Genomic DNA, 44,598 nt, shown 5'->3' on the forward strand with positions numbered 1-44,598 from the left:
CCTGTTGAAAAAGTTTTATTATCTACTCCAAAATTTGCAATATCATGACAACTATTGCAAGATACTTTTTTATCTTTTGATAAACTTGTATCCATATAGAGTTTTTTTCCTAAAATAGCTTTTTCTTTATTATAAGGAATGCCTTCTGGTATAGGTGTAATCATTTCAAATGCTAAAAGTGGTAACAAAGAAAGTATTAAAACAATAAAAATTTTCATAATCATTTTCCTTTAATTTTATAAATTTTTAATTAATAATTTTTTTTAATTATAACATTAAAATCTTAACCTCTTATAAGTAAATATGGTAGTTATCAGTGTTATCAGGGATAAAAACAAAATATAAATAAAAATTCCATACACGAAAGGATTTTCAGGTTTTATAGCCAAAGAATGTAATGCAAATACAAGTTGAGGAGTGAAACCACCCGCTATTGCATAAGCTATATTATAAGAAAAAGAAATTCCACTAAAACGAATACTTGGCTTAAAAATTTTACACATTAAAATAGGTGCTAAAGCATTAATACCACCAAAAAAACACGCTATAAAATAAAAATATATACTCAAATGCAAAATTTGAGCATAGAAAAAATAAAAATAAAAAAAGCACGATAAACTAAATCCTATGGTAAAAATTAAAGCGGTAACTAAAAAACCAAATTTATCAACCCAAATTCCAGCAAGTAAAGTTCCACAAGATAAAATCACTATTGCAAACATTTGGATTAAAATCGCATCTGTTTTATCAAGAATCAAAACTTCTGATATAAAATTGGGCATAAGTAAAATAAGTATTATCACGCAGGCTGTGAGCATCCAAGTTAAAAGCATAGAAGCAATGATGTCTAAATAAATATTTTTTTCTTTAAAAAGTGTTTTTAAAGGAAATTTTTCTAAATCATTTTCTTGTCGCATTTTTTGAAAAACAGGTGTTTCTTCTAAAAATTTTCTAAGATATATAGAAATGATACCAAAAAATCCACCTATGGCAAATGGAATACGCCAAGCATATTCATAAATTGCTTCTTGATCAAAGTAATGATTAATCGCTAAGGCAACAATACAGCCTAAAAGAATTCCAAAAGCCATAGAAGCATTAATAGCGCTAATATAAAAACTATCTCTTCCATCGGGTGCATGTTCTTTTACAAATACCCAAGCACCAGGGAGTTCTCCGCCTATAGCTATACCTTGAGCTATTCTAACAAGTAGTAAAAAAATAGGAGCAAAATATCCTATAGTTTCAAAAGTAGGTATAAAAGCTAGAGAGAAAGTTGGAAGCACCATGAGTAATATACTAAGCATAAACATCTTTTTGCGACCCATTTTATCTCCAAAATGTGCCATAATTATACCACCGATTGGTCTAGCTAAATATCCTGCTGCGAAAGCCCCATAAGTGTTTAAAAGTTTCCAAAAATCACTTAAATCACTAGGAAAAAAATTTCTTGAAATATAATTAGCAAAAAATACAAAAATAACAAAATCATAAAATTCTAAAGCTCCACCCAAAGAAGATAAGGAAAGAGTTTTAAAATCACCTCTTTTTAAAGTTTTTGACATCTATAAATACTTTCTTTTTGTAGTAATTTTGTAATTATAGTAAAAATATTATAGTTTGTAAAAAAATATTAAAAATTTAAAAAGAAAAATTATGATAAAATAATAGCTTTGTATTTTATAGAAAGGAGAGAAATATTGGCAAAAGATGATATTATCGAAATCGATGGTAATGTAATCGAAGCTTTACCTAATGCGACTTTTAAAGTCGAATTAGATAATAAACATGTGATACTTTGTCATATTGCAGGTAAAATGCGTATGCATTATATTAGAATTATGCCTGGCGATAGAGTTAAAGTAGAGCTAACGCCTTATAGTCTTGATAAGGGTCGTATTACATTTAGATACAAATAAGTCTAAGTTGTTTAAAAGCAAAAGTAAAGTATAATTAGCACTTTTGCAGAAATTGCAATAAAACTGTATGAAGAAGTATTTTCAAAATCACCACTTATTTTGAAAATAGTTGGTTGCTCTAAAAACCTGGTGCAGTTGTAAAAAAGTGGAATTTACAATAACAGGAGTAAAGCATGAAAGTTAGACCATCTGTTAAAAAGATGTGTGACAAATGCAAAGTAGTTCGTCGTAAAGGCGTAGTTCGCATTATTTGCGAAAATCCAAAACACAAACAAAGACAAGGATAATTTATGGCTCGTATTGCAGGTGTAGATTTACCAAAGAAAAAAAGAATTGAATATGGTTTGACTTATATTTATGGTATAGGTTTGCATACTTCAAGAAAAATCTTAGATAAAACCGGAATTTCTTATGATAAAAGAGTTCATGAGTTAAGTGAGGACGAAGCAGCGGCTATCCGTAAAGAAATTCAAGAAAACTATATGGTTGAGGGTGATCTTAGAAAACAAGTTGCTATGGATATCAAAGCATTAATGGATCTAGGAAGCTTTAGAGGCTTAAGACATAGAAAAGGCTTACCGGTTCGTGGTCAAAAAACAAAAACAAATGCTAGAACTAGAAAAGGTAAGAGAAAAACCGTTGGTGCAAAATCATAAGGATAGAAAATGGCAAAAAGAAAAGTTGTTAAGAAAAAAATAGTTAAAAAAAATATAGCTAAAGGTATAGTTTATATCAGTGCAACATTTAATAATACTATGGTTACTGTAACTGATGAAATGGGAAATGCTATTGCATGGAGTAGTGCAGGTGGTTTAGGATTTAAAGGTTCTAAAAAATCAACTCCTTATGCGGCACAACAAGCAGTAGAAGATGCTTTAAATAAAGCAAAAGAACATGGTATTAAAGAAGTAGGCATTAAAGTACAAGGGCCAGGAAGTGGTCGTGAAACAGCAGTTAAAAGTGTAGGTGCTATGGAAGGTATCAAAGTAACTTTCTTAAAAGATATTACCCCATTAGCTCATAATGGTTGTAGACCACCAAAACGTCGTCGTGTCTAAGAATAAGATATAAGATTTAGGAGAATTATAATGGCAAGATATAGAGGACCAGTAGAAAAATTAGAAAGACGACTTGGCGTAAGCTTGGCAATGAAAGGCGAAAGAAGATTAGCAGGTAAAAGTGCTTTAGATAAACGCCCTTACGCACCAGGTCAGCATGGACAAAGAAAAGCTAAAATTAGTGAATATGGACTTCAATTAAGAGAAAAACAAAAAGCTAAATTTATGTATGGTGTTAGTGAAAAACAATTTAGAAGATTATTTAGTGAAGCTGCTAGAAAAGATGGCAATACCGGTGCGCTTTTAATCCAGCTTTTAGAACAAAGACTTGATAATGTTGTTTATAGAATGGGTTTTGCTACAACACGCCGTTTTGCTAGACAACTTGTAACTCATGGACACATTTTAGTAAATGGTAAAAGAGTAGATATTCCTAGTTATAGAGTAGAAGCAGGTCAAAAAGTTGAAGTGATTGAAAAAAGCAAAAACAATCCTCAAATTTCAAGAGCGATCGAACTTACTGCTCAAACTGGTATAGTTGCTTGGGTTGATGTAGAAAAAGATAAAAGATTTGGAATTTTTACAAGAAAACCTGAAAGAGAAGAAGTTATCATTCCAGTTGAGGAAAGATATATCGTTGAGTTGTACTCTAAATAATAAAGGTTTTTGATATGAGACATATTACAACTTCTGCTTATACACCAACAGAGTTTAGTATTGAAAATATCAGTGATACAGTAGCAAAAGTAAGTGCATGGCCTTTTGAAATCGGTTATGCTATTACTTTGGCGCATCCTTTGCGTCGTTTGCTTTATTCAAGCACAGTAGGTTTTGCTCCAACAGGAGTTAAAATCAAAGGCGTAGCACATGAATTTGATAGTATGCGTGGTATGCTTGAAGATGTAGCATTGTTTATTATCAATCTAAAAAAATTAAGATTTAAACTAAAAACAGATTCTGAAAAAGAAATCGTAACTTTTAGTTTTAAAGGACCAAAAGAAATTTGCGGAAAAGACTTAGACAATGAAGTTGTTGAAGTTGTGAATGCAGATAGCTACCTTGCAACGATTAATGAAGATGCAGATTTAGAATTTACTTTAATCATTGAAAAAGGTATAGGTTATGTGCCTTCTGAAGAAATTCAAAATTTCTTAGATCCTGAATTTATAGCACTTGATGCGTTCTTTACTCCGGTAAAACATGCGGTTTATGATATAGAAAAAGTGCTTTTTGAAGATAATCCAGATTATGAAAAAGTTGTTTTTACAATCACAACTGATGGTCAAATTTCACCAAGTGACGCTTTTAAAAATGCTTTAGAAGCAATGTATAAACAATTATCAGTGTTTGATAAAATCACTAATGCACAAAGCGTTGTAAGAAGTCAAACATCAAATAATGAAGTAGAACATGTAAAATTACTTCAAAATATAACTGAGTTAAATTTAAGTGCAAGAAGTTTTAACTGCTTAGAAAAAGCAAATGTAGTTTATATTGGTGAACTTGCCTTAATGAGTGTTAGCGAACTTGCAGATTTAAAAAATCTTGGTAAAAAATCTTTAGATGAGATTAAAAGTGTAATGGAATCTATAGGTTTCCCTATAGGAAATTCAAAACTCAGTGATAGTGCAAAAGAAACGCTAAAGAAAAAAATTACAGAATTAAAAGCACAAAATGAAGGATAATCAATGAGACATAGACATGGATATAGAAAGTTAGGTCGCACTTCTACTCATCGTGCAGCCTTATTAAAAAACCTTACCATTGCTATTATTAAAGCAGGTAAAATAGAAACAACATTACCTAAAGCAAAAGAATTAAGAGGTTATGTTGAAAGATTGATCACTCGTGCAAGAAAAGGTGATTTCAATGCTCACAGAGCAGTTTTTGCTAGCTTGCAAGATAAAGAAGCTACAAATAAGCTTGTAACAGAAATTGCACCTAAATTCGCAGATAGAAATGGTGGTTATACAAGAATTATCAAAACAAGAATTCGTCGTGGTGATGCTGCAGAAATGGCTTTCATCGAATTCGTAGCTTAATTTTTAGCCTTTTAAAGGCTAAAAACTTCTTATTTTTATTTATTTACTTACTATTTTTTGTATTTTTATCCATTTTTTGCTACTATTAATCTTTTTAACTACAAAAAAGGAAAAAAATGCAAGAAAATTCAAGATTACGCATAGCTATACAAAAATCAGGTCGTTTAAGTAAAGATTCTATTGCCTTGCTTGAGTCTATAGGCGTAAAACTTCGCATACACGATCAAAGTTTAATTGCTTTTTCTACAAATTTACCTATTGATTTACTTAGAGTAAGAGATGATGATATACCAGGGTTAATTTTTGATGGAGTAGTAGATCTTGGCATAGTTGGAGAAAATGTTTTAGAAGAAAATGAGTTAGAAAGAAAATCAAAAAACGAAAATGCAGATTTTATAATGCTTAAAAAACTTGATTTTGGTGGGTGCCGCTTGTCTTTAGCATTACCAGAAAATAGTGAGTATAAAGGTATAGAAAGTTTTAAAAATTTACGCATAGCAACTTCTTATCCACAGCTTTTAAAGCGTTTTATGGAAGAAAATAATATCCCCTATAAAACTTGTATGTTAACAGGCTCAGTTGAAGTAGCACCAAGTGCAAATTTAGCTGATGGAATTTGTGATTTAGTTTCAAGTGGAGCTACTTTAAAAGCAAACGGACTTAAAGAAGTTATGGTAATTTATAAGTCAAAAGCTTGCATTATCCAAAGAAAAGAAAGTTTAGCTTCACACAAACAAGAATTAATCGATAAATTACTCATTAGAATTCATGGAGTTATGCAAGCAAGAGAGTCAAAATACATCATGTTGCATGCTCCTATTGAAAAGCTAGAAAAAATCACAGCCTTGTTACCAGGTGTTGAAAAACCTACGATTTTACCTTTAGAAAATGATAAAGCTAGAGTGGCATTACATATGGTAAGTCAAGAAAATTTATTTTGGGAAACTATGGAAGCTTTGAAAAAAGAAGGTGCAAGTGCGATTTTAGTTTTACCTATTGAAAAAATGCTCTCTTAAAGGATAAAAATGCAAATACTTGATTTTGAAAAATTAAACCAAAACGAACAAGAATTAGCACTCAAGCGTCCTGCTATGAGTGCTAATGCGCAGGTTAAAACCATAGTAGAACAAATCATTGAAGATGTCAAAACAAATGGCGATGAAGCTTTAAAACAAATGGCTATAAAATTTGATAAAGTAGAGTTAAATTCCATCAAACTAAGCGATGAAGAGCTTAGTAATTTAGCAGAGCAAATTGATGATGAGTTAAAACAAGCTATTAAAATAGCTTATGAAAATATCTATAAATTCCACAAAGCTCAAGAAAGTCAAACCATAGAGGTTCAAACCTTTGAAGGGGTAACTTGCAAGGTGCTAACAAGAGCCATTGAAAAAGTAGGGCTTTATATACCAGGAGGCTTAGCACCACTTTTTTCAACCGCACTTATGCTAGCTATCCCTGCTAAAATTGCAAAATGTAAATTCATAGCCTTAGCTTCCCCAGCGCCATTACATCCTGCCATTGCTTTTGTGGCAAAACTTTGCGAAGTTGATGCAGTGTATCAAATAGGTGGAGCAGGAGCTATAGCAGCGCTTGCTTATGGAACGCAAAGTGTGCAAAAAGTAGATAAAATTTTTGGTCCAGGAAATGCCTTTGTAACTGAAGCCAAAAAGCAAGTTAATAATCATGGAGTAGCTATTGATATGCAAGCAGGCCCTTCTGAAGTGCTAGTTTTAGCAGATGAGTTTGCTAATGCTAAATTTATAGCTTCAGATTTACTCTCGCAAGCTGAACATGGAGCAGATTCTCAAGCAATTTTAGTTTGCACAAGTGAAAAATTAGCCAAAGAAGTAGATAGTGAAGTTGCTTTACAGCTTGAAAAACTCTCGCGTAAAGAAATTGCTTCAAAATCTTTAGCACACTCTAAAATCATTCTTGCAAAAGATATAAAGCATGCCATAAGTATTTCAAATGACTATGCACCCGAGCATTTGATCATTCATACACAAAATCCATCTAGCTTGCTTGATGATATTATGCATGCAGGTTCGGTATTTTTAGGTGAGTATTCTCCAGAATCCATGGGAGATTATGCAAGTGGGACAAATCATGTATTGCCAACTTATGGTTTTACTAAATCTTATTCTTCATTAGGACTTGCTGATTTTATGAAAAGAATGAGTGTGCAAGAACTTAGTAAAGAAGGCTTTAAAAAGCTTGGTCCTGTGGTGGAAATTTTAGCAGCAGCTGAAGGGCTTGATGGGCATAAAAATGCCGTGAGTTTAAGATTAGAAAGTCTAAAATGAGTGCAAAAATTTTATTTATCGATAGAGATGGCACGCTCATTGATGAGCCAAAAGATGATTTTCAAATCGATTCTTTGGAAAAACTTGAGTTTGAAAAAGGTGCTATCAATGCGCTTTTAAAGTTAAAAAATTTTGGTTTTAAATTTGTTATGGTAAGTAATCAAGATGGTCTAGGCACAAATTCTTTTCCTAGGGAAAATTTTGACAAGGCTCATGAAAAAATGCTAAGTGTTTTTCAAAGTTGTGGCATAGAATTTGAAGATATTTTTATATGCCCACATTTTGAGCATGAAAATTGCGCCTGCAGGAAGCCAAAAACTGCCATGCTTGAAAACTACATCAAAAACAAACTTTATGACAAAAATAAAAGTTTTGTTATAGGCGATAGAGATAGCGATATGCTTTTGGCGCAAAATCTTGGAATTCAAGGTTTAAAATATGACAAAAACGACTTTAATTGGGAGCAAATCGCTGATTTTATTTTGCAAAATTACCGCAGTGCCTGTATAGAGCGTAATACCAAAGAAACCCAAATTCAAGTTAAAATGGCTTTTAATGAAAAAGCAAAAGCTAATATAAAAACAAATATCGCATTTTTTGATCATATGTTAGAGCAAATTGCTACGCATGCAAATATATCTTTAGAGATAAAATGCAAAGGAGATTTAGAAGTTGATGAACATCATAGCGTAGAAGATGTCGCACTTGCTTTGGGCGAGGCTATTAAAAATGCACTAGATCAAAAAATAGGTATTGCAAGATATGGCTTTGTTTTACCTATGGATGAGTGCTTGGCAAGTTGCGCGATTGACTTTTGTAATAGACCGCATTTAGTTTATAAGGCTAAATTTAAAAAAGAAAAGCTTGGAGAATTAAGCACAGAAATGATAGAGCATTTTTTCTACTCACTAAGCTATGCTATGGGTGCGAGTTTGCATTTAAAAGTTAAAGGCAAAAACGATCATCACAAAGCCGAAGGGCTTTTTAAAGCTTTTGCGAGAGCTTTAAAAATGGCTATAAAAATAGAAAATGAAAACCTAGCAAGCTCTAAAGGAGTGATATGAAACTAGCGATTATAGATACAGGTTGTGCGAATTTAGCTTCACTTGCTTTTGCACTCGAGCGTTTAGGACAAAAAAGTATTATCACGCATGATTTAAAAGAACTCTCACAAGCAGATAAGCTCTTACTTCCTGGGGTTGGCACAGCAGCTAAAGCAATGGCTAATCTACAAGCACTCAATTTAGAAAATTTTATCCAAACTACCACAAAACCACTTTTAGGCATTTGTCTTGGTATGCAAATTTTGGGTAAATTTTCAGAAGAATTACACCAAAAAACACTTGGTATTATGCCTTTTGAAACACAAAAATTCCAAGAAAAAGCAAATTTTACTTTCCCACATATGGGGTGGAATCAAGTCTTTAGCTCACATGAGCTTTTTAAAGGCTTAGATGGAGCTTATTTTTATTTTGTGCATAGTTATTGTGTGAGTTTAAATGAATACACCATCGCAGAGTGTGAGTATTCTACCAAATTTAGTGCAAGTTTAAATAAAGACAATTTTTATGGTGTGCAGTTTCACCCTGAAAGAAGCGGCGAAGCAGGCGAAGTATTATTAAAAAATTTCATAAATATGTAGGTAAAAATGCAAACTCAAATCATTCCGGCATTAGACTTAATAGATGGTAAAGTAGTAAGGCTTTATAAAGGAGATTATGCTAAAAAGCAAGAATACAGCTTTGATCCTTTGGCTAAATTTCAAGAGTATGAGGCTCAAGGTGTTGCTTGGCTTCATTTGGTGGATTTAAGTGGTGCAAAAGATCCTAGCAAAAGACAACTAAAACTCATAGAAAACCTAGCTTCTAAGATTAGAGTAAATCTTCAAGTAGGTGGAGGAATTCGCACTAAAGATGAGGTTAAAGCTTTGTTTGATAGTGGTGTTAAACGCGTGGTTATAGGCTCTTTAGCGGTTAAAAATAAGCCCCTTACACAAGAGCTTTTAAATGAATTTGGCGTAGAAAGTATAGTCTTAGCGCTTGATAGTATTTGCGTTAAAGATGAGTTTTTTGTGGCTGTTGATGCATGGAGTAAAACAAGCGATGAGAGTTTGTTTGGGCTTTTAAATTTTTATAAAGATGTAAAACATATCTTATGCACAGATATTTCTAAAGATGGCACGATGAGTGGAGCAAACATCACTTTATACAAAGCTTTGCATGAGAAATTTCCACATTTGCAAACCCAAGCAAGTGGAGGTGTGGCGAGCTTAGAAGATTTTAAAAAGCTAAATGGCATAGTAAGTGGTATCATCGTAGGTAAAGCCTTGCTTGATAAAGAATTTAGCATAAAGGAGGCTCAAGAATGCTTACAAAACGCATAATCGCATGTTTAGATGTAAAAGATGGTAGAGTAGTTAAAGGGGTGCAGTTTAAAAATCATGAAGATATGGGAGATGTTATAGAACTTGCTAAATTTTACTCACAAAATGGCATTGATGAGCTTGTATTTTATGATATTACAGCTTCAGCCAAGAATGAGCGTATCAATAGAGCTTGGGTAAGCAAAGTAGCACAAAATATCTCTATACCATTTTGCGTCGCAGGGGGTATAAAAAGCGAAGATGACGCAAAAGAACTTTTAGCAAATGGTGCTGATAAAATTTCTATTAATTCCCCTGCTTTAAATGATCCTGATTTAATCTCACGCCTTGCAAAAAGCTTTGGAGTTCAATGCGTAGTCGTAGGTATAGACACTTTTAAAGATGAAAACAACGAGCTTTTAGTCTATAAATACACTGGAGATGAGAGCAAATCTCATCATAGTGGTAAAAAAACACTAGAGTGGGTAAAGCAAGTATGCGAGCTAGGAGCTGGCGAAATCGTGCTAAATATGATGAATCAAGATGGCATGAGAAAGGGTTATGATCTAGAACAACTTACCAAGGTTAGACAAATTTGTCCTGTGCCTTTAGTGGCAAGCGGTGGCGCAGGGGCTAAAGAGCATTTTTTGGACGCTTTTAAACTTGGTGTTGATGGAGCTTTAGCAGCTTCAGTGTTTCATAAAAAACTTATAGATATTAAAGAATTAAAATTATTTTTAAAAGATCAAGGCATACAAATTCGTATTTAAAAGGAAAAACTATGGGTATAAATGAAGAAGAATTTATAAAAAGCATTAACTGGCAAAAGGTTGATAACCTTGTTCCTGTGATCATTCAAGATTATCATTCTTGTGAAGTTTTAATGCAAGGTTTTATGAATGAACAAGCTCTAAGAGAGAGTTTTAAGCACCAAAAGGTTGTATTTTACTCACGCACTAAAGAGCGTTTGTGGATGAAAGGTGAGCAAAGTGGGAATTTCTTGCATATCATAGATATGGGACTTGATTGTGATAGAGATTGTATTTTAATCCTTGTAAAAGCTCAAGGCGCTACTTGTCATACAGGCGATACTTCTTGTTTTGAAACGCTTTCTAAAAAAGCTGATTTTGTATTTTTATCGCGTCTTGAAAGACTTATTAACTCACGTAAAAGTACTTGCGCAAGCTCTTCTTACACGGCTGAACTTTTTTCAAAAGGCACTAAACGCATAGCACAAAAAGTAGGTGAAGAAGGCGTTGAAACCGCTTTGGCTGCTACTATTAAAGATAAAGATGAGTTGATAAATGAAGCAGCTGATTTACTTTATCATTTAGAAGTGTTATTAGCTGATGCGGATTTGAGTTTAAATGATGTGATTGCTAAATTAAAAGAAAGAAATAAAAGTTAAGCGTGATTTCTCACGCTTAATTAAGCAATATTTTTGAAAAGATTCACTGACTATATCGAGTAATTTTAAAAAAACTTTACACATTAAAATCTAATTTTTGATTTATTTTCTACTTTTTAATTTCATTTTATTTACATTTTTGGAACACTTATTGCTTTGTCTTGGCTAAGCAATAGTAGATTGTGAAGTAATCACAAAGCAATATTTTTTAAAGGATTTAATTATGATGAGATCTCTTTGGGCTGGGGTTTCAGGACTCCAAGCACACCAATACGCAATGGATGTAGAAGGTAATAACATAGCCAATGTTAATACATTTGGTTTTAAATATTCTCGTGCGGATTTCTCAACGCTTATGAGTCAAACTTCTAAGATAGCTACAGCTCCAGATGGCAACCTAGGTGGTAAAAACCCTATGCAAGTTGGACTTGGTGCAGGTGTAAATTCTACTACTAGAATTCACTCTCAAGGTAATATCCAAACTACAGACAAAAACACCGATATGGCTATCAATGGTGATGGATTTTTCATCGTTTCAAATGATGGTGGCACTACGCAGTTTTTTACCCGTGCAGGGGACTTTAAAACAGACGCAGTAGGAAATTTCGTAGATAATAACGGCTACACCGTTCAAGGTTGGAATTATAATCAAGAAACAGGTCAAATTGACTCTTCAACTTCAGTGCAAGATATAGTTATCCCACCTGGTATGAGTATGCCTGCTAGAGCAAGTACTTCAGTAAGCCTTACAGCAAATTTAGATAGTGGTAATACTTTAGGTATGAATGCTTCTGCTAAGCGTCCTATCTATGCTCTTGATTCTACTCATGGTATGAGAAATGATACAGGAACAGTAATAGATGAAAATGATACTGGCCATACTGAGTTTTATACTACTTCTAAAAGTGGAGCCCAAGTAACTGAAAAAGGTGTAGATATGGGCGTGGTGTTTAACGCTCAAGGTGAGGGTTTAAACCTAAGAAGTGGACAAGGTATGTGGGTAAGTTTTGCAGATGCTAAACATACATCAAATGTTAAAATGCATGCTAATTTACCAGAAGATCCATCTAAATGGACAGCAAATACTCAATATACTTATTGGGGTTTTAAGCAACCGGATGGAAGTGTGCAAAATGCAGTTTTAGATATTACTATTAATGGAACTCGTATTCATGCTGAAGGTGTAGGACAAGAAACTTTTATCAATGCCATCAATGCTAAGACAGCTGAAACTGGTGTAGTAGCTTCAGTGGTAGATGGTAAAATCACTTTTACTAATGATAATAGCACAGGAACTACCGCTAAATCTAAAAATTTAGATATTACCATTCATGATACAACTACAGCTGGTGGCCAAGTTAGAGTTCCTCAGGTCCCAGAACAAGGACAAAATGTAACCGAAGCAAATTTAAGGCTCGATGGAGTAGCTCGCAGCGCGTGGTTAGGAACAACTGGAGCAGCTAATAATCAAGCTAAAACTACGGTTCAAGTTATAACAGCACATGAGTATATATATAGTTCTAATAATGTGGATATAGGAGCCAATCCTAATCCTGGGGCAAATACAGCTGAGCAAGCAAATATGCCTAGTGCAAATGGACAAAGAACCTTCCATACCACTGAAGATTTAAGAGAGCTTTTACAAAGAGATGCAAGATGGGGTGTGGATTATGATGGTGATGGATCTTTGGAAAATTGGGCTAATGGTGGTGGAAATGCTATAGGTCAAGATGCAAACCCTTTGGTGGAGGTGGTAGTAGAAAGCGATGGTAGATTTAAAATAACTAATCCAAAAGGTCCCGCTGCAAAAGATATGACTTTTAAAGTTACAGGTTTTTCAGATGAAACCAATAAAATCGCTACCAATGATAAATTTACAGCGATGTTTAGTGCTTTAGATGGAAATTTCAACGCAGGTAATAATGAAAAATATTCTCAAGATATGTACTTATCAGCTCATACTGCTAGTATAGAAATCTTTGACTCATTAGGAACTAGACATGAGCTAACCGTGCAATTTACCAAACAAACTAAAACAGCAGATGGTGGGGCTGAATGGTCTATCATCATCTCAGTGCCTGAACCTGCAGAGATTAATTTTAGTGGTGATGGAGCTCCGGGAAATATAGTAGTAGGAAATTTAAGATTTGGTAATGATGGCTCACTTCAAAGCTATACACCAAATGTATTAAATTTCACCGGAAATAACGGCTCAAAACCTGATCAAGTTATAAAACTTGACTTTGGAACAACAGGTGGTTTTGATGGTTTAACAAGTTATGATAAAGACTCATCTACTACTAAACAAGAAACAGATGGTTACACAGGGGGTAACTTAAAGCCAGATGCATTAAGAACTGATGAGAATGGCTATATCTATGGAGAATTTACAAATGGTAAAACTCTAGCGCTAGCTAAGGTTGCTCTAGCTACTTTCCCAAATAATATGGGTCTTGAAGAAATGGGTAATAACCTTTATAAAGCGACAGCAAACTCAGGAACAGCTACCATAGGTCATGCAGGCGAAGGCGGTAGAGGGGGCTTAAAAGGCTCAGCTATAGAAATGTCGAATGTGGATTTAAGCCGTGCATTAACAGAGCTTATCGTAATCCAAAGGGGTTATCAAGCAAACTCAAAAACGATTACCACAAGTGATCAGCTTTTAAATACTTTGCTTCAATTAAAACAATAATCTTAACCCAAGGTTTTAAAAACCTTGGGATCAAGCTTTACAAGGTTATCGAGGTAGCCTTGTAATACTTGATAGCCTTGAAGCCTTCAATCTATTGCTAACTCACTTCTTTCTTGCCTTAAGGAGTGAGTAGCATGATTTGCATATCGACAAGTTAAAATAAAAATTTATAAACTTGGATTTTTAAAATTTATCATTAATGGTTCTAGCCATTTGGTAGTTTCAAATACTTCTAGCTTGTTGTTTTTAAATTCTAAGAGTTTTTTATAATTTTGAGTATTGTCAAAAATAGTAATGTGGTTACAGAATTTAGCAACGGTGTTAAAATTTTGTAAAGACTCGTAGTATCTTTTTTCTATAAGCTCTTCTTTTATATCATGCCCGCCTTTAGCTACGCGAATTTTAACTCTTTGTTTTGCCGTGTTTGGAGAGTCTAGTCCGATGTAGTAAAGATTTATAGTGTAAGAATTTTTTTGTAGCTTTTTGAATAAAGATAAAATGCTAGTGCCACAAAGTGTGGTTTCTTGGTTAAAATCATAAGCTTTTTTAATATAGTTTTCACGCATTTTAATGGCTATCCTTGAAGCTCTAAATTGATCTTCTTGATTTTTCCAATCACCAAAGCTACTTACGATTTCATCGATGTTGATTCTAAGTCCAAAGTCTTTGTTTTTTTCAAGTTCATTATAATATAAGGTAGTTTTTCCACATCCATTAACACCTGCAAAAATAGTAGCTATTTTTTTCATTAATAAAGCCTTTATTTTATTGATTGATGAGAAATTTTAACATAAATTGTTTATAAGTGTTTTGAAAATAAATATAAAGTTTTTTGAAAAAGGTTCGATATAGTCAGTGAATCTTTTCAAAAATATTGCTTAATTAAGCGTGAGAAATCACGCTTAACTTCTTTTTGATTTTATTTAACTTTCTTTTATTAATCAAACTTAGATAAGAAATCAAAGATAAAAATGTGCAAGTTCCTAAAATAAGTGATAAAAATATAGGTGTATTAGCATTTAAAAGACTTACTAAAAATGCCATTACTCCCGCTATAGCAAATTGTGCTGCACCTAAGAGTGCTGAAGCACTGCCTGCATTTTGTTTTGATCTTGCCATGGCTAAGGTTGTGGTATTTGGCAGGATAAAACCCAAACTTGCTATGATAAAACACAAAGGAATTTCAAAAGCCCAAAAACCTAGCTCAAAAGTTGCACCCAAAATGAGTAAAAAAGTTAAAAAAGTAATCACCATAAGCGCTCTAGGGAGTATATAATAAGGAGAAAATCTAAGGACTAATCTTGCATTGATATTTGCACATATAACAAAGCTTAGAGCATGAGCTCCAAAAAGGGCTGCGTATTGTTGCTCGCTTAATTCAAAAACGCGTGTAAAAACAAAAGATGAGCCGGTTAAATAAGCAAAAAAACCTGCAAATATTAAATTTCCACAAAGCAAATATACTACAAAACGGCGATCTTTTAAAACTTTTTTGTAACTTTTTGTAACCTCTTTGTGATTGAATTTTTTTCCTTTGGTGTTGTGATTACTTTCTTTTAGAACAAAAATAACAAGTAAAAATAAAATAAAGCCTAAGATAAACAATGTCAAAAATATACTACGCCAAGAAAAAAATTCAAGTAAAATTCCACCAAAAGTAGGAGAAAGCATAGGCGCTAAAGAAGTAAAGACCATCATCAAAGCATAAACTCCTGCTGCTTCTTTAAGCTCAAAAACATCATTTACTATAGCTCTTGCTACGACTACACCCACGCAACCTCCTAAAGCTTCAAAAAAACGCAAAGCTATAAAAGCATGAATGGAATCAACTAAAACACAAGCAATACTTGAAGAAATAAAAATAAAAAGTCCTATATATAAAGGTTTTTTTCTGCCATATACATCACTTAATGGTCCATATAAAAGCTGACCTAAAGAAAAGGCGATGAAAAAACTTGCAAGAGAAAGTTGAGTGTAAAAAGAATTTGTTTGAAAGCTTTTTTCTACTTCATTTAAAGCAGGTAAATACATATCAGTTGAAAGTGGTGCTATAGCAGATAAAAAGCCTAGTATGATAATGAGTTTGAGTTTTTCAAAACCTTTTATTTGGGTGTGTTTTTGCATAAAATTTCCTAAAGTCTTTTTACCATTGTATAGCAAAAAGTCTAAAATAAACAATAATTTACATTTTTTAAAGGCAAATAAGATAAAATTAAACTAAAAATAATCAAGGAAAAATTATGAATATGCCTTTTAGTGATGAGGAATTAATCGAACCTGTAAAAGCCAGTCTAGCTAAAACTATGCATATTTTAGAAAATGATGGCGGAGGGCTTGATTTTTTGGGTGTGAAAAATGGTGTAGTTTATGTGAAGCTAACCGGAGCTTGTCATGGCTGCCCAGCTAGTGGGACGACTTTGAAATATGGCTTGGAAAAACAACTTAAAATCGATATACATCCAGATATTACTATAGTAAATTTAGCAGGTGGGGAAAGCGAATTTGCAAAATTATAAAAAAATAGCCATAGAATGTTTTTACAAAAAAGATTTTAAAAATGCTAAGATGTATTTTTCTCTTGCTTATGAAAAGCGTAAAAATAAGAGACTTTTAACTTTTATTAATATTTGTGATTTGGCTTTAAAAAGCCCTGAAGAAGCTTTTGTTTTTTTTGAATTTTTTATGCAAAATTATAAAAATACTAAAGTAGATAAAGACTTAGAAAAACTCATTAATCTTAGCCAAAGTGTGCAGTTTGAAGAAGATAGCGAAGATTTTGAGGGCTTGAGTTATCAAGATTTTTTACTTAGCGAAGCAAAAGTTGGGTTTAAACAAGCCTTAGAAAATGTTATAATATCTAATAAACTTATTATTAACGATAAAGAAGATTTTGTGGATTTTTTAGAAAAGCTTTTAGAACATGGTTATAAAGATATGCTCGTAGCTTATATGGAAGATGTTTCAGCGCATTTTTATTCTAATTATAGATTTATTAAGCTTAGTGAGAAAATCAAGGAATTAAATTATGATAGTAAAGATTGAAAATACTTTCATTTGTGATAATTCTAATGAATGTGAAAAAGATTGTTTTTTCTTAAAAACTACTCAAAATGAAAAATTTCTTCATCAAGCTTTAGAAAAACAAGCAAAAGTTATTGGCATTGGCGAATGCAAGAAGCTTTTAAATATAGATGAAAATATTAAAATCATAGGCATTACAGGCACAAATGGCAAGACAACTACTGCAGGGGCTATTTACTCTATCTTGCTTGATTTAGGTTATAAATGTGCTTTAATGGGAACTAGGGGTAGTTTTATAAATGATAAAAATATCACTCCAAAAGGCTTAACTACTGCTCCTATTTTACAAACCTTAGAGCTTTTATCTTTAGCAAGTAAGGAAAAATGTGAATTTTTGATTATGGAAGTAAGCTCGCATGCTTTGGTGCAAAATCGCATTGAAGGGCTTGAGTTTAAGGCTAAAATTTTTACTAACATCACTCAAGATCATTTAGATTTTCATGGAAACTTTCAAAACTACCAAGCGGCAAAAGAAAGTTTTTTTACCGATGAGTGTATGAAATTTATCAACAAAGATGCAAAAGCTATAAATTTTAATGTCAAAGGTGCTTTTACTTATGGAGTGGAAAATCCAAGTTATTATCACATTAAAGCTTATGCTTTAAAAAATGGCATTGAAGCTGTGGTAAATTTTGGTAAAGAAACTTTTATGATTGATTCTTCTTTGGTGGGGCTTTTTAATCTTTATAATCTTTTGGCTGCAAGCGCTTGTGTAAATGAACTTGTTAAGCCAAATTTAAAAGAGCTTGAAAAGGCCATTAGTAATTTTGGTGGCATTGAGGGTAGAATGCAAGTGGTTGCAAAAGATGTGATTGTAGATTTTGCCCATACGCCCGATGGCATAGAAAAAGTTTTAGATGCTTTAAAATATCGTGATTTGATTGTAGTTTTTGGAGCAGGGGGAGATAGAGATAAAACTAAGCGTCCGTTAATGGCTAAAGTTGCCAAACACTATGCTAAAAAACTCATCATCACAAGTGATAATCCGCGTTCAGAAGAGCCAATGGATATAATTAATGATATTTTAAATGGTATAGAAAAAGATGAGAGTATTTTTATAGAATGTGATAGAAAAGAAGCGATCAAAAAAGCATTAGAGTTTAAAACAAAAGATGATTTTGTAGTGATTTTGGGTAAGGGCGATGAGACTTATCAAGAAATCAAGGGTGTAAAATATCCTTTTAATGATAAAGAAGTAGTATTAGAGATATTAAAAGAAGGAAAATAAATGTTTGAAAATATGGATTTTTCTAAAATGGGCGAGCTTTTAACTAAGGCTCAAGAAAAAGCAAATGAATTAGAGCAAGAAGCTTTAAAAAAAGAATTTAGTGCAAAAAGCGGTGGTGGTTTAGTAAAAGTTAGTGCTAACGGAAAAGGTGAAATCATCGATATAAACATTGATGATTCTTTGTTAGAAGATAAAGAGTCTATGCAAATTTTATTAATAGCAGCGATTAATGATGTGATGAAAATGGTAGAACAAAATAAAAAATCAATGGCTAGTAATTTATTTAGCGGAATGGGAATGCTATGAGAATTTTACTTTGTATTTTGGGTGTAGTTTGCACACTTTTTGCTGTGCCAAGACCGACTTTTAATGATTTTTTGGGTTGTTATGAAAAAAATAAAGCTAGTATGTTGATTTATGAGGGCTTACCTGCCTTTGCTTTAAATGAAAATACTTTAGCAGTAGTTAAAACTAAAAACGCGAAATTAAACAGCTATACTAAATATGATCCCTTTTTAAATTTGTATTTAGTAAAAACAGATTTTAGTTTAATTCCTGCACCTATGGGAAATGAAGAAGATTTAACACGCAATAGTTGGGTGGGAATTTTAGATAGCAATAAAAGCTATATAGGACATTTGAAGTATTTTGGGCAAAGTTTGACAGAGCGTGATCAACTTGACTTTGCTTCTAAAATCGGAGAACTTAACTCGCCGTGTTGTAAAATGCTTGGTATAAGTTTAGAAGATGGCAAACTTATAGGTAATCGTTATTTAAAACACTTTGCAAAATATCCTGATGCTTATTGGGGTGATATAGGTGTGGATTTTGATATGCGTGATGGCAAAATTTATGTTAAAAATGTGCGTAAAAATGGACAATTTTTACTTAATGATGAGCTTGTGAGTGTTGATGGACAAGCTTATGATGATTTAAGAAAACTAAATGAAAAAATTTTATTTGCTGATCGCGGTGCAACTTTATACTTTAATGTATTAAGAGATAATAAAGATGTTAATATCTCCACTATGGTTTTTGATAAAGACTTGGGTGCATTTGCTAAGCCTAAAAAAGTGGTTCAAGCTAAGCCAAGTTCTTTTTATAGCAATCTAGGATTGCGCGTAGATATGAAAATGAATATTACAGAAGTTACTCCAAATTCTAAAGCGCAAATGGCTGGATTTTTAAAAGGGGATAAAATTTTAAGAATTAATAATCAAAAAATCAACAATTTTAATGAACTTCAAGCTGTTTTAGCTCAAGCTAATACTTTTGATATTCTAGTCTCAAGACAAGCAAGCAATATCCCTTCAGCGAAAAATAATGACTTTGAGCATTTTAATAAAGGATACTTTGACTTTTTTATAAGGCTAAATAAGTGATTTTAGAAAAATTCAAACAGCATTTAGAGCAAAATTTTCCTAAAACTCAAAGCTTTCATCCATTTTTTAATGAAGCTTTAAAATGGATGTTAGAAGCTGGTGGGAAGCATTTTAGAGCCCAACTGCTTTTGGGTATAGTTAATGCTAAAAATCCTGCTTTGTTTGAAAAGGCTTTAAATGCAGCTTTGGCTTTGGAATTTATCCACACTTACTCTTTAATACATGATGATTTACCCGCTATGGATGATGCTTCTTTGCGTAGAGGAAAGCAAACTTTACACAAAAAATATGATGAAACTACGGCTATTTTAGTGGGCGATGCTTTAAATACTCAAGCTTTTTTACTTCTTTCTAAGCTTAATTTAAAAGAAAATGTTAGATTAAAACTCATAGAAACTTTAGCATTTAATGCAGGGCTTGGCGGTATGATTATCGGGCAAGCTATTGATTGTTATTTTGAAGATATGCCTTTAAATTTAGAGCAAGTTGAGTTTTTGCACATTCATAAAACTGCAAGATTGATTGCAGCGGCTTTAAAAATGGGTTGTGAAATTTGTGAGTTAGATGAAAAAGAATGCGAGCAAATTTATGAAATAGGACTTTTGATAGGATTAGTTTTTCAAATTAAAGATGACATTATCGATGCGACTTTAGATACTCAAGAAGCAGGAAAGCCAACTCATAATGATTTGCATAAAAATTCTTTTGTTAAACTTTTAGGTTTAGAAGGTGCTAAAAAGGCAAAAGATGATAAAATTGCTTTATGTGAAGAAAAAATGAAAAATTTAGACTCTAAGCTTGCTAATGAGCTTCAAATTTTGATTGATAAATATTTAAAAGGTTAAACAATGTTACAAAAACAAGCCAACACTATAAGATTTTTATGTGCGGATATGGTGCAAAAAGCAAATTCAGGCCACCCAGGTGCTCCAATGGGTTTAGCAGATATTATAAGTGTTTTAAGTGCTCATTTAGTGCATAATCCAAAAGATCCTACATGGTTAAACCGCGATAGATTAGTCTTTTCAGGTGGTCATGCTAGTGCTTTGCTTTATAGCTTTTTACATTTGAGCGGTTATGATGTAAGTTTAGAAGATTTAAAAAATTTCCGTCAATTACACTCTAAAACCCCAGGTCATCCTGAAATTTTCACTCCAGGTGTTGAAATCGCCACAGGACCTTTAGGACAAGGCATTGCAAATGCGGTTGGTTTTGCTATGGCAGCTAAAAAAGCAAGTTTGCTTTTGGGTGAGGATATTATCAATCATAAAGTATATTGTTTATGCGGTGATGGAGATTTACAAGAAGGAATTTCTTATGAGGCTTGTTCTTTGGCAGGTGTGCATAACCTTGATAATTTAATCATCATTTATGATAGCAATAATATTTCAATTGAAGGTGATGTGGCTATTGCTTTTAATGAAAATGTAAAAGAGCGTTTTAGAGCGCAAAATTTTGAAGTACTTGAGATAGATGGGCATGATTTTGAGCAAATTGATTTAGCATTAAAAACTGCTAAAGAAAGCAAAAAGCCTTGTTTAATTATCGCTCATACTACCATAGCTAAAGGAGCTTTAGATCTTGAGGGAAGTCATCATTCTCACGGAGCACCTTTGGGTGAAGAGCTTATAAAAAAGGCAAAAGAGGCTTTAGGTTTTGATCCACAAAAAACTTTTGAAATCCCAGAAGAAGTTAAAATTCGCTTTAGTGGGGCAATAGAACTTGGGGATTTAGCACAAGCTAAATGGAATCAAAAAGTGCAAAATTTAAATGCAGAGAAGCAAGCATTGCTAAAAGAGCTTTTAGAGCCTGATTTTTCAAAAATACAATTTCCTGATTTTAAAGGACAAGATTTAGCTACTAGAGATAGCAATGGTATGATTTTAAATGCTATTGCTAAAGCCTTACCGGGATTTTTAGGTGGTAGTGCAGATTTAGGTCCATCAAATAAAACTGAACTCAAAGATATGGGCGATTTTCCAAATGGAAAAAATATCCACTATGGTATAAGAGAGCATGCAATGGCTGCTATATCAAATGCTTTTGCAAGATATGGTTTGTTTTTGCCTTATTGTGCTACTTTTTTTATATTTAGTGAGTATTTAAAACCTGCTGCAAGAATAGCAGCTTTGATGAGGGCTAAACACTTTTTCATCTTTACTCACGATAGTATAGGTGTAGGCGAAGATGGCCCAACACACCAACCTATAGAGCAGCTTAGCACTTTTAGAGCTATGCCAAATTCATTGACATTTAGAGTAGCTGATGGGGTTGAAAATGTAAAAGCATGGCAGATTGCACTTAAAACTAATATGCCAAGTGTTTTTGTTTTATCGCGTCAAAAGTTAAGTGCTTTAAGCGAGCCTGTTTTTGGAGATGTTGAAAATGGGGCTTATTTATTAGAAGAAAACGCAAATGCGCAATTTACACTTTTAGCAAGTGGTAGTGAAGTGTCATTATGTGTAAAAACAGCTAAGATTTTAAAAGAAAAAGGTGTGATTGCTAATGTGGTTTCTATGCCTTGTTATGAGTTATTCATCGCTCAAGAAAAATCTTATAAAGAAAGAATTTTACAAGGTAAGGTTATAGGCGTGGAAGCTGCAAATTCAAACGAGCTTTATAGAATTTGTGATGAGCTTTATGGTATAGAAAGTTTTGGTGAGAGTGGTAAAGATAAAGATGTATTTGAGCATTTTGGATTTAGTGAGGAGAAATTAAGCTCATATATTTTAAGTCTATGTAATGAAAAATAAAATAATCAAAGATGTTAAAAATCAAGAATGCATTTTTAGCGTCTTTGGTATATGGGATAAAACAAGCGTAGGAAAATTGGAAAAATTAGATTTTCCTACTCAAAAAAATATTATTTTTGATTTTGCAAATTTAGATTTTATAGATACTGCTGGGATTAGGTATTTTCTAGCTTTAGAAAATGAATTTAAGCAAAAAGGTTTTGAGCTTAGTAGGATAAATCTTAAAAGCGAGCATGCTAAGCTTTTTGAACTTTGTCAAAAACACTACAAAAGCTTTTGTGATTCTTATGAAGATAAAAAAACAATCAAAGATTTTTTTGAAAATTTAGGAAAGAAAGTTGCAAATTCTTTTACAATTTTAGTGCAGTTTTTAAATTTCATAGGACTTATTATTTATACTTGTTTTAAAACACTTTTAAACCCTAAAAAACTTCGCTTTAAGGCATTTTTATATCATGTAGAAAATAGCGCTATTAATGCTTTACCTATTATTATGCTAACTTCATTGCTTGTGGGTGTGGTGCTTGCTTATCAAGCTGCGTATCAACTTGCACAATTTGGAGCTAATATTTATATTGTTGATTTAATGGGAATTTCTGCCACTAGAGAGCTTGCACCATTAATTAGTGCTATTGTTATTGCAGGCAGGAGTGCAAGTTCTTATACAGCTCAAATTGGAGTAATGAAACTTACTGATGAAATTGATGCGATGAAAACTATGGGTTTTAAAGAAAGTGAATTTATCATTTTACCTAGAGTTTTAGCTTTAGCACTTGCTATGCCTTTGGTAGTAATAGTAGCTGATATTTTAAGTATTATAGGTGGAATTGTAGTTGCTTGGTTTAGTTTAGAAATTAGTGCGAGTGAGTTTATGAGTCGTTTTAAAGAAGCAGTGGAGCTAAAACATATTATCATAGGACTTATAAAAGCACCTATTTTTGGATTTTTGATTGCTTCTATTGCTTGTTTTAGAGGATTTTTTGTACAAAAAACTACCGAAAGCATAGGTGTTTATACGACAAAAAGTGTGGTAAATGCTATTTTTTGGGTGATAGCTTTTGATGCGATTTTCTCTGTATTTTTGACAAAGGCTGGATTTTGATTATAAAGGCTAAAAATATCAGCACTTATTTTGGAAGTAAATGTGTGCATGAAGATATTAGTTTTGAAGTGCAAGATAATGAAATTTTTGGCATTTTAGGTGGTAGTGGTAGTGGTAAATCTGTGCTTTTAAGACAAATGTTAATGCTTGAGCATTTTGATAAGGGAGAGTATGAAATTCTAGGCAAGAAATTAAAAAATATAAGCGATGAAGATGCTTTGTTTTTGCAAAAACAATGGGGTGTTGTTTTTCAATATGGAGCATTATTTAGCTTTTTTAATATACTTGAAAACATTAGCATACCTTTGGTTGAATACACAAAACTTAGCAAAAACGACATTAAAGAAATAGCTATGATGAAGCTTAAGATGGTAGGGCTTGATGAGAGCGTGGCAAAGCTTTATCCTAGTGAATTAAGTGGGGGTATGAAAAAAAGAGTGGCCATAGCTAGAGCTTTGGCACTTGATTCTAAATTACTTTTTTTAGATGAGCCAACTTCAGGGCTTGATCCTTATAGCTCAAGAGAATTTGATGAGTTACTTTTGAGTTTAAAACAAAGCTTTAAATTATGTGTAGTCTTAATTACTCATGATAAAGAGAGTATGAAAAATGTTTTAAACCGCTTTTTGATTATAGAAGAAAAAAAAGTTGGTTTTTTGGGAAATGTCGAGGCTTTGCAAGAGCAAAATCCAAGACTTTATGAGAGGTTTATGCAATAATGGAAAACAAAGCAAATTATATTTTGATTGGAATTTTTGTTTGTGTGTTATTTTTTATCAGTTTGTTTTTTATAGTGTGGTATGGAAATTTAAAAGATGAAAAATCATTCAAATATTATGAAATTTATATGGAAGAATCAGTTGCAGGACTTAGTGTAAAAGCTCCAGTTAAATTTTTAGGAGTAGATGTTGGAAGTGTTGAAAACATCAGTATAGATAGCTCAAGTAAGCAACTAAGAGTAAAAATTTTAGTTAAGCTTGATTCTAGTTTGGTTGTTAAAACAGATACTTATGCAAGTTTGCAAATTCAAGGCATAACAGGATTTAAATTTATTCAGCTTGCAGGAGGTAGTGAGGAAGCTAGTGTTTTGAGAGCAGGTGATGATGTTTATCCTATTATAAAATCAAAAGAAAGTTTTTTTGCAAGCATAGATAAGCAAACTTCAAATTTATTAGAACTAATCACAAGTTCAAAAATAAAATTAGAAAAACTCTTAAGTGATAAAAATTTAAAAAACATAGAGCAAATTTTGCAAAATTCATCAGAATTTTCTGCACATTTAAATGCTAATGTACCAGCATTCTTAGCAAATTTAAATAAAACAAGTTCTAAACTTGGCAAAAGTGCAGGTGAATTTTCAAATTTTTTAAACAATGCTAATGGCCAACTTAATGAGCTTAATAAAAGTAGAATGCTCTTAAATGAAAATTTGGATATTTTAAGAGTTTTGTTTTTAGATTTTACGCAATTACTAAATATTTTAAAGCAAAATCCTTCAGATATAATTTATAAAGATAAGGCTACTCAATATGCTCCAGGAGAATAAAATGAGATATTTATATATTAGTTTAATAGCTATTTTTTTTAGTGCTTGCTCTTTGATTAATCCAAGTCAAACTTTACCTGCAAATAAATATTTTAGTATTAATTTAGAAAAGCTAGAGCAAAGTCAAAATAAAAAAAATGCAACTATTATAGTTTCCTTACCTAAAGGCTTAGCTTATACTAATGAAATTTTTTATAAAAAAGATTATACTATCAATACCTATGCCTATCATTTTTGGAAAGAAAATCCTACTTTAATGATAAAATCTTTTTTGGAATTTCATTTGCAAGATTTAGGGGTATTTAAAGCAGTTTTAAATCAAGATAGTCTAGCTAGTGCTGATTATGTTTTAGAAAGTAAAGTGGATATTTTAGAGCAAGATTTTAGTGATGAGATGCATTCTAAAATAAAGTTTGGTATTAATTTAAATTTAGTGCAAATAAACACTAAAAAACTTATAGCGAGTAAGTACTTTTACTATGAAAAAGAATTAAATGATAATAATCCTCAAATTTTAATCCAAAACTATGATGAGGTTTTTTTGCTTTTTGCTAAAGATTTTAGAGTTTGGATAGATCAAAATTTGGAATAAAAAATGCTTTTCTTATTATAGCAATAACAAGGAAGGTGTATTATGAGAGATGAATTAGAAATCTTACAAAAACATTTAGGACAAGTAGGTTCAAGTATAGATGGTGCGAATTTAAAACATCAAACACAAAAATTTAGTGAAGATATTACTGATGCTAATGACTTTATAGGTGCTTTGCAAATTTTAGATTCTTCATTGAAAAAAATTTCAAAACTTCTAGAAGATAAAAACTATGAAGATGTGCAAGATAAAGTTTTAATTGCTAGTGAAAGTTTGAAAATAGTAGATAATTGCTCATTTTTAGGTAATGCTTTATTTGATAATAATTATAATGTAAATGTTGGTTCAAAGGCATTTGCTTTTGAAATTTATAATCCTTTAAAAATTTTAGAAACTAGTGATTATGAAGGTATGAAAGCTTATATAGTCGATAAAAGAGAAGAAATAGCTTCTATGCTTAGTGAGCTTGCAGTGGCTATTGCTACTTATAGTCCTAGTCAAAGTTTTGGCGGATCAAGCCATGATTTTATGGGTGATTTTGATTTTACTAAGCTTTTTAAATAACACTAAAGGCTAAAAAGCCTTTAGATTTTTATTTTATAACACCACATGCCATTCTAGCACCGCCACCGCCAAGTGCTGCAGGATGATCGCTGTGATTGTCTCCTCCAAAATGTATCATTAGAGCATGATTTTTAAGCTCATCAAGAGTTTTGATTTTTGGTGCTAATACAGGGTTAGTTGCTTTACCATCTTTTTCTACATAAAGTGGTGGTAAATCCCCTTTGTGACCTTTATCATCCCATGGGCTTGAGTGAGCATCTGTTTTTTCAGGATCCCAGTGTCCACCTGCTTTCATACCTAAACCTTTATCAGTTGCTCCACAATCAGCATTTGCATGAACATGAAAGCCATGAATTCCACTTTCTAAACCTTTAAGATTTGGATAAAATGCTACCCCATAAGGAGTTTGTACTGCTACAACTTCGCCTGCATCTTTATTAGCTTTTTTATCAAGAATTTCCATTTTGATAACTAAATGATCTTTTTGTGCTTTTGGATTAAAATTTTCTAAATTTGCTCCAAATAAAAAGCTTGATGCTAGTAAAGAACCTAGAATGATTTTTTTCATTTTTTCTCCTTTTTTTAATTGAAATTAATTATATTGTAACATAAATTCTTAATAAAAAATATTTTTTATTGTATTATATACATAATCAAAAAACTTATAAAAAGGTATATATGTTAATTTTTCCAAAAGATCTTGAAAAAATCAGTCAAAATGTTTTGAAAAATACTTTTTTTTCTTTATGTTGGTATCAAAAAGATTTTTCAAATGATAAAAATCAAGAAGTTGTATTTAAAGATTATGCTTTAGTATTTATTTTAAAAGGTTCTAAAAGTATTTATACTATGGATAATCAGTTTAATGTAAAAAAAGATGAGCTTGTGTTTTTTACAAAAAATTCTTTTTCCATTAGAGATTATTTAAATGATGAAAATATATATGAATCTATTATTTTGTGTTTTAAGGAAAGTATTTTAATAGAACTTATTTTTAAATATCAAGAATTAATTTGTAAATTAGATTCTCCAAAATATGCTAAAAGTTTATTTAGTTTAAAAACTAATCTGATAACTAAAGGTATTTTCGAGTCTTTCTTACCTTGTATAAATGAATTTAATGAGAAAAATGAATATCTGCTTAGATTAAAATTTGAAGAATTATTTTTGTCTTTATTATATAGTGAAGATAATGCAGAGTTTTTAGCTTTTTTAAAAGCCATTTTAAGTGGTTTTAAATTAGAGCTTTATAAGATGTTTGCATATTGTCAAAATGACTTTGAAAGTGTAGCTTCTATGGCCAAATTTAGTAAAATGGATATAGCAAGTTTTAGTCGTAATTTTAAACAAAGTTTTGGTATTACTCCTAAAGAATGGCTTGATAATAAGCGTTTTGAAAGAGCTAAATTTTTACTTGAATTTTCTACGAAAAATATCACTCAAATTTGTTATGAACTTGGATTTAATTCTCCTGCTTGGTTTATAGCAAGATATAAAAAAAGATATGGCATTACCCCAAAACAAGAACAAAAGTCAAAAAACTTATATTTTTTATCTTAAAAATGATAGATTTTATTTTGGTTTTTTATTAGAATTTGTTAATAAAATTTAAGAAAGGTAACAATTATGAAAAAAAGTATTTTAACTTTGGCCTTATTTGCATTTTGCAGCGCAAATGCTTTAGAGGTTCAAGAATTTAAAGGTTTTGCACATCCTGAAAGTGTATATGTAGATAAAAATGCAGTTTATGTATCTAATGTAGGAAAAGAGCTAACTCCATTAAATAAAGACAATGATGGTTTTATTTCAAAATTAGATAAAGATGGAAAAATTTTGGAATTAGAATTTATAAAAGGCCTTAATGCTCCAAAAGGTATGTCTGAAATAGGTGATGTTTTATATGTGGTTGATATTGATATTTTATATGGTTTTGATATAAAAAATAAAAAAGAAATTTTCAAACTTCCTATAAAAAATGCGGTATTTTTAAATGATATTGCTGTGTTAAATAATGACACATTATTAGTTAGTGACACAGGTACAGGATACATTCACAAAGTATTTTTAAAGGATAAAAAATATGAAAACTTTATCCATTTAGATTCAAAATATGGTGGCCCAAATGGATTGTTGATAGATAAAAATACTTTATTTGTAGCAGGTTATGATCCAAGTGATAAAGCGGGTGGGAAAATCATTAGTATTGATTTAAATTCAAAGAAAATTCAAGAATTAAGCAAAAAAATAGAACAATTTGATGGCATTGTGTATGATAAAAATAAAAATCTTTTAGTGTCAAGTTGGGGTAAAAATCTTCAAGGATATATTTATACTCTAAAAGATAATAAAGAAATAAAACTTGATTTGGCTTCTATAAAAGGTCCTGCAGATATGTTTTTTGATGGTGAGTATTTATGGGTGCCAAAAATGGCAGAAAATGCTTTAATTAAAGTAAAAATATAAAAACTTTTAAGCCTTTGGGCTTAAAAGTCAAATAATTCCCCAAGCCAACTTTCTTTTTTCTTGTATTTATAGCCGTTATTATGATGGTAGTTTGCTTGTTGGTTATAATTTTGTTGTTGAGGTTGTTGTGTACTTTGAGAAGAATTTCTTTCTATGATTTTATCAAGCTCACCACGATCAAGCCAAACACCACGGCATTTTGGACAATAATCAATTTCAACTCCATTTCTTTCGCTCATCAATAAGTCAGTATTTACACAAACTGGACAAGTCATTGTATTCCTTTTTTGAAAATTTTTGAAAGTATATAAGTTTTAAGTAAATTAAGGGTTTAAATTCCAATCAATAAGACTTTTACCAAGTTTTGATAAAATTTCATTACTTTTTGAAAAATGCTTGCAACCTAAAAAAGCATTTCTTGCTAAAGGCGAAGGATGTGCTGCTTCTAGGATAAAGTGTTTTTGAGGGTTGATTAAATTTTTTTTATTTTTAGCATAATTTCCCCAAAGTAAAAATATCAATCCTTCTTTTTCATTGCTAAGTTTTGATATAACCGCATCGGTAAATTTTTGCCAACCAAAATGTGCATGTGAAGCAGGTTTATTTGCTTCTACACTTAAAATAGAATTTAAAAGTAAAATTCCTTGTTTAGCCCATTTACTTAAATCACCATGTTTTGCTATAGGGATGTTTAAATCATCTTGCAATTCTTTATAGATATTAAGTAAAGATGGGGGAATTTTAACACCCATTGGCACGCTAAAGCTCAAACCCATGGCTTGATGAGGGTTGTGGTAAGGATCTTGTCCTAAAAGTATGATTTTTAAATCTTGTAAAGGGGTTAGATTAAAAGCATTAAAGATTAAATTCGCGGGTGGATATATAGTTTTTCTTTCATTTAAAGCATTGATATAATGAGTTTTTATTTCTAAAAAATAAGGCTTTAAAAACTCTTCTTTTAAAAATTCCTTCCAAGCGTTATCTATTTTAATTTTTTCTAAGCAAATTTCCATTTTTATCCCTACCAAGAAAGTATAAATTCACTTCCTTTATCTTTTTTACTCAAAACTTTTATGTTGATATTGTTTTTATCGGCTATTTGTTTGACTAAATTTAAGCCTATGCCAAAACCACCTTGGTCTTGATTAAAGCGTTTGTAGCGTGTAAAAATTTGAGTAATTTCTTTAGCACTCATACCTTGACCTTCATCTTTAATACTAAGTGTTTTTTCTTTTAAACAAATAAAGATTTTTTTATTAGTATTGGTGTATTTTATGGCATTGCTTAAAAGATTGTCAAGTAAAATTTGCATTTCTTCTTTATTTGCATAGAAATTTTGCTCTAAAAGCTCTTTTTCAATGATGAGATTTTTTTGAGAGATTAAAGTGTCAAAATATTCTAATCTTTGTTCTAAAAGCTCTTTTAAATTTATATCTTCTTTTGTATTTTCTTTTTGTAAGAAAAAATTTAAGGCTATGAGGTTTTGATAGATATGATTTAAATTTTTACTTGCTAGTTTGATATGATTTAGTTTTTTAGTGTTATTTGGATTTAAATTTGTATCATCAAATTTTTTAATACTAGCTAAAATCACGCTCAAAGGTGTGTTAATTTCATGCGTGGTATCTTTAATAAAATCATTGAGTGTTTTAAATTGTTCTTTGATATTTTTAAAAACAAGCAAGATGAGTATATAAGCAATTATAGCAAGTAGTAAAATACATATAAGTGTATAAAAAATAGTTTTTAATTTTAGTTTCCAAAGTTCATTAGCATAATCGTTAATATCTAAATTATTGTAATTATCTTTGCGGTATTGTTCTTTTTTAAAGCCAAGATCTTCCGTTTCTATAATGATATGGATATTTTTATGTCTCAAAAAATGAGAATGGTGTTTTGGCTTTCTTAAATTACTCGTATCTATATAAGTATTAAGATTTCTAATCCTTGAAAAATCTATGAATAATCTTTTGTTTTCGTTGTAAATAAAGTTGTTTTCTTTAAGCTGTGTTAATATTTTTAAAGCATCAAAAGTTAAATTACTAAAAATGATTTGATTGTTTGCAACAATAGCAAATTGAGTATTTATTTTTTTAGAAATATAAGAAAAATCATCTTTGTTTAATAAATTTTTATCGTGTCTTGCTTCGATGATATTTTGTAAAATATAATTATAGTGAGTGTATGAGTGTGTGATTTGATTTAGTCGTATATAATTTGCTTCTTTTTGATAAAAAGTAATAAAAAAAATCGTTAAAAATACGCCACTTGTGATGATATAAAGGGCTAGGATTTTAAAAATGGTATTATTAAAGTTTTCACTTTTCATTTTCTAGCCTAATGGCATAGCCTATATTTCTTTGATTGATGATAAGGTCTTTACCAAGAATTTTTCTTAAATTCTTGATATACACTCTAAGGCTCATGATCACAGGCTCTTCATCTAAACTCCAAATTTCGTCAAAAATAGTTTCTATATTTACAAAATGAGGGCGTTTTTTTAAAAGTAAAGCTAGGAGTTCTTTTTCTTTATTAGTTAGGTTGATAATTTCTTCATTTTGATAAAGGGTTTTATTGATAGGATCAAAAGAAATATTTTTTGAAGAGCTAAGTAAGATTAAGTCTTCCTTTTGATGACTAAAATTTCTTTTAATGATATTTTTTACACGGATAATTAACTCATCAACATCAAAAGGCTTTTTAATATAATCATCACAACCTGATAAAAATCCTTGTTTTACATCATCAAGCATGGATAAAGAAGTTAAAAATATAGCAGGAGTGTTTTTAGCACTTTCTCTTAATTCCTTTAATACTTCAAAACCATTGCCTTTTGGAACTTTAACATCAAAAATCCAAAGATCAAAATTTTCTTCATAAGCTTTTTCTAGTGCCTCTTGTGCATCATATACACAAGAGACTTTAAAACCTTCATCGCTTAAGGCTTCATTGATGATTTCATTTAAGCTTAAATCATCTTCTAAGAGTAGAATTTTTGCTGCCATTTTATCTCATTGAGCAATTTCCATGATTTGCACCATGCCCTTGATGATTCATTTTATGGGCTTTGTGTTCATTTTTATTATAATGATGTAAATTTAAATCTCGTATTTCTTTGCCACTCATTTCATCGGTTAGTTTTTGCATATCTTCTTGAACGATAGCCTTTCTTTGACTTCTTTCTTGAGGAGAAAGTTTAGAGATGTTTTCGCGTAAGTTACTTTTAAATTGTTGATGAAAAACTTTTGCGTCTTTGTATTTCATCTCATTCATTCTCTTTTTCATTTCTATAATTAAGTCAGCTTGATCTTGTGCTTTTACGCTTTTTGCAAGATTTAAAATTTCATCATTGCTTTTTTTGGAAAAATCAGCACTAAATGCCAAAGAGGCTGCTAAAGAACCCATAATAAATAAACCTATAATTTTTTTCATTTTTTCTCCTTTAAATTAATGATGAGAAATTATAAAAACCCAAGATAAAGCCAAAATAAAATTTATTGACAAACAAAAAGCACATTAGCTTTTAAGCTTTGCTTTTCATTTTTAATAACAGGAAGCACTACACTATCTGCACTAGCTGCTAAACTTGGAGAATTGTATTTGATATTACAACTATCAAAATGAACATTTTTTACTATGCAAGTTTTTGTTAAAGTTTTAGAATAATATTGAGCTTTTTCAAAAGCTTTTTTAAGCGCAAGATCGTATAAATCTTCTTTGTTTGCTTCTAAGGTTGCTTCGTCAAATCCTGCTTGCAAGGCTTTAGTATTAAAAGAAATTAAAGTATTAGTATTGCTGATATTTTCTATATCTTTTATAAGATTTTCATAGTCTTTATTTTTATTTTGTGGGATTTGACAAGTGAAATTAGAATACAATCTATACCCATTAAGTGTTTTTACTCCTTGATAATAATTATAACTTGGCTCTAAAGTATAACTTCCACCTTTACAATAGTCTTCTTTGGCAATACGATCTGAAATTTCTTTGAAAGTTTTAGCAATATGATTTTTTTCATCACTAGAGATGATAGTTTTTTTACTAAGTTCTTCGCTCGCGCTAAAATTTAAAACAGCATTAAAAACATTTGGCATGATTTCATTTGATACTTCTATATTTCTTGAAAATTCTACATTTTGTTTATTATGATTTTTTAAACCTAAAAATTCAGTATTAAAAACTACTCCTAGTACAAACAATACTAAACAAAGTAATCCTAATCCTAAACCTTTTAAAAAACTTTTCATTTTTACTCCTTTTTAAAAATATTTTTTTAATTTTAACATAAAGCTTTTAAGAATAGATTGTATAATTTTTAAAAACAAAGAAAGTTTTAATGCGAAAAATTCATGAAAGTATTTTAAAATGGTATAACGAGAATGGTAGAAAAAACCTTCCTTGGCGTATTTTGCATAAAGAATATAGAAAATATGGTAGCGAGGATGATTTAAAAAAGCTAAAAAATATTGACAATGCTTATGCTGTTTATATTAGCGAGATTATGTTACAACAAACTCAAGTAAAGAGTGTTTTGCAAAATTATTATTTTCAGTTTTTAGCTAAATTTCCTTCTTTAAAAGCGCTTTCTATGGCAAGCGAAGATGAGGTTTTAAAAGCTTGGCAAGGACTTGGGTATTATACTAGAGCTAGGAATATACATAAATGTGCAAAAATTTGTGTGCAAGAATTTAATGCAAAATTACCATTTGACATAAAAGAGCTTCAAAAACTTCCTGGTATTGGAGAATATACAGCTGGTGCTATAGCTTGTTTTGGTTTTTTACAAGCTAAAGCTTTTGTGGATGCAAATATTAAAAGAGTTTTGAGTAGATTTTATAGTTTGCAAAATCCAAACTCTAAACTTTTAACGCAAAAAGCAAAAGAGTTTTTAAACTATGATAATGCATTTGATCATAATCAAGCTTTGTTGGATATAGGGGCTTTGATTTGTTTACCTAAAAATGCAAAATGCAAGCTTTGCCCCATAGAGAGTTTTTGTAGTGGAAAAAATGAATATGAAAAATTTCATGTATCTAAAAAAACTCAATATGAAAATATTATTTTAAATATACTCATAGTGCAAAAAAATGAGCAGTTTTTGCTTATCAAAAGTAAAGAAAAGCTATATTTTAATATGTATAATTTTTTAGAATACAATAAAGAAAAAAATGCAAAATTTATAGGTGAATTTAAACACTCTTACACCAAATATAAAATTAATGCCAAGGTGTATTTTTTAAAAGATGATGATTTTGAAGATTTCAAAGCAAAAGCATTTTCTTATAAAGAATTAGAACATCTTGCACTTTCAAAACTTGCCTTAAAAGCGTTTGAGCTTTTTAAAAAGAGTGATTATGCATTTTGAGAAAATTTATATAGAATTAAGTGATATTTGTGGATTAAAATGTGATTTTTGTCCTAGTCAAAAAGCGCAAAGAAAACAAATGAGCCTTGAAAATTTTGAAAAAATTTGCAAAAGTGTGCATAGTCATGCCAAGCTTTTTACTTTTCATGTGCTTGGAGATCCTTTAAGGGTTTTAAATTTAAAAGAGTATCTAAAAATAGCTTTTAAATTTAATATGCAAATAGAACTTACTACAAGTGGGTTTTATTTTGATGATGAGAAAATAAAACTTGTTTTAGATTCTAAAAACATACGACAAATCAATATTTCTTTGGGTGCTTTTTTATCTCAAAGTAGAATGAGTTTAAAAGAATACTTTGAGCCTGTTTTAAAACTTATTTTTTTGCACTTGGAAAATAAAAACAATTCTTTTATCAATTTAAGACTTTGGAATTTAGATAAAAATTTCAACCCACCTTTAGAAAATGAGAAAATTTATGATTTTTTAGAGCAAAATTTTAAAGTAAAAATTCAAAAGCAAAAAGTTAAAAATCGCCTAGAAAGGCATGTTATATTACACCAAGCTAAGCTTTTTAAATGGCCTTCTTTGAAAGATGGGGTTATTAGGGAGAATGGGTATTGTCATGCTTTAAATGGACAAATTGCTATTTTAAGCGATGGAACTTTAGTGCCTTGTTGTTTGGATACTAAAGGGGATATAAAACTTGGAAATTGTTTTGAAAAAGATTTTAGCGAGCTTTTAAATTCGTCTTTATATATAGAATTAAAAGAAGGCTTCAAGCAAGGAATTTTAAAAGCGGATCTTTGCAAAAGATGTGAGTTTTTGCAATTTAAAAACTGATTTTCCTTGCTCGGACAATTATGATTTCAGGAAATTCTTCATCTAAAAAAGGTTCTTCAAAAAATCCATCTATGATAAAACCATTTTTAAAACAAGTGTTGAAAATTTCTTCCAAAGAACGGTGGTAGTAGTGATGTTTTACAGGTTGTTTTTCAAATGCATACCCAAGATAATTATGCGGACTAAGATATTTTTTAGTTAATGTTACAAAACAAGGATGTTGAGTAGCAAAAACAAAAATTCCATTTTCTTTTAGTAGAAAATAAAGACTTTTAAATAAGGGCTGGATATTTTCCATATCCATGATAGCCATATTTGAAACAGCTTTGCTAAAGGTGTGTTTTTTAGCTAAATTTTGCAAAGTTAATTCATCGCTAGCGTCTATGGTTTGAAAATGAATTTTATGTAGAAAATTTTTCCATCTTTGTTTTGCTAATTTTATCATTTGATCACTATAATCAAAAGCATAAACATTTATGTTGTATTTTTTGCACATATAAGCGGAAAAATTTCCATTTCCACAAGCAATATCTAGAATATAATCATCATCTTGCATGTTTAGCAATTCTTCAACTTTAGGACGCACAACTTTTTTATGAAATTCATTAGAATCATCTCCCATTTGTACATCCCAAAATTTTGCATTAATATCCCATGCTTTTTGCATTTTAAAAACCTAAATTAACTCCACCTTCATTGTTGATTTGATAGTTTGCATCCAAACCATGTTCTATTTCTTCTTCTTTGTCATTGTCTTTAGAATGTTTAAAAATATCTTCGGTAATTTTTGTAGCTATACCTCTAAGGGCTTTTTGTTTGCTTGATTTGCTTGTAGAACTCATTTTAAATTCTAGGGTATTGGAAGCTTTGATTTGAGTTGTAGCAAATTCTATCAAACGATAATCAATGTTAATATTATAAGTTTGAGTGTTAATTTCATTTTGTGTTTGTGTTATTTTAGGATTTAAAATAAGTAAAAAATCAGCCCCTAAAACATTATAAAGCTTAACAAGTTCATCATCGCTTGCATTTTTTATAAGTAAAGATTTTTCTTGATTATAAAGATCAAGATTTGCTCTATCTAAAATTCTAAATTTTTTACTTTGGAGCAAAACGCTTAAAAGCTCTTGTTCAAATTTAGCCGAAAGTTCATCTTTAACTTTATTGATGATAATTAGCGAACTTTTATCTTCAAGATTTTTTTCACTATAAAGTTTTTTGTAAATCACAACTTTTGCATGGAATTCATTTTGATTTGTTTGAGTTAAAGATTTAATATCATAGCTATTAAAAACTCCATTGCTAACTAAGTCTATTTCTTCATCATAACCTATATTGAAATTTCCATTAAAGCTAAATTCGAATTTTTTAAGCTTAACTTGTTTTAAACCCTCCATTTTCCCAAGAGCTTCATTGATGGCATTTTTTATTGCTTCACTTCTTGTATTTCCAAAACCCTCACCATAACTTTCTTTGTTTAAAGCGCTTTGTGCTTGACAAAAATAAACAAGAGCGAAAAAAAGAATTAGTAGTTTTTTTACCATGTTACACTCTTGCTTTTACCTGTTTTATCAATAGTTTTTTCATCTTCCCAAAAAGCTAAACCGCTAGTTAAATCTGTAAGAATTAAATGGAAAAAATATTCAGTTTGGATTTTGCCATTATAAAGTTTAACGGTATCTTGTCTGATTTTACCAGAAAGTGAGAAATTTGGGGCCAAAAGTGTGCCTTTTTTAGCTATGGAATTTTGATTAAATTCTTCATTGTCTCTTAAATCTCTTACATCATGAGATAAACTATCTTTTGCTCCACCTGCTGCTACAGCGGTTGTTAGTATAAATTTACCAGATTTTCTTAATGCTATGGTAATTTTCGAAGTGAGTTTATCTGTGTCTATTCTTTGCGGGGTGTCATTGATGATTTTTCCTATGGCAATAACTTTTCTATTAGAGCTATTTAAATTTGCAAAAGCAGGATCACTAAGCAAGCTTTGTATCATATCTTCAGCAGTTTTTTCAAAATCTTCTCTATCAAGTCCTAAAGTAAGTGCGTTTCCTTGAACTTTTTGCGAAGCTTTACCATCAGTATATTTTGGTTGTGAAGAACAAGCACTGAAAATCAAAAGCGCAAAAACCATAAAAAATAAACTTTTTTTCATTTTATCTCCTTATTTTTCTTTAATTTTGTAAATAATATTTGAATTTGGCACAAAAGATCTTATAAGAACAATATAATTTTTATCTTTTTCTAGCCCATCTTCAAAGATTATTTTTTCTTTATCATCATAAATTTTAACTAAACCTTCATTTTTTAGCATTAAAATACTAGCACTTTTTGGTAAAGCTTGCCATATTCTAAGATCTGCTTTATTGATTAAAGCAGTGCTAACAGTGCTAATAAATGATAAAAAGCCACTAGAATCATTATTAGCTATGGCTAAATTAATTGAAGTTTTAAGAGCGCTTGAGGCTAGGGTTTTCATCACCATAGAGGGTAAAAGAGTTTTAAATTCACTTGCTATAATATCATCAAAATAAATTAAATTTTGTGTTTTTTCATCTTGGCTTTGCAAGAATTTATAAGAAGCATTTCTTGATTTTAAATAAGCAAAAGCTACACTAATATTTGCAAGATTATCATTAAAAACAAATGGCAGGGTAAGATCAAATTCTTCTTTTGTAGCACTAAAACCATCTTCATAAATGATAAAAATATATTTTTGTTGAGGGAAGGATGTTTTTAAATGAGTGAATTTTTCAAATACTTGAAATTGTTTTTGAAGTTGTTTGTTTTTTACATCGCTTAATGCTACTTCTTTTAAAAGATCATAAGCTTTAATATAATCTTTATCAAAAAAGAAAAATAAAGCACTAAGATAACTAGCATAGATATTAGTATAATTTTTATTTGCGTTAAATGTGCTAAGAAGATTGTCATATTGTTTATAGATAGGGTTTAAATTTTGCTTAAAACTCGCATATGTTTTTTTATCTTTTTGAAGCTCTTTTTGGTATTCTTCTTGAGCTTTTTGTATATAATCATAAAAATATTCTTTCATTCTATCTTGTCTGTATAAAGCTCTGTTAAACTCTACTCTTGCATTTTTAAAATCTCCCAAGCTCATATAATTTAAACCTTTGTAGGTATTTAGCATAATCCTTTCGTAAAAATAACCTTGATAATCATTGATGGTGTCATTAAGTAAAATTTCGCTAAAATTTCTTGTGGCTTTCTGAAGCCCGTTTTGTAAATCTACATCATATTTGTAAGCCTCTTCTGCTTTATCAAAAAAAGCATTACTTTTTTCATAATCTTTACAAACTCTTGCTAAAGAGGCTAAATTTAACCCTGTGTATATAGTGTCTTTGTCTGCATTTTTTAAAGTTAAAGTATTTTCATCACATTGTTTGTTTATAAAGGCTTTTTCATAAGATAAATTAACATTAGCATGATTTGAACAAGCACTTAAAAAAAGTAAAATAAAAAGATAAAAACAAGAGTAAAAAAGCTTCATAAAATCCCTTTTTTAGTATAAATTTAAAAAAATAAGTTATAATTTTCATTTTTAGAGAGGTGTCCGAGTGGTCGAAGGAGCACGCCTGGAACGCGTGTGTGGGGTAACTCACCGAGGGTTCGAATCCCTTCCTCTCTGCCACTATGCACTTTTATTATACTGACTTCCTATGTAATCTTGTGATGAATTTTGTGTGTATGATTTTATGGCTTTAGAATTTGGATTTGCTTTTTTATCGTCTTCGTCTTTATTTTTATCATTTTGAGTCTTTGATTCTTCTGCTTTTATTTTAGCTTGCTCGGTGCGCGCATCATTTTGCATTTGCATAGCATTAGCTGCTACTTTATAATCTTGGGGGCTAGGATCAGCTGGTGCCATAGCTGCAGCAATTACTTGCATAGCATTGGCTATAGTTTCTTCAGGAGTATTGCCTTTTTGCATTCTTATAGGCACTTCTCCTTCAACTGCATACATTTTATTATCAGGACCTCTTGTATAGCCAAAACTTGCAGCTCCTGCTAAGGCTCCACCTGCTGCTTGGTGGGCTGCTTCATGAGCCCTTACTTCTCTGTCGATTTTTTCAAGCTCTCGTACCTGTTTTACTTCTTCGCTACTTAAGTCTTTACCATTAACTTTTTGAGTTTTTTCATCTTTTTCTTGATCATTTTTATTTTCTTTTGTTTGCTGTGGGTTTTCTTTTTCAGAAATATTTTCTTTTGTTTGTTCTTTGTCTTTGTTTTGATAAGGATTTTGCGTATAAAAGGTACCGCCATAACTTGAGCTAATTTGCATTAAAATCCTTTTTAAATATAATTTTATATTTTTAGCACAAAAAAGTTAAAAAATATATAAAATTTATAAAATAAGTATTTTATAAAATGTTAAGCAAAATAAAGTATAATTTTAACTTCTTTTTATGTCAGGGTAGCTCAGCTGGCTAGAGCGCTGGTCTCATAAGCCGGAGGTCGGGAGTTCAAGTCTCCCCCTTGACACCACTTAAAATATCTTTTTAATGTTATATTTATTTTTATATTTTCTAAATTAGCTTTCAAGAATACTTATAAGTATAGTTTTTGATTATATATTAATTTATTGTAATGCCCTTATTTTACAAGGACATTAAAAATTTAGTGACCTAGGATATGGATTGGGTCTGTGTAGCCGTGCACTAGAGTTTCTTTTCTAGATTTATCATATTGATAGTGCAAAGTAAAAGTAGCATTTAAAATCTTCAATAATCATATTGATTAAGTTCTTCTTGAGTGCCAAGTAGCATTAATATATCGTTTAAATAAGCGGTATTTTCTAGATTTGGCATAATGCTCCAAGTATCATGTTGTTTGTGTGCAATGACTTTTAAATTTTGTCCAATGGATTGCAAAGTTTTCCCCGCTAAATTCTCATCGATTAAAAGTTTTGCTACCTTTATGGTGTTGGCTGAAAGATCTATGATTTCAAAATTTGGATTAGTGATAAGAATTTTAGCCAAACGCTTTGCAGATTCTTTTTCAGGATAGATGACTTTATTAACCCCAAGTTTTGAAAGAATTTGTCCATGTGTAGAAGAATTTGCTTTAGCTATGATATTTTTTACCCCTATTTCTTTTAAGGCCATGAAGGTAAGTATGCTTGATTCTAGATTTTCACCTATACTAAGTATGACAACATCAGCATTTGAATAGCCCGCTTCTTTCAAAGCTATGGTGTGAGTAGAATCTAAGATATAAGCAAAATCCGCATGATCTTGCAACTCTTTAACAGCTTCTTCATCAATATCTGAAACAATAACTCTTTTGCCTTGGTCAATAAGTTCTTTTGCTAAAACAGAGCCAAATCTTCCAAGTCCTATAATACCATAAGTTTCTTTTTTCATAGTATGATTTTTCCTTTTGGATAATTTAAATATTTTTCTTTTTCTTTAAAAAATATACTAAATAAAAACGCAAGCACACCCACTCTACCGCTAAGCATTAGTAAAATAACAATAAGTTTGCTTTCGGAGCTAAAAAGCGCACTAAGTGATAAGGTCCCACCATCGCCAACTGAAACACCTACTGTGGCAAATGCTGAACTTGTTTCAAAAAGCAAAGGTAAAAAACTTTTATCATCTTCAATCAAAGATAAAAGCAACACGCAGGTAATAATATAAACAATTGAACTTACTGCTATAATGAAAGCTTTATTAATAGTTTCGCTTGGAATTTCAAAGTTAAAAATTCTTGCATTACTATCTTTGATACTCCAATATGCATAAATTAATAGTACCGCAATAGTAGTTACTTTAATGCCCCCTGCAGTTCCACCTGGTGCACCACCTACAATCATAAACAAAGATCCAAAAAATAAGCTTGCATCCTTAAAGGTGCTAAGATCAAGAGTATTAAATCCTGCAGTTCGGTAATTTACCGCTGTAAAATATGCACTCATAATTTTATCAAAAAGAGAAAATTCTCCTATGCTTTTTGGGTTATGATATTCAAATAAAAACACAATCAAACTTGCAAAAATGATTAGTATAATAGTGGAAATTAAAACAAGCTTTGTATGCAGACTTAGACTAGCAAAGCGTTTTTTTGAAAAAAAGTATAATTCTAGCAATACAAAATAGCCCAAACCGCCAATAATAATCAAAGAGGTAATGATAAAGTTAATCCAAAAATCATCCCTATAAGGCATTAAGCCACTTTCAAATATGCTAAAACCTGCATTATTAAAAGCAGAAATGGAGTGAAAAATACTAGCCCATAGAGCATCAGTTAAATTCATATCTAATTTAAATCTTAAAAATAATAAAACAGCACCAACAATTTCAATAGCAAATACAAAAAATAAAACCTTTTTCAAAAATCCTACAAGCCCATCAGCACCAGGATAAATTAAGGATTCTCTTAAAAGATTTTTTTCTCCAAAACTCATCTTTTTCCGTACTAAAATATATAAAGCCATGGCTATACTCATATAACCTAAACCACCTATTTGGATAAGTAGTAAAATAACAAGCTGTCCATAAAAACTAAAATCTAATGAAGTATTTAGCACAATGAGTCCTGTCATACTTACAGCTGAAGCACTGGTAAAAAATGCATCTAAAAAAGATATTGGTTTAGTGTGCATAATGGGTAGCATAAGGATGAAAGTGCCAAAAAGAGCTATAAGTATATAACCTATAAATAAGATTCTTATATTATTTCTATCTAAAGATAATTTTGCCATTTTATTTCTTTAAAAATTAAAAAAATATTCTACTTAAAATTAGTTAATAAGTAAAAGAAGAAAACTTTCCGCTAAAAGCGGAAAGTAAGAGCATTAAAGCATTCCTACTGCTAAAAATCCTAATGAAACAGCAATAGCAATAGCTAATACACCCGGGATAAAGAATGCGTGATTAAATATAAATTTTCCAATTCTTGTTGTACCTGTATCATCCATTTGAACTGCACCTAATAAAGTAGGATAGGTTGGAAGTACAAAAAGTGCTGAAACAGCAGCAAAACAAGCAACTAGCATATAAGAGTCGCTAGGATTTGTAGCTGAAATTCCTAATGCAGCAACGATAACTGGGACAATAGCTTTTGCAGTAGCTGCTTGAGAGTATAAAAGCATACTAGCAAAGAAGAAAGCAACTGCAAGCATAGCAGGAGTTTGTTTAACCCATTCACCCGCTACTTCTTTAATACCTGCTTCATGGCCTGCAACGAAAGTATTTCCAAGCCAAGCAACACCAAATACACATACACAAGCTGTCATACCTGATTTAAATACACTTGTATCTAAAATTTTTGCAGGTTCAACTTTACATAAGAATGTAATTAAAGTTGCAGCAGTTAATAAAAAGCTCATAATTGCAGCATCTCTTGGGATAACTACAGGATCAATCCATTTAATATTATTAGAAATTGCAGTAGCATAAAGAACAACTGCTAATACCGTAAATAAAAATATAGCAACTGAAAGTTTTGCACCCGGTTTATCTTCACTATGTAAAACATCTGAAGCACTTTTTACAAGACCAGCTTTTAAGCGTTCTTGATATACAGGGTCTTTGCTAAGATCCATTGGAGTAATTAAACTTACAATAAAAGCTGTAATCATACAAGCAGCAAAAGTAGTTACAATCCAAATTCCAATTAATGCAGGATAGTTCCAACCAAGTGGCTCTAATACACCAGTCATATAAACAACAGCAGCACTAACTGGAGAAGCTGTAATACCAATTTGTGAAGCAACAACCATTAATGAAAGTGGAGCTGATGGCTTAATATTTTGAGATTTTGCAACATCAATAACAACAGGCATTAATGAAAATACTGCATTACCAGTACCTGCTAAAATAGTAAGTAACCAACCGCAAGCTGGTGCAAGATAATTAATGAATTTTGGGTGTTTACGCAAAATTCTTTCAGTAACTTTTACCATGTAGTCTAAGCCACCTGCTTGTTGCATTGCAGAAATCGCAGCAATAGCAGCAGCGATGATTAAAATAACATCCCAAGGAATATTACCTGGCTTCATGCCTAAAACAAGACCTAAAATAACAACACCCAAACCTCCGGCATAGCCTATTGCTATGCCTCCAAGGCGGATACCTATGAATATTGCCCCAAGGAAGACAACAAGTTGTAAAATAATCATAATATCCATGATTAAACTCCTAAGTTATTAAGCTTTTCTTTTTTCTGTCATATGAGGATTTAACATATTTTCTGGTGTTAAAATCTCATCAATTTTTTCTTTTGGTAAATAGCCTCTTTCAAGACAAATATCACCTACTGCTTTTCCAGTTTCTAGAGCTTCTTTTGCAATACTTGCAGATTTTTCATAACCTAAAACAGGATTAAATGCAGTCACGATTCCGATTGAATTTAATACAAGTTTTTTGCAGTTTTCAGGGTTTGCTTTTAATCCTTTAATAGCTTTTTCAGCTAAAGTTTTCATTGCATTTTCAAGCAATACGATCGAGTTAAATAACCCATAAGCAATGCCTGGCTCAAAAGCATTAAGTTCAAATTCACCTCTTTCAGAGCAAAGCATAATAGTAACATCATTACCTATAACTTCATAGCAAGCTTCGCCAACTGCTTCGCAAATTACAGGGTTTACTTTACCTGGCATAATAGAACTACCCGGTTGCATAGCAGGCAAACTAATTTCAGCTAGACCGCATCTTGGACCTGAATTCATCAACCTTAAATCATTTGCGATTTTAGATAATCTTACAGCCGCAGTTTTTAATGCGCCACTTACATGTACAAAATCAGCTGTATCTTGAGTAGCTGCAATGAAATCTTCAGCAGGTTTAAAATCAACACCAGTGATTTCTTTTAATTTTTTCTCAACCACAAATTTATAATCAGGGTGGCAATTAATTCCTGTTCCAATAGCTGTAGCACCTAAATTTAAATAGCTCATTGACTCACGAGCTGCTGTGATCTTTTCAATATCACTTTTAATATAGCTAGCAAAAGCATTGAAAGTGTTTCCTAAGGTTGTAGGAACCGCATCTTCAAGTTCTGTTCTACCCATTTTGATGATATCTTTGTATTCTTTAGCTTTAGCTTCTAATTCAGCTTTTAAACCTTCCATAGCTTTTAAAAGATCACTAAGTTTTGCATAGGTTGCTACTTTGATTGAGCTTGGATAGGTATCGTTTGTAGATTGACCTAAATTTGTATGATCATTTGGGTGAAGGTATTGATATTCTCCTTTTTTATGACCCATACTTTCAAGAGCAATATTTGTGATAACTTCGTTAGTGTTCATATTTGTGCTAGTACCAGCACCACCTTGGATCATATCCACAACAAATTGATCTAAAAATTCACCAGCAATCAATCTATCGCAAGCTTTAGCAATAGCATCAGCTTTATCTGCATCAAGAACTCCAACTTCTTTGTTAGCTAGAGCAGCTGCTTTTTTAACTTGAGCAAAAGCTTTTACAAAATAAGGATAATCTTGCAGTCTTCTACCACTCATATTGAAGTTTTCTAGTGCTCTAAAAGTTTGCACTCCATAATAAACTTCATCAGAAATTTCTAACTCACCAATAAAGTCGTGTTCTTTTCTTGTTCCCATGATGTACTCCTTGTGGGTTTTATTTAAGTTTCGTTTATGAACTTAATAGGTATTATATAACAATTTTTTATAAAAGTTTCATAAAATTTTCTAATTTTTTCTAATTTTAATAAAAATATATAAAATAATATAAAGTATTGATATTCATTTTCTAAATAGTGGATATTTTATGAATAATTTTATTTATAATGATATTAATTATATTTATTTTTTGTATATTTTTTTGAAGTATTTGTTGAAGTTATGATTGTAATGGGTATGATTTTTCAGATAATTTGATTATAAGCTATCATCTTAACACTTAAAAC

Annotated in this window: 51 protein-coding genes and 2 tRNA genes (1 of these 53 cut by a window edge); 33 read left to right on the top strand and 20 right to left on the bottom strand. The window is 30.9% G+C overall.

Features of this window, described 5'->3' with window-relative positions:
• Nucleotides 1-221: the 5' portion of a cytochrome-c peroxidase gene (locus L8U37_RS01955; RefSeq protein ID WP_263659248.1), read on the bottom strand. Its footprint begins 703 nt before the window's first position; 221 of the gene's 924 nt are visible here — the first part of the coding sequence; the start codon lies at nt 219-221; its stop codon lies off the left edge, out of view.
• A 54-nt stretch (nt 222-275) separates the two neighbouring features.
• Nucleotides 276-1,565, bottom strand: a complete 1,290-nt coding sequence (locus L8U37_RS01960; protein WP_263660375.1) for an MFS transporter — start codon at nt 1,563-1,565, stop codon at nt 276-278.
• Nucleotides 1,566-1,700: 135 nt separating this feature from the next.
• Between L8U37_RS01960 and infA the strand changes: the two genes are divergently transcribed.
• The 15 genes from infA (at nt 1,701) to flgE (ending at nt 13,787) form a co-directional block, all read left to right on the top strand.
• Complete coding sequence (infA, locus tag L8U37_RS01965) at nt 1,701-1,919, top strand: translation initiation factor IF-1 (RefSeq protein WP_012660842.1); 219 nt, start codon at nt 1,701-1,703, stop codon at nt 1,917-1,919.
• Nucleotides 1,920-2,092: 173 nt separating this feature from the next.
• Complete coding sequence (gene rpmJ / locus L8U37_RS01970) at nt 2,093-2,206, top strand: 50S ribosomal protein L36 (protein ID WP_002781429.1); 114 nt, start codon at nt 2,093-2,095, stop codon at nt 2,204-2,206.
• 3 nt (nt 2,207-2,209) lie between these two features.
• A complete protein-coding gene (gene rpsM / locus L8U37_RS01975; protein WP_012660843.1) occupies nt 2,210-2,575 on the top strand; it encodes a 30S ribosomal protein S13 in 366 nt (121 codons plus the stop codon).
• Between the two features lie 9 nt (nt 2,576-2,584).
• Nucleotides 2,585-2,977, top strand: a complete 393-nt coding sequence (gene rpsK, locus L8U37_RS01980) for a 30S ribosomal protein S11 (RefSeq protein WP_133319145.1) — start codon at nt 2,585-2,587, stop codon at nt 2,975-2,977.
• 30 nt (nt 2,978-3,007) lie between these two features.
• On the top strand, nt 3,008-3,634 hold the full coding sequence (gene rpsD, locus L8U37_RS01985) for a 30S ribosomal protein S4 (RefSeq protein WP_263659172.1): 627 nt from the start codon (nt 3,008-3,010) through the stop codon (nt 3,632-3,634).
• Nucleotides 3,635-3,648: 14 nt separating this feature from the next.
• The gene (locus L8U37_RS01990) at nt 3,649-4,662 is read left to right on the top strand and encodes a DNA-directed RNA polymerase subunit alpha (RefSeq protein WP_263728452.1); all 1,014 of its coding nucleotides are present in this window, start codon (nt 3,649-3,651) and stop codon (nt 4,660-4,662) included.
• A gap of 3 nt (nt 4,663-4,665) precedes the next feature.
• Entirely contained in the window at nt 4,666-5,019 is a 354-nt protein-coding gene (gene rplQ, locus L8U37_RS01995) for a 50S ribosomal protein L17 (RefSeq protein ID WP_012660847.1), read from the top strand.
• Between the two features lie 116 nt (nt 5,020-5,135).
• Nucleotides 5,136-6,035: an ATP phosphoribosyltransferase gene (gene hisG, locus L8U37_RS02000; protein ID WP_133319147.1), complete on the top strand. Its 900-nt coding sequence runs from the start codon at nt 5,136-5,138 to the stop codon at nt 6,033-6,035.
• Nucleotides 6,036-6,044: 9 nt separating this feature from the next.
• Entirely contained in the window at nt 6,045-7,325 is a 1,281-nt protein-coding gene (hisD, locus tag L8U37_RS02005) for a histidinol dehydrogenase (protein ID WP_263728453.1), read from the top strand.
• Nucleotides 7,322-8,389: a bifunctional histidinol-phosphatase/imidazoleglycerol-phosphate dehydratase HisB gene (gene hisB, locus L8U37_RS02010; protein ID WP_263728454.1), complete on the top strand. Its 1,068-nt coding sequence runs from the start codon at nt 7,322-7,324 to the stop codon at nt 8,387-8,389. The genes hisD and hisB overlap by 4 nt, the downstream gene beginning before the upstream one ends.
• Nucleotides 8,386-8,967, top strand: a complete 582-nt coding sequence (hisH, locus tag L8U37_RS02015; protein WP_039627716.1) for an imidazole glycerol phosphate synthase subunit HisH — start codon at nt 8,386-8,388, stop codon at nt 8,965-8,967. Before hisB ends, hisH begins: the two co-directional genes overlap by 4 nt.
• Before the next feature lie 6 nt (nt 8,968-8,973).
• Entirely contained in the window at nt 8,974-9,708 is a 735-nt protein-coding gene (gene hisA, locus L8U37_RS02020) for a 1-(5-phosphoribosyl)-5-[(5-phosphoribosylamino)methylideneamino]imidazole-4-carboxamide isomerase (protein WP_263728455.1), read from the top strand.
• Nucleotides 9,690-10,457 carry an imidazole glycerol phosphate synthase subunit HisF gene (gene hisF / locus L8U37_RS02025; RefSeq protein ID WP_263728456.1) on the top strand — a complete coding sequence of 256 codons (768 nt, stop codon included), beginning with the start codon at nt 9,690-9,692 and terminating at the stop codon, nt 10,455-10,457. The genes hisA and hisF overlap by 19 nt, the downstream gene beginning before the upstream one ends.
• Before the next feature lie 11 nt (nt 10,458-10,468).
• Nucleotides 10,469-11,095, top strand: a complete 627-nt coding sequence (gene hisIE / locus L8U37_RS02030) for a bifunctional phosphoribosyl-AMP cyclohydrolase/phosphoribosyl-ATP diphosphatase HisIE (RefSeq protein WP_263728457.1) — start codon at nt 10,469-10,471, stop codon at nt 11,093-11,095.
• Between the two features lie 223 nt (nt 11,096-11,318).
• Complete coding sequence (gene flgE / locus L8U37_RS02035) at nt 11,319-13,787, top strand: flagellar hook protein FlgE (RefSeq protein WP_263728458.1); 2,469 nt, start codon at nt 11,319-11,321, stop codon at nt 13,785-13,787.
• A gap of 167 nt (nt 13,788-13,954) precedes the next feature.
• Here flgE and L8U37_RS02040 read toward each other — a convergent pair whose 3' ends face one another.
• On the bottom strand, nt 13,955-14,536 hold the full coding sequence (locus L8U37_RS02040; protein WP_263662677.1) for a zeta toxin family protein: 582 nt from the start codon (nt 14,534-14,536) through the stop codon (nt 13,955-13,957).
• Between the two features lie 133 nt (nt 14,537-14,669).
• Nucleotides 14,670-15,911, bottom strand: a complete 1,242-nt coding sequence (locus L8U37_RS02045; protein WP_263728459.1) for a multidrug effflux MFS transporter — start codon at nt 15,909-15,911, stop codon at nt 14,670-14,672.
• 122 nt (nt 15,912-16,033) lie between these two features.
• Between L8U37_RS02045 and L8U37_RS02050 the strand changes: the two genes are divergently transcribed.
• The 12 genes from L8U37_RS02050 to L8U37_RS02105 are packed head-to-tail and all read left to right on the top strand — an operon-like array spanning nt 16,034 to nt 26,035.
• On the top strand, nt 16,034-16,303 hold the full coding sequence (locus tag L8U37_RS02050; protein ID WP_039619526.1) for an iron-sulfur cluster biogenesis protein NfuA: 270 nt from the start codon (nt 16,034-16,036) through the stop codon (nt 16,301-16,303).
• Nucleotides 16,290-16,829, top strand: a complete 540-nt coding sequence (locus tag L8U37_RS02055) for a histidine kinase (RefSeq protein ID WP_133319159.1) — start codon at nt 16,290-16,292, stop codon at nt 16,827-16,829. The genes L8U37_RS02050 and L8U37_RS02055 overlap by 14 nt, the downstream gene beginning before the upstream one ends.
• Nucleotides 16,813-18,096: a UDP-N-acetylmuramoyl-L-alanyl-D-glutamate--2,6-diaminopimelate ligase gene (locus L8U37_RS02060; protein WP_263728460.1), complete on the top strand. Its 1,284-nt coding sequence runs from the start codon at nt 16,813-16,815 to the stop codon at nt 18,094-18,096. The genes L8U37_RS02055 and L8U37_RS02060 overlap by 17 nt, the downstream gene beginning before the upstream one ends.
• On the top strand, nt 18,097-18,402 hold the full coding sequence (locus L8U37_RS02065; protein ID WP_039667857.1) for a YbaB/EbfC family nucleoid-associated protein: 306 nt from the start codon (nt 18,097-18,099) through the stop codon (nt 18,400-18,402).
• The gene (locus L8U37_RS02070; RefSeq protein ID WP_220567026.1) at nt 18,399-19,478 is read left to right on the top strand and encodes a PDZ domain-containing protein; all 1,080 of its coding nucleotides are present in this window, start codon (nt 18,399-18,401) and stop codon (nt 19,476-19,478) included. The genes L8U37_RS02065 and L8U37_RS02070 overlap by 4 nt, the downstream gene beginning before the upstream one ends.
• Nucleotides 19,478-20,323: a polyprenyl synthetase family protein gene (locus tag L8U37_RS02075; protein ID WP_263661464.1), complete on the top strand. Its 846-nt coding sequence runs from the start codon at nt 19,478-19,480 to the stop codon at nt 20,321-20,323. Before L8U37_RS02070 ends, L8U37_RS02075 begins: the two co-directional genes overlap by 1 nt.
• A 3-nt stretch (nt 20,324-20,326) precedes the next feature.
• Entirely contained in the window at nt 20,327-22,231 is a 1,905-nt protein-coding gene (gene tkt / locus L8U37_RS02080) for a transketolase (protein WP_263728461.1), read from the top strand.
• A gap of 1 nt (nt 22,232) precedes the next feature.
• Entirely contained in the window at nt 22,233-23,333 is a 1,101-nt protein-coding gene (locus L8U37_RS02085; protein WP_393921358.1) for an MlaE family lipid ABC transporter permease subunit, read from the top strand.
• Entirely contained in the window at nt 23,330-24,052 is a 723-nt protein-coding gene (locus L8U37_RS02090) for an ABC transporter ATP-binding protein (RefSeq protein WP_263665361.1), read from the top strand. The genes L8U37_RS02085 and L8U37_RS02090 overlap by 4 nt, the downstream gene beginning before the upstream one ends.
• Complete coding sequence (locus L8U37_RS02095) at nt 24,052-24,879, top strand: MlaD family protein (protein WP_263728462.1); 828 nt, start codon at nt 24,052-24,054, stop codon at nt 24,877-24,879. Before L8U37_RS02090 ends, L8U37_RS02095 begins: the two co-directional genes overlap by 1 nt.
• Nucleotide 24,880: 1 nt before the next feature.
• Nucleotides 24,881-25,471 (top strand): hypothetical protein, encoded by a 591-nt coding sequence (locus L8U37_RS02100; RefSeq protein WP_263728464.1) that lies wholly within the window; start codon nt 24,881-24,883, stop codon nt 25,469-25,471.
• 42 nt (nt 25,472-25,513) lie between these two features.
• Nucleotides 25,514-26,035: a flagellar FLiS export co-chaperone gene (locus L8U37_RS02105; RefSeq protein ID WP_133319168.1), complete on the top strand. Its 522-nt coding sequence runs from the start codon at nt 25,514-25,516 to the stop codon at nt 26,033-26,035.
• Nucleotides 26,036-26,063: 28 nt separating this feature from the next.
• On the opposite strand, the gene L8U37_RS02110 is transcribed toward L8U37_RS02105, so the two are convergent.
• On the bottom strand, nt 26,064-26,603 hold the full coding sequence (locus L8U37_RS02110) for a superoxide dismutase family protein (RefSeq protein ID WP_133319169.1): 540 nt from the start codon (nt 26,601-26,603) through the stop codon (nt 26,064-26,066).
• Between the two features lie 110 nt (nt 26,604-26,713).
• Here L8U37_RS02110 and L8U37_RS02115 point away from each other — a divergent pair, with 110 nt between their 5' ends.
• Nucleotides 26,714-27,595, top strand: coding sequence for a helix-turn-helix domain-containing protein (locus L8U37_RS02115; protein WP_133319170.1), 882 nt, complete (start codon nt 26,714-26,716; stop codon nt 27,593-27,595).
• 66 nt (nt 27,596-27,661) lie between these two features.
• Nucleotides 27,662-28,498: an ATP-binding protein gene (locus L8U37_RS02120; protein WP_263728465.1), complete on the top strand. Its 837-nt coding sequence runs from the start codon at nt 27,662-27,664 to the stop codon at nt 28,496-28,498.
• A gap of 20 nt (nt 28,499-28,518) precedes the next feature.
• Here the strand turns inward: L8U37_RS02120 and L8U37_RS02125 are convergent, their stop codons facing one another.
• The 6 genes from L8U37_RS02125 to L8U37_RS02150 form a co-directional block, all read right to left on the bottom strand.
• On the bottom strand, nt 28,519-28,773 hold the full coding sequence (locus tag L8U37_RS02125; protein WP_133319172.1) for a zf-TFIIB domain-containing protein: 255 nt from the start codon (nt 28,771-28,773) through the stop codon (nt 28,519-28,521).
• 48 nt (nt 28,774-28,821) lie between these two features.
• Entirely contained in the window at nt 28,822-29,511 is a 690-nt protein-coding gene (ung, locus tag L8U37_RS02130; RefSeq protein ID WP_220567033.1) for a uracil-DNA glycosylase, read from the bottom strand.
• An 8-nt stretch (nt 29,512-29,519) separates the two neighbouring features.
• A complete protein-coding gene (locus tag L8U37_RS02135) occupies nt 29,520-30,827 on the bottom strand; it encodes a sensor histidine kinase (RefSeq protein ID WP_263664483.1) in 1,308 nt (435 codons plus the stop codon).
• Nucleotides 30,817-31,503, bottom strand: a complete 687-nt coding sequence (locus L8U37_RS02140; RefSeq protein WP_263661454.1) for a response regulator transcription factor — start codon at nt 31,501-31,503, stop codon at nt 30,817-30,819. The genes L8U37_RS02135 and L8U37_RS02140 overlap by 11 nt, the downstream gene beginning before the upstream one ends.
• Before the next feature lies 1 nt (nt 31,504).
• Nucleotides 31,505-31,930, bottom strand: a complete 426-nt coding sequence (locus tag L8U37_RS02145; RefSeq protein WP_258108242.1) for a DUF1104 domain-containing protein — start codon at nt 31,928-31,930, stop codon at nt 31,505-31,507.
• A gap of 62 nt (nt 31,931-31,992) precedes the next feature.
• Nucleotides 31,993-32,745, bottom strand: a complete 753-nt coding sequence (locus tag L8U37_RS02150; protein ID WP_263660360.1) for an SIMPL domain-containing protein — start codon at nt 32,743-32,745, stop codon at nt 31,993-31,995.
• 89 nt (nt 32,746-32,834) lie between these two features.
• Between L8U37_RS02150 and mutY the strand changes: the two genes are divergently transcribed.
• Together mutY and L8U37_RS02160 are read left to right on the top strand one after the other, a co-directional pair.
• Nucleotides 32,835-33,863 (top strand): A/G-specific adenine glycosylase, encoded by a 1,029-nt coding sequence (mutY, locus tag L8U37_RS02155; protein WP_263661456.1) that lies wholly within the window; start codon nt 32,835-32,837, stop codon nt 33,861-33,863.
• Nucleotides 33,853-34,704, top strand: coding sequence for a radical SAM/SPASM domain-containing protein (locus L8U37_RS02160; protein WP_263728466.1), 852 nt, complete (start codon nt 33,853-33,855; stop codon nt 34,702-34,704). Before mutY ends, L8U37_RS02160 begins: the two co-directional genes overlap by 11 nt.
• Here the strand turns inward: L8U37_RS02160 and L8U37_RS02165 are convergent.
• Genes L8U37_RS02165 through L8U37_RS02180 form a run of 4 tightly spaced genes read right to left on the bottom strand, consistent with a single transcriptional unit; the run spans nt 34,694 to nt 38,218 of the window.
• Nucleotides 34,694-35,371 carry a class I SAM-dependent methyltransferase gene (locus L8U37_RS02165; protein ID WP_263728467.1) on the bottom strand — a complete coding sequence of 226 codons (678 nt, stop codon included), beginning with the start codon at nt 35,369-35,371 and terminating at the stop codon, nt 34,694-34,696. The two genes, L8U37_RS02160 and L8U37_RS02165, sit on opposite strands and share 11 nt — an antisense overlap.
• A gap of 1 nt (nt 35,372) precedes the next feature.
• A complete protein-coding gene (locus tag L8U37_RS02170; protein ID WP_243705634.1) occupies nt 35,373-36,248 on the bottom strand; it encodes a CsgG/HfaB family protein in 876 nt (291 codons plus the stop codon).
• On the bottom strand, nt 36,242-36,862 hold the full coding sequence (gene lpoB, locus L8U37_RS02175; RefSeq protein ID WP_133319180.1) for a penicillin-binding protein activator LpoB: 621 nt from the start codon (nt 36,860-36,862) through the stop codon (nt 36,242-36,244). Before lpoB ends, L8U37_RS02170 begins: the two co-directional genes overlap by 7 nt.
• Before the next feature lie 9 nt (nt 36,863-36,871).
• Nucleotides 36,872-38,218: a hypothetical protein gene (locus L8U37_RS02180; protein WP_263728468.1), complete on the bottom strand. Its 1,347-nt coding sequence runs from the start codon at nt 38,216-38,218 to the stop codon at nt 36,872-36,874.
• A 53-nt stretch (nt 38,219-38,271) separates the two neighbouring features.
• Between L8U37_RS02180 and L8U37_RS02185 the strand changes: the two genes are divergently transcribed.
• A tRNA-Ser gene (locus L8U37_RS02185) sits at nt 38,272-38,359 on the top strand.
• Here the strand turns inward: L8U37_RS02185 and L8U37_RS02190 are convergent.
• A complete protein-coding gene (locus tag L8U37_RS02190) occupies nt 38,360-39,010 on the bottom strand; it encodes a putative metalloprotease CJM1_0395 family protein (protein ID WP_263728469.1) in 651 nt (216 codons plus the stop codon).
• A 126-nt stretch (nt 39,011-39,136) separates the two neighbouring features.
• On the opposite strand from L8U37_RS02190, the gene L8U37_RS02195 reads away from it, so the two are divergent.
• A tRNA-Met gene (locus tag L8U37_RS02195) sits at nt 39,137-39,213 on the top strand.
• A gap of 236 nt (nt 39,214-39,449) precedes the next feature.
• Here L8U37_RS02195 and L8U37_RS02200 read toward each other — a convergent pair.
• From L8U37_RS02200 to L8U37_RS02215, 4 genes are all read right to left on the bottom strand, one after another.
• A complete protein-coding gene (locus tag L8U37_RS02200; RefSeq protein WP_133319183.1) occupies nt 39,450-40,091 on the bottom strand; it encodes a potassium channel family protein in 642 nt (213 codons plus the stop codon).
• Nucleotides 40,088-41,431, bottom strand: coding sequence for a TrkH family potassium uptake protein (locus tag L8U37_RS02205; RefSeq protein ID WP_133319184.1), 1,344 nt, complete (start codon nt 41,429-41,431; stop codon nt 40,088-40,090). The genes L8U37_RS02200 and L8U37_RS02205 overlap by 4 nt, the downstream gene beginning before the upstream one ends.
• 93 nt (nt 41,432-41,524) lie before the next feature.
• Nucleotides 41,525-42,859 carry an anaerobic C4-dicarboxylate transporter gene (locus L8U37_RS02210; protein WP_263728470.1) on the bottom strand — a complete coding sequence of 445 codons (1,335 nt, stop codon included), beginning with the start codon at nt 42,857-42,859 and terminating at the stop codon, nt 41,525-41,527.
• Between the two features lie 18 nt (nt 42,860-42,877).
• Nucleotides 42,878-44,290: an aspartate ammonia-lyase gene (locus L8U37_RS02215; protein WP_263661463.1), complete on the bottom strand. Its 1,413-nt coding sequence runs from the start codon at nt 44,288-44,290 to the stop codon at nt 42,878-42,880.
• Nucleotides 44,291-44,598: the final 308 nt, after the last annotated feature.

This window comes from Campylobacter sp. RKI_CA19_01122 (assembly GCF_025771325.1).
Lineage (GTDB): Bacteria > Campylobacterota > Campylobacteria > Campylobacterales > Campylobacteraceae > Campylobacter_D > Campylobacter_D lari_D.

Excerpts from the sequence above, each read along its gene's own strand:
- tkt (WP_263728461.1), top strand. The coding sequence starts at position 20,327 with ATGTTACAAAAACAAGCCAACACTATAAGATTTTTATGTGCGGATATG.
- hisIE (WP_263728457.1), top strand. The coding sequence starts at position 10,469 with ATGGGTATAAATGAAGAAGAATTTATAAAAAGCATTAACTGGCAAAAG.
- L8U37_RS02060 (WP_263728460.1), top strand. The coding sequence starts at position 16,813 with ATGATAGTAAAGATTGAAAATACTTTCATTTGTGATAATTCTAATGAA.
- L8U37_RS02100 (WP_263728464.1), top strand. The coding sequence starts at position 24,881 with ATGAGATATTTATATATTAGTTTAATAGCTATTTTTTTTAGTGCTTGC.
- L8U37_RS02125 (WP_133319172.1), bottom strand. The coding sequence starts at position 28,773 with ATGACTTGTCCAGTTTGTGTAAATACTGACTTATTGATGAGCGAAAGA.
- hisB (WP_263728454.1), top strand. The coding sequence starts at position 7,322 with ATGAGTGCAAAAATTTTATTTATCGATAGAGATGGCACGCTCATTGAT.
- hisG (WP_133319147.1), top strand. The coding sequence starts at position 5,136 with ATGCAAGAAAATTCAAGATTACGCATAGCTATACAAAAATCAGGTCGT.
- L8U37_RS02110 (WP_133319169.1), bottom strand. The coding sequence starts at position 26,603 with ATGAAAAAAATCATTCTAGGTTCTTTACTAGCATCAAGCTTTTTATTT.
- hisF (WP_263728456.1), top strand. The coding sequence starts at position 9,690 with ATGCTTACAAAACGCATAATCGCATGTTTAGATGTAAAAGATGGTAGA.
- L8U37_RS02205 (WP_133319184.1), bottom strand. The coding sequence starts at position 41,431 with ATGGCAAAATTATCTTTAGATAGAAATAATATAAGAATCTTATTTATA.
- L8U37_RS02215 (WP_263661463.1), bottom strand. The coding sequence starts at position 44,290 with ATGGGAACAAGAAAAGAACACGACTTTATTGGTGAGTTAGAAATTTCT.
- L8U37_RS02065 (WP_039667857.1), top strand. The coding sequence starts at position 18,097 with ATGTTTGAAAATATGGATTTTTCTAAAATGGGCGAGCTTTTAACTAAG.
- rpmJ (WP_002781429.1), top strand. The coding sequence starts at position 2,093 with ATGAAAGTTAGACCATCTGTTAAAAAGATGTGTGACAAATGCAAAGTA.
- ung (WP_220567033.1), bottom strand. The coding sequence starts at position 29,511 with ATGGAAATTTGCTTAGAAAAAATTAAAATAGATAACGCTTGGAAGGAA.
- L8U37_RS02150 (WP_263660360.1), bottom strand. The coding sequence starts at position 32,745 with ATGAAAAGTTTTTTAAAAGGTTTAGGATTAGGATTACTTTGTTTAGTA.
- rpsK (WP_133319145.1), top strand. The coding sequence starts at position 2,585 with ATGGCAAAAAGAAAAGTTGTTAAGAAAAAAATAGTTAAAAAAAATATA.
- L8U37_RS02095 (WP_263728462.1), top strand. The coding sequence starts at position 24,052 with ATGGAAAACAAAGCAAATTATATTTTGATTGGAATTTTTGTTTGTGTG.
- L8U37_RS02180 (WP_263728468.1), bottom strand. The coding sequence starts at position 38,218 with ATGAAGCTTTTTTACTCTTGTTTTTATCTTTTTATTTTACTTTTTTTA.
- hisA (WP_263728455.1), top strand. The coding sequence starts at position 8,974 with ATGCAAACTCAAATCATTCCGGCATTAGACTTAATAGATGGTAAAGTA.
- L8U37_RS02145 (WP_258108242.1), bottom strand. The coding sequence starts at position 31,930 with ATGAAAAAAATTATAGGTTTATTTATTATGGGTTCTTTAGCAGCCTCT.
- L8U37_RS02070 (WP_220567026.1), top strand. The coding sequence starts at position 18,399 with ATGAGAATTTTACTTTGTATTTTGGGTGTAGTTTGCACACTTTTTGCT.
- rpsD (WP_263659172.1), top strand. The coding sequence starts at position 3,008 with ATGGCAAGATATAGAGGACCAGTAGAAAAATTAGAAAGACGACTTGGC.
- L8U37_RS02050 (WP_039619526.1), top strand. The coding sequence starts at position 16,034 with ATGCCTTTTAGTGATGAGGAATTAATCGAACCTGTAAAAGCCAGTCTA.
- lpoB (WP_133319180.1), bottom strand. The coding sequence starts at position 36,862 with ATGAAAAAAAGTTTATTTTTTATGGTTTTTGCGCTTTTGATTTTCAGT.
- L8U37_RS02105 (WP_133319168.1), top strand. The coding sequence starts at position 25,514 with ATGAGAGATGAATTAGAAATCTTACAAAAACATTTAGGACAAGTAGGT.
- flgE (WP_263728458.1), top strand. The coding sequence starts at position 11,319 with ATGATGAGATCTCTTTGGGCTGGGGTTTCAGGACTCCAAGCACACCAA.
- rplQ (WP_012660847.1), top strand. The coding sequence starts at position 4,666 with ATGAGACATAGACATGGATATAGAAAGTTAGGTCGCACTTCTACTCAT.
- L8U37_RS02115 (WP_133319170.1), top strand. The coding sequence starts at position 26,714 with ATGTTAATTTTTCCAAAAGATCTTGAAAAAATCAGTCAAAATGTTTTG.
- L8U37_RS02140 (WP_263661454.1), bottom strand. The coding sequence starts at position 31,503 with ATGGCAGCAAAAATTCTACTCTTAGAAGATGATTTAAGCTTAAATGAA.
- L8U37_RS02040 (WP_263662677.1), bottom strand. The coding sequence starts at position 14,536 with ATGAAAAAAATAGCTACTATTTTTGCAGGTGTTAATGGATGTGGAAAA.
- L8U37_RS02045 (WP_263728459.1), bottom strand. The coding sequence starts at position 15,911 with ATGCAAAAACACACCCAAATAAAAGGTTTTGAAAAACTCAAACTCATT.
- L8U37_RS01990 (WP_263728452.1), top strand. The coding sequence starts at position 3,649 with ATGAGACATATTACAACTTCTGCTTATACACCAACAGAGTTTAGTATT.
- hisH (WP_039627716.1), top strand. The coding sequence starts at position 8,386 with ATGAAACTAGCGATTATAGATACAGGTTGTGCGAATTTAGCTTCACTT.
- L8U37_RS02160 (WP_263728466.1), top strand. The coding sequence starts at position 33,853 with ATGCATTTTGAGAAAATTTATATAGAATTAAGTGATATTTGTGGATTA.
- L8U37_RS02135 (WP_263664483.1), bottom strand. The coding sequence starts at position 30,827 with ATGAAAAGTGAAAACTTTAATAATACCATTTTTAAAATCCTAGCCCTT.
- L8U37_RS02190 (WP_263728469.1), bottom strand. The coding sequence starts at position 39,010 with ATGCAAATTAGCTCAAGTTATGGCGGTACCTTTTATACGCAAAATCCT.
- mutY (WP_263661456.1), top strand. The coding sequence starts at position 32,835 with ATGCGAAAAATTCATGAAAGTATTTTAAAATGGTATAACGAGAATGGT.
- L8U37_RS01960 (WP_263660375.1), bottom strand. The coding sequence starts at position 1,565 with ATGTCAAAAACTTTAAAAAGAGGTGATTTTAAAACTCTTTCCTTATCT.
- L8U37_RS02200 (WP_133319183.1), bottom strand. The coding sequence starts at position 40,091 with ATGAAAAAAGAAACTTATGGTATTATAGGACTTGGAAGATTTGGCTCT.
- L8U37_RS02165 (WP_263728467.1), bottom strand. The coding sequence starts at position 35,371 with ATGCAAAAAGCATGGGATATTAATGCAAAATTTTGGGATGTACAAATG.
- L8U37_RS02210 (WP_263728470.1), bottom strand. The coding sequence starts at position 42,859 with ATGGATATTATGATTATTTTACAACTTGTTGTCTTCCTTGGGGCAATA.
- rpsM (WP_012660843.1), top strand. The coding sequence starts at position 2,210 with ATGGCTCGTATTGCAGGTGTAGATTTACCAAAGAAAAAAAGAATTGAA.
- L8U37_RS02170 (WP_243705634.1), bottom strand. The coding sequence starts at position 36,248 with ATGGTAAAAAAACTACTAATTCTTTTTTTCGCTCTTGTTTATTTTTGT.
- hisD (WP_263728453.1), top strand. The coding sequence starts at position 6,045 with ATGCAAATACTTGATTTTGAAAAATTAAACCAAAACGAACAAGAATTA.
- L8U37_RS02120 (WP_263728465.1), top strand. The coding sequence starts at position 27,662 with ATGAAAAAAAGTATTTTAACTTTGGCCTTATTTGCATTTTGCAGCGCA.